Below are 56937 nucleotides of genomic sequence, written 5' to 3' on the forward strand. Positions count from 1 at the left end.
CGTGTTCCGCTGCCGTTGGGGTTGGCGCCGCACGCAGGGCACGCTCACGCCTGCTTTGCGCGCGCTGCGCGAGGCTGTGCACCTTGTCGTGGGGAGACCGTGTCATGCACTACGCGTTGTACTACTGGACCGGCATCCAGGGACGTGGCGAATTCGTACGATTGGCCTTGGAAGACGCTGGCGCCGACTACATCGACATGGCGCGGATACATGGCGACGCCGTGATGCAGCCCTTTCTCGATGGCCACAGTGAGGGCACGCAACCGTTCGCCCCCCCGTTCCTCAAGGCGGGGCGACAGGTCATCGCGCAGGTCGCAGCGATCCTGGATTTTCTCGGCCCGACCCTGGATCTGGTGCCGCAGGCCGCGTCGCGGCGCATGCAGGCGCTGCAGTTGCAGCTGACCATTGCCGACCTGGTGGCTGAAGTACACGACACCCACCATCCGATTGCTGCGTCGAAGTACTACGAGGAACAGAAGACCGAAGCCAACGCACGTGCGGCGTCATTGCGCAGCGAGCGGCTGCCGAAGTTCCTCGGCTATTTCGAGCAGGTGCTGGCGGCCAACGGTGGCCGCCATGCGCTGCGCGAGCACTCCTACGTGGATCTGTCGCTGTTCCAGCTGATGAGCGGGCTGGACTACATGTTCCCGCGCCGGATGCAGGCACTCACGCCGCGCCTGCCCCTGCTGCGGGCACTGCAGGAGCGGGTGGCGAAGCGACCGAACATCGCTGCCTATCTCGCGTCGGAGCGGCGATTGGCGTTCAACACCAACGGCATCTTCCGCCACTACCCCGAGCTGGACGGAGAGCGGTAGCGTCGGGCCATGCCCGGCGTCACCGGTCAATGATCGGCGCGATCACCCAGCGGCTTCACCGCCTGCTTCTGCAGCGACAACAGCCCCAGCAGCAGTGCCAGCGCCACGTAAGCCCCTGCAAACTGCCAGCTGATGGTACGCGCCAGGCCTTCAAGGTCCCACGGCAGGTAGATGCCGCCGCGCGGATCCACCGAGTGGATCAGGCCGAACAGGGTCAGCACAGCCGCCACCAGCAGGAAGCCGCAGGCACGGCGCAGACGGCCGTCAACCATGGCGGCCACGGCGGAAATCCACAGCATCGAGGTGATGATGAAGCCGTTGCCCAGGGTGAAGATCACCGCCAGTTCCGGCAGGCCGTGTCCATCGAGCTTGGTCAGCAGCTGCGGCAGCTGGTCCGGTGCGATCCAGCCCGGCGCCTTGATCGCCAGCAGGTAGGCCACCGAAGGCAGGAAGCCGAACACCATCGCTCCGGCGTGCTGTCGCGGTGTGGCCTGGAACGCCTGGGTGGTGATGTCGATGGCGACGTACACGATGATCGGCGCCAGCACCGCCAGCGGCAGCCACTGCACCAGCCCGGAAATGATGCCCAGCATGCCGCCGATGCCGACGAACAGGCCCGTCAGCAGCGTGTACCCGCTGCGTGCGCCCATGTGCTTGTATGCAGGCTGGCCGATGTAGGGGGTGGTCTGCGCGACACCGCCGCAGACACCGGCCACCAGCGTGGCCACCGCTTCCACCAGCAGGATATCGCGGGTGCGGTAATCATCCCCGGCCGCGCGCGCGCTCTCGGACACGTTGATGCCACCGACCACCATCAGCAGGCCGAACGGCAACAGCAGCGGCAGGTAGGTCATTGCCGTGGGCAGGCCGTCCAGGAAGCCCAGCGTCGGCAGCGGCAGCACCACCTGCGGCGGCGTCCACGCCGGCACGTGGAAGCCGGGGGCCCCCAGTCCCGCCAGACCGAGGCCGTAGTACAGGACGGTGCCGAACACGAATGCCAGCAGCACACCCGGGCCACGCACCGGCAGCCGGCCCTTGGCGATCAGCACATACAGCAGCAGGCCCAACGTGGTGAAGCCGACCAGTGGCGAACGCAGGGTTTCCAGCAACGGCAGCAGGCCCATCAGTACCAGCGCGATGCCGGCGATGGAGCCGAGCAACGCTGCACGCGGCAGCGCGCGGGTGACGGCTTCGCCGAAGAAGGAGAGCACCAGCTTGAGCGCGCCCATGATGACCAGCGCCGCCATGCCCAGCTGCCAGGTCGCAATGCCGGCGGCATGCGGGTCCATGCCCTGCTGCTTGAACGCGACGAACGCCGGACCGAGCACCAGCAACGCCATGCCGATGCTGGTGGGTGCATCCAGCCCCAGCGGCATCGCGGTGACGTCATCACGCCCTGTGCGTGCCGCCAACCGGCGCGCCATCAGGGTGTACAGCAGATTGCCGATCAGCACGCCGAAGGCGGTACCGGGAAACATGCGGCCGAACACCACGTCGGCGGGAAACTGGAAGATGCCGACCAACGCCATGGCGATGAAGCCGAGGATGGAGAGGTTGTCGACGACCAGGCCGAAGAAGCCATTGAAGTCACCGGCGACGAACCAGCGACGCGGTGCGGCGGAAGCGGGAGCGGACATGGAAGGGGCGATGGGGGTGGGGAGCGCCGATGGTAGGCCCAGCGGGGCCGGCGCGCCAATTCCACGGTGGAATGATGGGTTCCAGCCAACGGCGGGGCCCCTCGTGGCTGGGTCACGGACGGCGATTTCCTGGGTTGGGCCGGTCGGGTAGATGCCGCGGGGGACGCCGTAAACCCATCCCTGGGGGCTTGGCCGCGGCATCCATGCCGCGGACACCCCCGCGCCACCTACCCGCCCGGCCCCTCACAGTTTCCTGCGTGTGCCAGCCACGGAAGAGAATCAAAAGATCAAAAGCAGGCTCTCCCTGTCGAGCCGAGCCCATGCTCGGCTGCTGTACGCGAGGCCTTTGAGCCGAGCAGGGCTCGGCTACAGAAGATCATTCCGGTCATTCTTCAGTTCATCCACGCAGGGTCGACACCCCACCAACAGCAGCGGAAGACTGTCGAAGGCGGGGTGGGTCCGGTTGCGGGGGCGTGAGCGCCATGGATGGCGCGACCGAGCCTCCAGGGACGGATTCACGGCGTCCCCCGCAACCGGACCCACCCCGCCATCCCTCAGGAAACCAGCTTCTGCTCTGGCTCTGGCTCTGGCGCGTAGCGGGTGCAGGGCGCAGCCCTGCATCGACCCACCCCTCACTTCTTCAGGAAGTTGTCCACCAGCAGATGCTTCACGTCGTCGAAGCGGCCATTCAACACCGCCTTGGCCGCATACAGGGCCGTACCCGCCACCTGTTTGGCCTCGATCTGCGGCGGCATCACCAGCTCCGCCCGGCTGGTATGCACGTCCAGCAATGCCGGACCGCGCTGGGCGAGGAAGTCCTGTACGGCCTCCTCCAGGTCCTCGCTGCGGGTGACCGTGCGGCCATGGAAACCGATCACCTCGGCCAGACGGCCGAAATCCGGATTCTTCAGATCGGTGTAGTTGTCCAGCAGCCCTTCCACCTTCTGCTCCAGCTCCACGAAGTTCAACGAACCGTTGTTGAACACCACCACCTTGATCGGCAGCTTCTCCTGCACGGCGGTCAGCAGATCGCCCAGCAGCATCGCCAGGCCGCCATCGCCCGACAGCGAGATCACCTGCCGGCCCGGGAACGCCTTCTGCAGGCCCAGCGCCTGCGGCATCGCATTGGCCATCGTCCCGTGCAGGAGACTGGTAAGCGTGCGGCGACGGCCATTGACGCGGATATGCCGCAGCACCCACACCATCGGCGAGCCACCGTCGGCGGTGAACAACGCATCGTCGCTGGCGTATTTCGACAGCAGCGCGGTAAGGTGCTGCGGATGGATCAGTTCGCCCTCGCCCGGCTGCTCCTCCTGCTCCCGCTTGGCCAGCGCCTTGTCGCGACGCTCGATGCACTCGTCGAGGAACGTGCTGTCCTCGCGGGGTGGCAGCATCGGCAGCAGTGCATCCAGCGTCGGTGCGATGTCACCCACCACGCCCAGGTTCACCGGATGGCGGCGACCAAGATGGCTGCCATCGCGATCGACCTGGATGATCGTCGCCTTGTCCGGATAGAACTGCCCCCAGGCGAAATCGGCGCCGAGCAGCAGCAGCGTGTCGCACTCCATCAGGGTGTGGAACCCGGATTCGATGCCGAAGATGCCGGTCATGCCCATGTTGTAGGGGTTGTCCGGCTCGACGAAGTCCTTGGCACGCGAGGTGTGCGCGATCGGGGCCTGCAGGCGCCGGGCCAGTTCCAGCAGCTGCGCATGGGCGCCCTGGCAACCGGCACCGGCATAGATGCCGATGCGCTTGCCCTGCCCCAGCAACCCGGCGATGCGCTGCAGCTCGCCATCCGACGGGCGCAGCACCGGCTGGGCGTAGTGCACCGAGAACGGCACATCGTGCTTCACCTCGGCCTGGCTGATGTCGGCCGGCAGGATCACCACCGCCACGCCGCGGCGGCTGATCGCCGCCTGGCAGGCCAGGGCGACCACGCGTCGTGCCTGCGCCGGGCTGTGCACCTGTTCGCAGAACACCGTGCAGCTGCCATAGACCGCCTTGAAATCCACTTCCTGGGGGAATTCCATGCCCAGTTCGCTGGTCACCACCTGGCTGGCGATCAGCACCATCGGTGCGCGGTTGCGGTTGCTTTCAAAGATGCCATTGATGAAATGCAGGCCGCCGGGACCGCAGGAGCCGGCACAGGCCGTCAGCTCGCCGCTCACCAGCGAATCGGCGCCGGCGGCGAAGGCGGCCACCTCTTCGTGGCGCACATGTACCCATTCGATTTCGCTGCGATGCAGTGCATCGGTGACGTGGTTCAACGTGTCGCCGACGATGCCATAACAGCGGCGGACACCCGCCTGCTGCAGGGTATCGACAACGATCTCGGCAACGCGCTTGCTCATCGGATGCATCCTCGAACGGGGGAACGTCCGAGGCTAGACCCGACGAAGTGATGCCTCCGTGGGCAAGCCACGCATCGCCTCGACAGGCAAACTGCAGAGCGATATCGGGTCAATCGTTGACGTTGATCCAGCCCACCACCGCGCCGCTCTTCGGGTTGCGATACCGCACCTTCAGCCAACCCTCGTGTTCATCCAGCAGTTCCACGCGGTCGCCCTGCAGCAGGTAACGCCGGGTGCTGGGCGCACCGGGCCGGTCGAACAGGAACAGGCGCGCCGGCACCACGGTGGCCTGCTGGCTGCGCAGCGGGCCGTCGGGCGGTGCGCCCAGGCCATCAGCGATCGCGCTCTCCAGCACACGACCGGTGGGATCAAAGGTGCGCCAGACCGCCGACGGGCCCTGCTCGTCGGCCGGCACCCACCGCAGTGCGGCGTTCAGGGTATCGCCCAGCATCAAGACGCGCTCGGCGCGATACAGATAGAGTTTCGCGCCTGCAAACCGGTACTGGTCCGTGTACCACATCGGGCCGCTGCGGCAGCTGCTGGTCAACGTGCGCGTGGCGGCATCAATGGTGAGCCCCATCAGGCCGCCGCAGTTGTCACGTCCATGGGTTTCGGCCTGCAGCGCGCGGAAACCACCGCTGGCCGGATCGTAGCGATACACCGCCACCGCTTCATTGACCATGCCGACCGACGCCCGCGCAACCAGCTCCGGGCGCCCATCGAAATCAACATCCTCGGCTGACAACCGGGAATTGCCGTCGACGTCCGGGGCACCCGGCAGGCTCAGCCGCTTGCCAGAGGGCAGCAGCTGCACGGCAATGCTGCCGTCCTCCGCCACCTCAGCCTGCACGCCAATGCCAGGTGCCGCCTCGAAGCGCAGCGGCGCATCGCTGTCAGCAGCGTGCGCCAGCGGTACCAGCAGGCCCGCCAGCAGGCCAATCACGGTGTCCCTGTGTCTCATCATCTTTCCCTGCGGCGCCAGGGCGGCGCCTCCCGGTCAGAACGATACGTCAACGGCCTGCCGCGACCACAGCACCGACTGGTGCCCGGTCTGCTGCTTCCACGCCAGGCGGATGGCTTCGATGTCGGCACGACGCTGCGGGCTGTCTTCGTGCAGCACCACCAGTACCTTGGTGCGCAGGCGGTTCGGCGCAGCGTCACCCCGGAACAGCCACTGGCCGTAGGCATCGAACACGGTCAGGCCATCGGGGAAGCGCGGGGTCACTTCCTTGTCCAGGAAGGTCCGCCACTGCGCCTCGCTGATGGTGTCGGCCTGCGGTCGGTTGCCGGCGCCCTGCTCCTCGCCCACCCCGAAGTACAGCTCGCTGCGCACCCAGCCCTGGCCAGCGGACGGGCGTGCGGCATCCCCCTTCAGTTCAGCGGTCGTGGCCGTAGCGTAGGCGCTGGGCGCCTGCGAGGAGAGGCTGGCGCAGCCACTGGCGGCGAGCAGAACGGCGAAGGCAAGGCCAAGGTGTTTCATCGGTACAGCTCCGGGGAAGGGGGACAGTGCGAGCCGGCAGCGTACAGCGCCAGCGGCCCGGCGCGCTGATGCCAACAGGGCATCAGCTCATGCCGGACCGGCAGGGGCTTGCATCAGCACCGGTCATCACGCGAAGATAATATATCGCTTCATCCGGATGGATGTAAGTGAAACTATCTCCCCCCTTCCCCGTCGTCGTTGTTGCTGGAGCCCCCATGTCCGCCCGCCTGCCCGCGTCGCCGCTCGGCCTCGCCATTGCCCTTGCGCTCTCCCCCATCGCCCCGGCCCTGGCCCAGGACGCCACCAACCTCGACACCGTGATCGTCACCGGCACCCGTGCCGCCGACCGCACGGTGCTCGAATCCACCTCGCCGGTGGATGTGCTTACCGCCGAGGACATCCGCAAGGCCGGCGTGGTCAACGGCGAACTCGGCAGTGCGCTGCAGGCGCTGTTGCCGTCGTTCAACTTCCCGCGCCAGTCCAATTCCGGTGGCGCCGACCACGTCCGCGCCGCGCAGCTGCGCGGCCTGTCGCCGGATCAGGTACTGGTGCTGATCAACGGCAAGCGCCGCCACCACACCGCCCTGGTCAACACCGACAGCAAGATCGGCAAGGGCACCACGCCGGTCGACTTCAATGCCATCCCTGTCAGCGCGATCAAGCGCATCGAAGTGCTTCGCGACGGTGCCGGCGCGCTGTATGGCTCCGACGCCGTGGCAGGTGTCATCAATGTGATCCTCGACAATGGTGGCGACGGCGGCGAGATCGAAGCCAGCTACGGTGAAAATCACACCGATCTGAAGCCGATCGGCCGCACCCTTACCGATGGGCAGGCCGGCAACATCAGCGCCAAAGTGGGCACCTCGCTGGGTGAGGACGGTGGTTTCCTGCGCGTCGGCCTGGAGTACAAGCACCGCAACGGGACCAACCGCGCCGGCTTCGACCAGATTCCACCGTGGGACCAGACCCCGGACAACCTGGCACTGCAGGGCAAGCGCAACTACGTGCTGGGCGATGGTGAGAGCAAGGACATCAACCTGTGGCTCAACACTGAAATCCCGGTCGGCCAGACCTCCACCTTCTACGCGTTCGGTACCTTCAACCAGCGTGACACCGAAGGCGCGAACTATTTCCGCTACCCGGACGGCGAGGCCAACTGGAAGGAGGTCTATCCGAACGGTTACCGGCCGGTCTCCGAAGGCGAGAACCGCGACGTGCAGGCGGTCGCCGGTGTGCGCGGCCAATGGGGTGAGTGGAGCTACGACGGCAGCCTGGACCATGGCCAGAACGATTTCACCTATCGCCTGCGTGATTCGCTCAACGCCTCATTGGGCCCGGCCAGCCCGACACGCTTCAAGACGGCTGATTATGAGTACGCTCAGACCGTCGGCAACCTGGACCTGAGCCGTGTGTTCGCCCAGAGCGACAGCATCAGCCATACGCTGGGCCTGGGCGCGGAAGCGCGCCATGAGCGCTACCAGACCCGTCCCGGCGACCCCGCCAGCTATGCGGCCGGCCCGTTTACCGACCGTCCCACCGGCTCGCAGGCCGGCGGCGGCCTCACGCCGCAGGATGCCGCCACCCTGTCGCGCGATGTGGCCAGCGCCTATGCCAGCCTGTCCAGCCAGTTCGGCGATCACTTCTCCAGCGACCTGGCTGCGCGCTACGAGCACAGCGATGATTTCGGCGGCGAACTGACCGGCAAGCTCGGCCTGCGTTACCAGTTCACCCCGGCTTTCGCCCTGCGTGGCGCGATCTCCAACAACTTCCGCGCCCCGTCGCTGGCACAGATCGGCTACGAGTCGACCTCCACTGGCTACAACGCCGGCGGCCAGCTGGTGCAGGGCCGGCTGCTGTCGGTCAACAATCCGATTGCCCGGGGCCTGGGCTCGCAGGACCTCAAGCCCGAAAAGTCGATCAACACGTCGCTGGGCTTCACCAGCCGCATCGGTGAACACTTCGACCTGTCGCTGGACTTCTTCCAGATCGACATCGATGACCGCATCGCGCTGTCCGAAAGCATCACCGGCGATGCGCTGACCGATTACGTCGCCGCCAACTACGGCGTCAGTGGCCTGCAGAGCGCCAGCTTCTTCGTCAATGCCGCCGATACACGTACCCGTGGCGCCGAACTGGTCAGCAACTGGCGGCAGGCGCTGGGCGATGGCCAGCTGCTGCTGACCGGCACTTACGCCTACACCAAGACCACGCTGAAGAACGTGCTGGCCACGCCCGCACAACTGCAGGCGCTCGATCCGGACTATGTGCTGTTCGGCATCGAAGAGACCAACACGCTGACCGACGCCACCCCGCGCACGCGCGGCAGCGTCTCTGCAGCGTGGAGCAATGACCGCTGGTCACTCAGCAGCCGGGTGAACCGCTATGGCAGCGTCACCCGTGTCTTCAACTTCGGTGACGGTTACATTCCGCGCCAGACCTACCAGGCCGAATGGCAGCTGGATGCAGAAGTGGAGTATCGCATCAGCGCCCGATGGAGCGTGGCCATCGGCGGACAGAATCTGACCGACAACTACCCGGATCGATCCAATGAGGACATCCATTACTTCGGCAATCTGCCCTACGACGTGCTTTCGCCGATCGGCAGCAACGGCGCTTACTACTACGGCCGCGTCCGTTACACGTTCTGACCGCGGCTGACGCGTGTCTGCGGTGGTGCGGACCGTGGGTCCGCACTGCCCCGCTCCGGTACCGCTCCCTCGTGCCGGCAACCGACAGACAGCGCCGACGCACTGTCGTCGCCTGCTCTCGACCCCACGTACACGCCCACGCTGGCAGGCTGGGCGTCATGGCTGAACCGCTCCCCCTGCGTCCGCCACCTCCATTGCTGGACGATGCCTGCGCGTTGTTCCTCGATGTCGATGGCACCCTGATTGAATTCGCTGCACGACCGGACGCCGTGCAGCTGCTGCCCGATGTGCGTGAGGCCATCGGTCGTATCAGCGACCGCCTGGAAGGTGCCGTAGCACTGGTCAGTGGCCGTCCTCTGGCACAGCTTGACCAGTTGTTCGCGCCTCTGCAGCTGCCTGCGGCCGGCCTGCACGGCCATGAACTGCGTGGCCAGGACGGACGCGTGCTGCGCGACGAACATGACGATGACACCGCCGAATGGCTGCATGCCCTGCATCAGCAGGCGATGCGGTTTGCCCATGGCCATCCCGGGGTACTGGTGGAAGACAAGGGTGTGGGCCTGGCCCTGCACTGGCGCGAGGCGCCGCACGCTGGAAGCGAGGTGCGGGCGTTCGCTGACCGCCATGTGCGCGGTCGCTCCAGCTACCGCCTGCAACCCGGCGATCACGTGGTCGAGTTCGTGCCCGTCGGCACCGACAAGGGCCGCGCGATCCGGCGGATGATGCAGTACTTGCCGTTCCGGGGCCGCCTGCCCGTGTTCCTCGGCGATGACCTGACGGATGAATTCGGATTCGACGCCGCCAACGGCCAGCATGGCTGGAGCGTGCTGATCGGCGAGCGTGAACCCAGCGCCGCCGTGTTCGCGCTGCCTGACATACGCAGCGTGCACGCCTGGCTGCGCGAGAATGCCTATTGACCCGGCCACCCCCACGGCCGCAACCGAGATGTACCGCGTGATGACCCAACCCGATCTTGATCTGGGCGTGGTCGGCAACGGCAGCTTCGGCGCCCTGGTCGACAAACATGCCCGTGTCGTCTGGAGCTGCCTGCCCACCTTTGACGGCGACCCCACCTTCTGTGCGCTGCTGGGCCCGAACCAGCAGACGGGCGGCGACTTCGCCGTCGAGCTGGAGGACTTCGCCGACAGCGAGCAGGAATACCTCACCAACACCGCCATTCTGCGCACCGTGCTGCGCGACACGCATGGAGGTGCGCTGGAGATCCTCGATTTCGCGCCACGCTGGCGGCAGAACGACCGCTTCTACCGGCCGGTCAGCCTGATCCGCCAGGTGCGGCCATTGGCCGGCAGTCCCCGCATCGTCATCCGCGCACGGCCGCTGGCCGACTGGGGCGCACGCGTTCCCGAATCCACGTGGGGCAGCAATCACGTACGCTGGATCCTGCCCGACCACGTGCTGCGGCTGACCACTGATGTCCCGGTCCGGATGGTCCGTGATGGCCTGCCGTTCGTGCTCAACCACCCTGTGCACCTGATCCTGGGCGTGGATGAATCGCTCAACCGCTCGATCAGCGGCTATGTGCAGGAAGCGTTCCAGCGCACGCGTGACTACTGGCGCGAATGGGTGCGCTATCTGTCGATCCCGCTGGAATGGCAGGACGCGGTGATCCGCAGCGCGATCACTCTCAAGCTGTGCCAGTACGAGGACAGTGGGGCGATCATCGCGGCGATGACCACCTCCATTCCCGAAGCTCCCGGCAGCGTGCGCAACTGGGACTACCGCTACTGCTGGCTGCGCGATGCTGCGTTCGTGGTGCGTTCGCTGAACCGGCTTGGCGCCACCCGTACGATGGAGCAGTTCCTCGGCTACATCTTCAACCTCGCCACCACCGACGGCACGCTGCAGCCGCTGTACGGCATCGGATTCGAGGCCAAGCTGGACGAGGATGAAGTTCCCAGCCTGTCCGGCTACCGTGGGATGGGCCCGGTGCGCCGCGGCAACCTGGCCTGGGTGCAGCGCCAGCACGACGTGTATGGCAGCGTGGTGCTGGCCTCCACCCAGCTGTTCTTCGATCGTCGCCTGCAGGACCCCGGGGATGCCCATACCTTTGCCCGGCTGGAACCGCTGGGCGAACAGGCCTTTGCCCTGCACGACGTCCCCGACGCAGGCCTGTGGGAGTTCCGCGGCCGCACCGAGGTGCACACCTACACCAGCGCGATGTGCTGGGCCGCCTGTGATCGCCTGTGCAAGATCGCGGTGAGGCTCAAGCGCGATGACCGTGCACGCTACTGGCGCGAGCGCGCCGACATCATCCACGCGCGCATCATGCAGCGGTCCTGGAGCGAATCGCTGGGCCACTTCACCGACACCTTCGACGGCCATCGCCTGGACGCGTCGCTGCTGCTGCTGGCCGACATCGGCTTCATCGATGCACTCGACGCGCGTTTCATCGCCACGGTCGAGGCCATCGGTCGCGACCTCAAACATGGCAATTCGCTGTACCGCTACATCGCACCGGACGATTTCGGCGAGCCGGAAACCAGCTTCACCATCTGCACCTTCTGGTACATCGATGCGCTGGCGGCGATCGGGCGCATGGATGAGGCACGCGAGATGTTCGAGACGCTGTTGAAGCAGCGCAACCATCTTGGTCTGCTGTCGGAGGACCTGGCCTTCGACAGCGGCGAGGCGTGGGGCAATTTCCCGCAGACGTATTCGCATGTGGGTCTGATCACGGCAGCGATGCGCCTGTCGCGTTCGTGGCAGGAGGCATCATGAGTCGTCTGGTGGTGGTCTCCAACCGCGTTGCCGTGCCCGGCGAGAACCGCGCCGGCGGCCTTGCGGTGGGCCTGCTGGCTGCGCTCAAGGAGCGCGGCGGCATGTGGTTCGGCTGGAGTGGCAAGACCGTGCGTGATGGCAGCGGCGCGCTGCATGAACAGCAGGACGGCGACATCCGCTTCGTCACCATGGACCTGAACAAGCGCGAGGTGGACGGCTACTACAACGGCTTCGCCAACCGCACACTGTGGCCGCTGCTGCATTTCCGCCTGGACCTGGTCGACTATGACCGCGGTACGCGCGAGACGTATCACAAGGTCAATGCGATGTTCGCCGACAAGCTCGCGCCGCTGCTGCGCGAGGACGACATCGTCTGGATCCACGACTACCATCTGATCCCGCTGGGTGCCCTTCTGCGCGAGCGCGGCATCGGCTGCCGCATCGGCTTCTTCCTGCACATCCCGATGCCCTCGGCGGACCTGCTGCAGGCCATGCCCGACCACCTGCGGCTGTTCTCCGCGCTGTATGCCTATGACCTGGTGGGATTCCAGACGCAGCGCGATGCCGACCGCTTCCAGACCTACCTGCGGCTGTTCGGCGGCGGTCGCGTGCTCGACAACGGCGAACTGGAGGCCCCGGGGGGGCGCCGCTTCCGCGCTGCCGCCTTCCCGATCGGCATCGACACCGGGCTGATCGCGCGCCAGGCCAGCACCGCAGCGGCCAAGGCCGCCGTGAAGAACCTGCGGGCCAGCCTGCGCGATCGGCAGCTGGCCATCGGCGTGGACCGCCTGGACTATTCCAAGGGGCTGCCCGAGCGTTTCCTCGGCTTCGAACGTTACCTGCAGCGCCATCCCGACCAGCGCGGCACCCTGACCTACCTGCAGATCGCGCCGGTCTCGCGCGGTGATGTCACCGAGTACCGGCAACTGCGCAGCCAGCTGGAACAGATCGCCGGGCACATCAACGGTGGCCATGCCGAGCCGGACTGGACGCCGCTTCGCTACGTCAACCAGAACTTCACCCATGCCACCCTCACCGGCTTCTACCGTGCGGCGGCCGTCGGTCTGGTCACCCCGCTGCGCGATGGCATGAACCTGGTCGCCAAGGAGTACGTCGCCTCGCAGGACCCGGAGGATCCGGGCGTGCTGGTGCTGTCCCTTCTGGCCGGCGCCGCCGATGAACTGAAGCAGGCGCTGCTGGTCAACCCGCACGATCTGGACGGCGTGGCCGATGCCATCGCCACGGCCGCCACCATGTCGCTGCGCAAGCGCCAGGAGCGCTGGCACGCCATGATGGAGCACCTGCGCACCTACGACATCAACCATTGGCGGCGCAGCTACCTGGACGCCCTCGAAGGCTGAATCAGGCGCATTCTGTACGCCGAAACTTGACGCTTTTGGCTCGAAAGTAATTGCGCATGCAACCATCCCGCAGCTGTGGCGTGATCTCCACAGCCGCTGTCGCAAGTGGCACTCAGGCAGGCGAACGTCCTGCTGCCCCAAGGCTTCCCGCCAGCTGCGTGGCGTCCTCGCGACGCCATCGCGGAAAACGAAAGAAAATGAACCGGCGATATTTCATTTCGCATTGACGCGACCTCCCCACAGTGGCGCCCCCAGAGCTCCTGCAATCGACAGAAGCCGCACCGTGCACGACTGCGTGCACATCACTCCGGGGATCCACTGCATGCACGCGTACGACCGTTTCATCGAAGAAGCCAGCCACCGCCTGGGACTGGGCCATCGCACCCGTTGGGTGGTTGATGTGATTGCCGGCTGGATAGCCTCCCACCCGCGGGGACTGGACGGACTGGAGCAGACCTTCGAGCAGGCGGGCCTGGGGGTTCACTTCCGATCCTGGCGGCGTCCCGGGCAGCCGCCGCTGCCGGTGCTGGCCAGCGACCTGCAGCGTGCGCTGGGTGATCCGGTCATGGACCGGCTGGCCCGGCGCAGCAGACTGTCATCGGGGGCGTTCCGGGTCGTGGCCTGCGATCTGCTGCCGGGGCTGATCGCATTGACGTCCCAGCCCATCGAGCCGGCCCCTTCGGAGCCGCGCCAGCTGCGCAACCGCCCGCAGCGGCAGCGACCGCAGATGGCCGGCACCCTGCTCACCCCGCGGGTGCAGGGCATGGCCCTGCGCAGCCTGCTGTGGATGATGGCCGCCGTGGTCGTGCTCGGCGCTACCGCATGGCTGCAGCTGAAGGCACGCACGCCGCTGTGGACGCCACAGGCGATCGTCCGCGAGCACGACGCGCGGCTGTTCCTGCACCAGCGCGGCGCGCAGGTCTCGGTCCATGGCAGCCTGCCCAGCGACGCCCTGCGCCGCCGCCTGTGGAGCGCGTTGATTGCGGTGCATGGCGCAGGGCACGTCAGTGGCCGTATCGAGATCGATCCGCAGGCCCGGTCGCCGCGCTGGTTCGAGCGCCTGATCCGCACCCTGCCCTGCCTGCAGGGCAACGGACTGCGCCTGGAGTTCGCCGGCAACCAGCTGGATATCGACTCCACCGCCCTGAGCGAAGAGCGGCGCCTGGCGATCTCGCGGCAGCTCCGCCAGGATTTCCCCGCCCTGCGGATGAGTGGGCTGTGGGGTCCGGGCCGGGCGGCATTGTCGCGGCTGCCGGCCGATGCCGGCGCCGCGCAGCGGATCGCTGCGCTGAACCTGACCCGGCTGGAGTTCCATCCTGGTTCCAGCGAACTGCGCGGCAGCTCCAGCGAAACGCTGCAGGTGGTGGCTGAGGCATTGCGCAGCACTGCGCCGGGCACACGGGTGGAAGTGGCCGCGCACACCGACAGCCAGGGCGCGTCCGAGGCCAACCGGCAGCTCAGCCAGCAGCGTGCGGACGTGGTGGTGACGGCGTTGCAGGCGCATGGCGTGCCGGCACCGATGCTGGTCGCGGTGGGGCACGGCGAAGAGCATCCGGTAGCCGACAACCGCAGCGAGGACGGCCGCGCGCGCAACCAGCGCATCGCCTATCGGCTGCTTGCGGCTCCGCACTGACACCGCGCGCGGACCGACCGGCGCATCAGTCCAGGAAACGGCCGGCCTGCTGCGTCGTCGGCAGCGTGCAGCGGTCGTGACGACCGAACCAGCGGTATCGGTTGCGGGCCAGCCTGCGATAGGCGGCATCCCGCCAGCTGCGCGGCAACAGGCGCAGCACGCCCGCCAGCCGCCATGCGCCTCCCAGCCCGGTCAGCACGCGCAGGATCGCGTCCGTGTCAGTCCAGGCGCCCTGCTCGTCCAGCAGCAGAAAGGAGCGCGGGTCCTGCGGATCCAGCCCATGGCTGCGCAGCAGCAGGCTGCCATGCGTACCCTGCATCGCTGCGAAGCGATAGCGCCCGTGGCGGTCCACGCGCAGCAGGAAACGCACCCAGCGGCTGCACAGCGCACAGACGCCATCGAACACGATCACTGCGTCACTGCGCGTCGAGCCAGCCTTCATAACGGATCAGCGCTCCAATCCAGGGCAATGTCACATCAACCAGGAAAGTGTAGCGCTCTGCGGCCCAGGCCTCGCGGCAGCGCACGCCGTCGAACCAGCGCGTCGGCAGCGGCAGCAGGCCGAACACGCGGACGCTGCGCACTGACCAGTCGATGCCACCGTCGCGCGCCCGCAGCTCGAATCCGAAGTGCACCGCACCGAGCTGCTCATGCAGACGGCCTTGCTGTGCCCACAGCCGCGACACCATCGGCCAGCGCCCGAAACGTCGCGCCCACTGCTCGCCTTGCCCGCAGGCGCTGAACACCACCTCGACCGGCAAGGCGTGCCCCTCCTTCGGCAGCCGCGCCAACGCGGCCAGCACGGGCACCAGCCAATGCCGGCCCCGTTCGATCCGCGCCTGTCCGGTACGGCGGCACGGCAACGGCGCTGCATGCAACGCCTGCACCGGTGCTGCCAGGGTGGCGAAGGCCGGCCCCAGCACCTGCGCGAACAGCGGCACGGTCAGGGAGCGATCCAGGCCAGCGTTGCCATGCGGCCGGTACGACGGTCGCGACGGTGCGAATACAGGTCCGGATCGGCAATGGTGGAGATCGTGCCGCCAGACACCTGGGCCGGGTCCACGCCCACGGACTGCAGGCGCTGGCGGGCCAGTGCGAACATATCGACCTTCCAGTGCCCCGCGCGGGTGGCCACGAAGGCGGCGGCCGCCGCCGGTTCGTGGCCGACGAAGGCCTGATACACCTCTTCGCCGATCTCATAGTCGGCAGGCCCTGCCGCCGGGCCCAGCCAGACCCGCAGCTGCGACGGCGCGGTGCGCATCGCGGCTACCGTGTGTTCCAGCATGCCATCGGCCAGGCCGCGCCAGCCCGCATGGGCCGCGCCCACTTCGCTGCCGTCGGCGGCGGCAAACACCACCGGAAGGCAGTCCGCGGTCAGGATGGCCAGCACCACCCCCGGCACCGACGTCACCGCGGCATCGGCCACCGGCTCGCTGGCCCCGGCCACTGGCGGGCCATCAAAGCGCAGCACGGTGGTGCCATGCACCTGGCGCAGCCAGTGCGGCGCGGAGGGCAGCGCCAGTCCCTGCTGCAGCAGTTGCCGGTTGTGTTCGACGTTGGCCGGCGCATCTCCATCGGCTGCGTGCCGGTTGCCCAGGTTGAACTGGGCAAAGGGTGCCGGCGAAATGCCCGCGCCGTGCCGGCGTGTGGTCAGCGCCCGCACGCCCGGCGGCGCCGGCCAGTCAGCCTGCAGCAGCGGCAGCGCGGTCGCCATCACCAGCGATCCCGCTCGCGTTCGGTAAAGGCCTCGCTGTCTTCGCGCAGCACCTTCATCAGGTGCAGCATGTCGTCCGGTACCGGCGCCGAATTGCGCACCGGCTCGCCGGTGATGGGATGCACGAACTCCAGCGTCTCGGCGTGCAGGGCCTGGCGCTTGAAGCCACGCAGCGCGGCCACCAGTTCGTCGCTGGCGCCCTTGGGCAGCTTCAGCGCACCGCCATACAGCGGGTCGCCGATGATGGGGTGGCGCAGGTGCGCCATATGCACGCGGATCTGGTGGGTGCGGCCGGTTTCCAGCCGGCATTCCAGCGCGGTGTGCGCCCGGAAGCGCTCGCGCAGGCGGTAATGGGTGATCGCGTCCTTGCCGTCTTCGCGCACCGCCATCTTCAGGCGGTCGCGCGGATGACGGTCGATCGGCGCATCGGCGGTGCCGCCGGCCACCAGAGCGCCCATCACGATGGCCAGATACTGGCGGTGCACATCACGCGCGGCCAGCTGTTCGACCAGGGCCGTCTGCGCCTCCAGGGTGCGGGCGACCACCATCACGCCGCTGGTGTCCTTGTCGAGGCGATGCACGATGCCGGCGCGCGGCAGAACCGCCACCGACGGGTCGCGGTACAGCAGCGCATTGACCAGGGTGCCGCTGTGGTTGCCGGCACCCGGGTGGACCACCAGGCCGACCGGCTTGTTGATCACCAGCAGGTGCTCGTCCTCGAACAGCACGTCCAGCGGGATGTCCTCCGGCTGGGCGTCGGTCTGGGTCTCCAGCACCACGTTCAGGGTCACCACCTCGCCACCGCGCAGCGGATCGCGCGGCCGCGCCTGGGCGCCATCGAGCAGGACGTCGCCGGCCTTGATCCATTCGGTCAGGCGTGAACGGGAGTACTCGGGGAACAGTTCGGCCACGACGGCGTCGAAACGCCGGCCGGCGGCGGTGTCGGGGACGATGGCCTGGCGGGCCGATTCGGAGGGTTGTTCAGACATGGCAGGGGGGTATCTTTGAAATTTTGGGGTCCCGGCGGTCGGTTTCAGTCGCAGGACAGGACACTAGGCTATCATCGACCCTTCGTATTCCAGACGCGTCCCGCCTTGACCCCATGATCCGACGCTCCGCCATGCTCTCCGCGCCCGTCCGCCTCACCGCCCTGCTGCTGGTGCTGGTCATCGCCGCCACCGGCTGCCATCGCGGCGCCAAGAAGGGTGATCGCCCCGACGAGGGGACGCCGGTCGAACAGCTGTACGAGAAGAGCCACACGCTGATGAAGGGGGGCAACTGGAGCGGCGCCGAAGCCAGCTTCCGTCGCCTGGTGGCCCAGTACCCCTACGGCCCGTATACCGAACAGGCGATGATCGAAACCGCCTACGCGCAGTACAAGGCCGGCAAGCACGACGATGCGGTGTCGAGCATCGACCGCTTCATCCGGACCTATCCGACCCATCGCAACATCGCCTACCTGTATTACCTGCGCGGCCTGGCCAACTCCAACCGCAATACGGTTTTCCTGCGCCGCGTATGGTCCCTGGACCCCAGCCGCCGTGATCTGTCCACGCCGCACCAGGCGTATTCGGACTTCAACATCGTCGTTGACCGCTACCCGAACAGCCGCTACGCCGCCGACGCCCGCCAGCGGATGATCGAGCTGCGTGACGTATTCGCCCAGCACGAGCTAGACAACGCGCTGTACTACATGCGCCGTGGCGCCTGGGTGTCGGCCGCCGGCCGCGCCAACTACCTGCTGGAAACCTATCCGCAGAGCGCCTTCCAGTACGACGCCGTGGCGGTCCTGGCCGACTCCTACACCCACCTGGGCAACAAGACCCTGGCCGACGATGCCCGGCGCGTGCTGGAGCTGAACCAGCCCGATCACCCGTGGCTGGCAGGCAACTGGCCGAAGTACCCCTGGATGATCCGCAAGCTCAACCCGTTCGCAGGCGAGAAGTCCGCCAGTACCGGCCAGCGCAACGCGCGGCTGGAAAAGAAGTAAGAAAAGGGCCCCGCAAGGGGCCCTTCCTTTTTGTGGGGCCCGCCATGGCCGGGCCCTGCGGAGGCGCGGGCCTCAGCCCTTGTAGCCGTTGCTGATCGGATAGCGGCGTTCGCGGCCGAAGGCGCGACGGGAGACCTTCGGCCCCGGTGCGGCCTGGTGCCGCTTCCACTCGCTGATGCGCACCAGCCGCAGCACGCGGTCGACCACGGCCGCATCGTAACCGGCTGCAACAATCTCGGCGCGCGACTGCTCCTGGTCGACGTAGCGGTACAGGATGCCGTCCAGCACGTCGTAGGCCGGCAGCGAATCCTGGTCCAGCTGGTTCTCGCGCAGTTCGGCCGACGGCGGGCGGCTGATCACGGCCGGCGGAATCACCGGCGCCCCCCCCACGGTATTGCGCCACTTCGACAGACCGAATACTTCGGTCTTGTACAGATCCTTCAACGGCGCGTAGCCGCCACACATGTCACCGTAGATGGTGGCGTAGCCGACCGCATACTCGCTCTTGTTGCCGGTGGTCAGCAGCAGGCCACCGAACTTGTTGGCCAGCGCCATCAGGATCACGCCGCGGCTGCGCGACTGCAGGTTCTCCTCGGTCACATCCGGGGTTGTGCCCTCGAACAGCGGCGCCAGCGATTCCATCAGGCCCTTGAACGCCGGCTCGATCGACACCGCTTCCAGCTTCACTCCCAACGCCTGGCACTGCTCTGCAGCCAGATCGTTGGACAGGCCTGCGGTATAGCGTGACGGCAGGCGCACGGCAGTCACGTTCTCGGCCCCCATCGCATCCACCGCCAGGGCCAGCACCAGGGCCGAATCGATGCCGCCGGACAGGCCCAGCCACACCTTCGTGAAACCATTCTTGCGGCAGTAATCCTGGATGCCACGGGTCACCGCGCGCCAGGCCAGGGCGTCCATGCTCTCGTCGCCGTCGTCCATCCAGACGTGCGGCATGAAGCGCCGGCTGGCACCGTCGTACTCCACCACCAGCCACTGGTCGACGAACGCAGCGGCGGCCGGGTGCACCGTACCGTCGCCATCGGCCACCACCGAAGCGCCGTCGAATACCAGTGCGTCCTGGCCACCGACAACATTGAGATACGCGATCGCCGCACCGCTCTCGCGGGTGCGCGCGGCCAGCACGGCATCGCGCTGGGCGTGCTTGCCGCGCTCGTAGGGCGAGGCATTGGGCACCACCACCAGCTGCGCGCCAGCACGCACGGTATCGGCCAGCGGCTCAGCGAACCACAGGTCCTCGCAGATCAGCAGGCCCACCGGAATGCCGTCGACGTCGAACACGCAGCTGCCGCCATCAGGATCGACGTCGAAGTAGCGGCGCTCGTCGAACACCGCGTAGTTGGGCAGCTCGCGCTTGCGATAGGTCTGTTCGACCCGGCCATCGCGCAGCACGCTGGCGGCGTTGTACACCACCGCGCCCGCCGCCTGCGGCCAGCCGACCACGGCGGTGATGCCGCGGCAGGCAGCTGCAATGCGCGCGATCGCCTGCTCGCATTCGTACAGGAACCCCGGACGCAGCAGCAGGTCTTCCGGCGGATAGCCGCTGACCGCCAGCTCGGGGAACATCACCAGCCCGGCGCCATACTCATCGCGCGCCTGGCCGATCATCTCGATGATGCGCTCGGTATTGCCGGCGACATCGCCGACCGGAAAATCGAACTGCGCCATCGCGATGCGGATCGAAGCCATGGAAGTCCAGCCTGTGGTTGCAATGGCCCATTGTAACGCCGCACCGTGTGCCTGCCGGGCGGACCCTGCAGGTAGCGCCGGGGCCATGGCCGGCGGATGACTGCGCGACGCCCAGACGCAGAAAAGCCGCCCGGAGGCGGCTTTTCCAAAGCGAGCCGAGCATGGGCTCGGCTCTACAGAATCGTGCCGGCCGGAGGCCGGCGACGATCTTACTTCACCAGCTTGGCGATGGCAGCGCCCAGGTCGCCCGGCGAACGCACAGTGACGACACCAGCCGCTTCCATGGCGGCGAACTTGCCTTCCGCCGTGCCCTTGCCGCCGGAGGCGATCGCACCGGCATGGCCCATGCGCTTGCCGGCCGGAGCCGAGGCACCGGCGATGAAACCGACGACCGGCTTCTTCACGTGGTTCTTGATGTATTCCGCACCAGCTTCCTCGGCGTCGCCACCGATCTCGCCGACCATGATGATGCCTTCGGTCTGCGGGTCTTCGTTGAACAGCTTCAGGCAGTCAACGAAGTTCAGGCCGTTGATCGGGTCGCCGCCGATGCCGATGCAGGTGGACTGGCCCAGGCCGACTTCGGTGGTCTGCTTGACCGCTTCATAGGTCAGGGTGCCCGAACGCGACACGATGCCGATCTTGCCGGGCTTGTGGATGTGGCCCGGCATGATGCCGATCTTGCACTCACCCGGGGTGATGACACCCGGGCAGTTCGGGCCGATCAGCACGGTGTCCGGGTAGGAACGGGTCAGCACGTTCTTGACGCGCAGCATGTCCAGCACCGGGATGCCTTCGGTGATGCAGACGATGACCTTGATGCCGGCAGCTGCGGCTTCCAGGATCGCGTCGGCCGCGAACGGCGGCGGCACGTAGATGACCGAAGCATCGGCGCCGGTGCTCTGCACGGCGTCGGCAACGGTGTTGAAGACCGGCAGGTCGATGTGGGTGGTGCCACCCTTGCCCGGGGTCACGCCGCCAACAACCTGGGTGCCGTACTCGATCATCTGAGTCGCGTGGAAGGTGCCCTGCTGGCCGGTGAAGCCCTGCACGATCACCTTGGTGTTCTTGTTAATCAAAACAGACATGGGAATTTCCTTCGGTGTCGTGGATCAGGCGGCGTTCTTGACCGCTTCAACGACTTTCTTGGCGCCGTCGTTGATGTTGTCAGCCGGGATGATGGCCATGCCGCTGTCACGCAGCAGCTGCTTGCCTTCTTCCACGTTGGTGCCTTCCAGGCGCACCACGACCGGCACCTTGACGCCCACTTCCTTCACGGCGGCGATGATGCCCTCGGCGATCATGTCGCAGCGGACGATGCCGCCGAAGATGTTGACGAAGATGCCTTCCACCTTGTCCGAGGACAGGATCAGCTTGAACGCTTCGATGACGCGCTGCTTGTTGGCACCGCCGCCCACGTCCAGGAAGTTCGCCGGCTCGCCGCCGTTGAGCTTGATGACGTCCATGGTCGCCATGGCCAGGCCCGCGCCGTTCACCATGCAGCCGATGTTGCCGTCCATGGTGACGTAGTTGATGTCCAGCTCCGAAGCGGTTACTTCGGTTTCATCTTCCTGGGACTTGTCGCGCATCGCGACCAGTTCCTTGTGGCGGAAGTTGGCGTTGTCGTCGCTGTTGAACTTGCCGTCCAGCGCGTACAGGTTGCCGTCGTCCAGGATCGCCAGCGGGTTGATCTCAACCAGCGCCAGGTCCTTTTCGTTGAAGATGCGGTACAGGTTCACCATGATGTTGGCGAACTGGCCGGCCTGCTTGGCGGTCAGGCCCATCTTGAAGCCGATGTCACGGCCGTGGTAACCCTGCACGCCCTCGACGAAGTCCACATTCAGGGTGTGGATCTTGTCCGGGGTCTCGGCAGCCACCTGCTCGATTTCCATGCCGCCTTCCGAGGAGGCGATGTAGCTGATGGTGCGGGTGCCGCGATCCACCAGGACCGACAGGTACAGTTCCTTGACGATCTCACCGGCGGTGGTCACCAGCACCAGGTTGATCGGCAGCTCGACGCCGGCGGTCTGGTAGGTGGCCATCTTGGTGCCGAGCATCTTGGCCGCTGCGGCCTTCACGTCATCGACGGTCTTGCAGAACTTGACGCCGCCAGCCTTGCCGCGGCCGCCAGCGTGGATCTGCGCCTTGACCATCCAGGGGCCCTGGCCCAGCGACTGGGCGACTTCAACCGCCTCGTCCGGAGTAGCCGCGACCTTGCCGGCCGGGACCGGGATGCCGTATTCGGCAAGCAGTTGTTTTGCCTGGTATTCGTGGAAATTCATGCGTCACCGTGGGAATAGGAACGACCGCACGCAATTCCTCAGGGCCTCCGGGGGAGGCACCGGCACGGACCGCGGCGGGCCCACTATTGTGGCCGAGCCGGCGCCGGGGCGCAAAGAAGTCTGTACGCAGTACCGGATCCGGGCGGATTTCCGCTGTCATTCAGGCAGTTGCGGATCGCCGGCAGCCGCCCGGCCGCCCTCGCCACAGGCCGATTGCGCGACGCGGACCCGCGGCCGGGCATCGCCACGACCGTATACTGGGCATCTGCGTCCGCTCGGGCATGCCCGTCGCACAACCCAGATCCAGGCAGCCAGAAGGGGAGTTCCGGCGTGTCACCCAGTGCTTCATTGATCGACCGCATCGAATCGATTCCGCGGCGCGAGCTGTACTTCTTCGCCCTGTACCGGGTGCTGATCGCAGCCGTGATCGCCGCCCTGCTGTACAGCCCGTTGTCGATGATGGTCGGCGAGGCCCACCACCCGCGGCTGGCCTACACCGTCGGCGCGGCCTACCTGGCGTTGTCGCTGCTGGCCCTGGCGATCGGCCGCAACGAACGCTGGCTGCGGCCGATCGTGGTCACCGGCGTGCTGGTGGACATCATCGCCGCCATCCTGCTGGCCCACGCCCTGCCCGGCGCCAGTGCCGGCATCTCGATGTCGCTGCTGTTCAACATCGCCGCGGCCGCCACCCTGCTGCCGCTGAGCTGGGGTCTTGGGCTGGCCCTGGCGGCGAGCCTGGCAACGGTGGGCGAATACCTGTGGAAGCTGCTGGAGGGCGGCGACCCGACCCGCACCCTGGCCGAACTGGCGATGTTCACGACCAGTTACCTGGCCCTGGCCTTCATCAGCTACCAGGTCGGCAGCCGCGCCCGCCGCAACCAGCAGCTGGCCAACCAGCGCGGTGACGAGGTGGCCAATCTGTTCCAGATCAACGAACTGATCATCCGCCGCATGCGCACCGGCGTGCTGGTGGTGGATGCCGACAGCCGCATCACGCTGGCCAACGAGGCTGCCTCGATGCTGCTCGGCGACAGCGACGGTGCGGGCGGAACCGGCCGCCTCGATCTGGCCAGCGTCGCACCCGAGCTGGCCCGTCGCCTGCAGCGCTGGCGCAACGGCTGGACCCAGGACGAACTGCCGCTGCAGCTCAATCCGGACCAACCCGAAGTGCAACCGCGCTTCGCGCGCCTGCTGGCCGGCAGCGAACTGGCCCTGGTCTTCCTGGATGATTCCAGCGTGGTGTCGCGGCGCGCCGAGTCGCTCACCCTGTCGGCGATGGGCCGCTTCTCGGCCAGCCTGGCCCATGAGATCCGCAATCCGCTGGCGGCGATCAACTATGCCGTGCAGCTGCTGGAAGAAGGTACCGGCTTCAACGAAAGCGACCGCCGCCTGCTGCAGATCATCCGCCAGCAGTGCCAGCGCACCAACGGCATCGTCGAGAGCGTGCTGGGCCTGGCCCGGCGCGAACGTGCCACTCCGGAGAACGTGGATCTGGTCGCCTTCGTGCGCCGCTTCGTGCTGGAGTACAAGCAGGGCCAGACGCTGGAAACCGACAGCATCGAACCGATCGTCAGCGACACCTCGGTGCCGGCGCAGGTCGACACCCGCCACCTCTACCAGGTGCTGACCGTGCTGGTGCACAACGCCCTGAAGTACGGCCGCATCGGCCAGCAGCCGGCCCGCGTGCGGCTACGTGTGGCCCGGCACGAACGCAGCGCGGTGATCGACGTGATGGACCGTGGCCCCGGCATTCCCGAAAGCGTGGCGGCGCAGCTGTTCCGGCCGTTCTTCACCACCTCCGAGCACGGCACCGGCCTGGGCTTGTACATCGCCCGCGAATTGTGCAGGGCCAACCAGGCACGGCTGGATTACATCCCGGTGCCAGCCGGTGGCTCGTGCTTCCGCTTGGTCCTGCCAGGTCCGCACACCCTGCTGCCCGATGGTTCCTGATTCTGTGCGTCAAACATTTGTCGCTTTCAGCCCCCTCGTTTATCTTTTCCGCCCATGAACGAAACCCGCAGCGCCCTCGTCGTCGACGACGAACGCGACATCCGCGAACTGCTGGTGCTGACGCTCGGCCGCATGGGGCTGCGCATCAGTACTGCAGCCAACCTCGCCGAAGCGCGCGAGCTGCTGGCCAGCAATCCTTATGACCTGTGCATCACCGACATGCGCCTGCCGGATGGCAACGGCATCGAGCTGGTCAGCGAGATCGCCCAGCACTACCCGCGCACACCGGTGGCGATGATCACCGCCTTCGGCAGCATGGATCTGGCAGTGGAAGCCCTGAAGGCGGGCGCCTTCGACTTCGTCAGCAAGCCGGTGGACATCGCCGTACTGCGCGGACTGGTCAAGCACGCGCTGGAACTGAACAACAGCGAGCGGCCCGTACCGGGCCCCGTCGCCGAACAGGGCGCCCGGCTGCTCGGCAATTCGCCGGCGATGGACGTGTTGCGTGCCACCATCGGCAAAGTGGCGCGCAGCCAGGCCCCGGTCTACATCCTCGGCGAATCCGGCGTCGGCAAGGAACTGGTCGCGCGGACCATCCACACCCAGGGGGCACGTGCTGCCGGGCCGTTCGTGCCGGTCAACTGCGGCGCGATTCCCGGCGAACTGATGGAGAGCGAGTTCTTCGGCCACCGCAAGGGCAGCTTCAGCGGCGCCCACGCCGACAAGCCCGGCCTGTTCCAGGCCGCCCATGGTGGCACCCTGTTCCTGGATGAGGTCGCCGAGCTGCCGCTGCAGATGCAGGTGAAGCTGTTGCGCGCGATCCAGGAGAAGTCGGTGCGCGCGGTGGGTGCGGCCAGCGAGGAACCGGTCGATGTGCGCATCCTGTCGGCCACCCACAAGGATCTGGCCGAGCTGGTCGAGGACGGCCGCTTCCGCCACGACCTGTACTACCGCATCAATGTGATCGAACTGAAGGTGCCGCCGCTGCGCGAACGCCGCCAGGATCTGCCGGAGCTGGCCGCTGCCGTGCTGGCACGGCTGGCCCGCAGCCACGGCCGCACCACGCCGCTGCTCGCGCCCTCGGCGCTGGAGGCACTGGCGCAGTACGCCTTCCCCGGCAACGTGCGCGAACTGGAGAACATCCTTGAGCGCGCGCTGGCCCTGGCCGAGGAAGACCGCATCGGTGTCGACGATCTGCGCCTGCCGCAACACGCCCCCCGCATGCCCGGCAACGGCACGGCCGCCGAAGCCGTGGTCGATCTGCAGCCGGGCAGTGCCGCCCTGCCCTCGTACATCGAACAGCTCGAACGCAGCGCCATCCAGCGCGCGCTGGAAGAAAACCGCTGGAACAAGACCCGTACCGCCGCGCAGCTGGGCATCACCTTCCGCGCGCTGCGCTACAAGCTGAAGAAGCTGGGCATGGAGTAAGGGCCGCAAGACCCAGCGGTCGGATCCCTTTCCGCAGGAAAGGGCTCCGACGCCGCCAGCACAACCGCGTCAATCCTTGGTAACGCGATTGATCTCGGCCAGGCTGGTCACACCCGCCGCGACCTTCCTCAATGCCGACTGCCGCAGGTCATTGACCCCGATCGCCTGCGCGGCTTCGGCAATCTGCAGCGCATTGCCACCGGCCAGCACGATCGTGGCGATCTCGTCGGTCATCGGCATCACCTGGTAGATACCGGTGCGGCCCTTGTAACCCTCGGTGCATTCATCACAGCCCACCGCCTCATGCAGCTGGATGCCCTCATCCAGCTGGGCCTGGGTGAAGCCCTCGGCCAGCAATGCATGCTCCGGCAGCTGCGCCGGGCGCTTGCAGTTCGGGCACAGCCGTCGCGCCAGACGCTGGGCGATCACCAGGGTCACCGAGCTGGTGATGTTGTACGGCGCGATGCCCATGTTCATCAGGCGCGAGATGGTCTGCGGCGCGTCGTTGGTATGCAGGGTGGACAGCACCATGTGGCCGGTCTGCGCGGCCTTGATGGCGATCTCGGCGGTCTCCAGGTCGCGGATTTCGCCGACCATGATGATGTCCGGATCCTGGCGCAGGAACGAGCGCAACGCAGCGGCGAACGTCATGCCGCGCTTGTTGTTCTGCTGCACCTGGTTGACGCCGGGCAGCCGGATTTCCACCGGGTCTTCCGCCGTGGAGATGTTGCGCGTCTCGTCGTTGAGAATGCCCAGCGCGGTATACAGCGACACCGTCTTGCCCGAACCGGTCGGCCCGGTCACCAGCACCATGCCGTACGGCTTGTGGATCGCATCCAGGAACAGCTTCTGCTGGTCGGGCTCATAGCCGAGCTTATCGATGCCCAGCTTGGCGGCACTGCCGTCGAGGATACGCAGCACGACCTTCTCGCCGAACAGCGTCGGCAACGTGCTCACACGGAAATCGATCTGCTTGGACTTGGACAGGTTGAGCTTGATGCGGCCATCCTGCGGCACGCGCTTCTCGGCGATGTCCAGCTGTGCCATCACCTTCAGGCGCGCGGCGATGCGCTGGTTCAGCTTCACCGGCGCGCGCGCGACCATCTTCAACAGCCCGTCGATGCGCAGGCGCACGCGGTAATCGTCTTCGTACGGCTCGAAATGGATGTCCGACGCGCCCTTGCGGATCGCATCGACCAGCACCTTGTTGACGAACTTCACCACCGGGGTGTCGTCGCCCTTGGCATCGATGCCGGAGTCGCCACCCGCACCATCCTCATCGCCCAGGCCCACGTCGAGGTTGGCCATCCCCTCATCGTCACCGCCCAGCGCGTCACCCAGCGTGTCGTGGCTGGCGTGCCACTGTTCCAGAGTGCGGCGGATCTGGTCCTCGTCGACCAGGATCGGCTCCACCACCAGGTTGGTGTGGAACTTGATCTCGTCCAGTGCGTGGGTCGGGTTGCTGGTGCCGACGAACAGCTTCCCGCCACGCTTGAACAGCGGCAGTACGTTGTGCTTGCGCAGCAGTTCCTCGCTGACCAGGCTCATCGCGTTCTGGCTGGCATCGAAGGTCGAGACGTCGAACAGCGGCATGCCGAACTCGACCGCATTGGCCGCGGCCAGCTGTGCTGCCCCCACCACCTTGTTCTGCGCGAACCACTGCGGCAGCGGCTGCCGCGCGGCGGCGGCCCGGGTCATGGCGTCGCGGGCGGTGGCTTCGTCCAGCGCACCATCCTGGACCAGGCGGCGCGCCAGCCCGGTGATGCCGACAAGGTTGGGGGATGAAACAACGCTCATGGGAGTCCTCGTTACTCGTGCCCTGACGGCCGGAATTCAGTTTCAGAAACGGGTTGCCGGCCCATAGCGGCCAGGTAGCTCAGCAAACGCAGCGGTCCGTTTCCTCGCGCATCGGGCGCGAGCGCCTTCCAGTACTGGTCCGTCAGTTGCCGCGACGCCGTGGTATCCCCCAGCTGCCGCGCAGCGTGCTGCATTGCACCGAACAGATAATAGCCGGTGGCCGGGTCGGCCAGCAGCGTCGGCGCATGCTCGCTGCCCAACAATCGCCGGCCTTCCGTGAGTACAGCGTGGTGGTCGTCGGTGGCCGCGGCGGCAACCAGGGCAAGGCTGGCGGACACGACGGGATCGGCCGGGGTGCACTCCATCCAGTCGCGCTGCGCCCAGAGGGCCGCCCGCTGCGCTGCCGGCAGGAACGGGATCGTTTCTCCGGCCAGCACGAACAGCAGCCGGGTGGTTTCCATCGGAGATCCGTCCAGTTCGCAGCGCGCTGCCAGCCCACGCAGCGCCTGCGCACTCATCCAATCGGCATCCGCCACATCCGTGGGCGCCTCGCCCTGCAGGAAAGCTGCCACGGCCCGTGCGGTCGGACGTTTGTCATCCCGGCTGGACGCCGGTTGCGGCAGACCCGCCGCAGCACCTGCCAACTGCCCCGTTGGCGGCGCACTGACAATCCGCCAGGGGGCCGTCATCACCTGCTGGAAATCACGGGTGAACGCCCCCTGGAAACGTGCCACCGGGGCATTCAACTTCAAGGTCGGGAAATAATCGGAATTGCGCGCGGCCGGATACAGAGGAACGAAGGCGCGCAGCGCTGCGTCATCCATGGACAGGGCGTTCTCCAGATCGGCCACCGAATGCACGCCGATCCGCGCCAGTTCCCCGCGCAGCTGCGGCTGCTGGAACAGGCTGCCCTTCATCGGCGGCAACGTGCCCTTCGGCGTCGCCACCAGGATCAGGTCGCCACGATTGGCCAGGTAAGCGCGCACATCGGAGAACTGTTCCAGCAGCCCCGCCAGTACCGAGCTGACCAGTTCGGGGGTGATCTCATACAGCTGCAGCCACTGCACGAACACGCCACCTTCGTTGAGCTGCTGTGGCACGAACGCATAGAACTCGTCGCTGAACAGCGCCGCCGTTCCACCCACCCAGGGATTGGACGGCTCGGAAATGATCAGATCGTACTTGCGCGGACTGGCGGCGAAATAGGACTTCGCATCGTCGATCACCACGTGCGAGCGCGGATCGTTGAAGGCGCGCTCGACACGCTCGCCGAACAGACGCGCGCCCTCCACCATGGCCGGCTCGATCTCCACCGTTTCCACCCGCCCGACGCGCTGGTCGCCCAACAGCGTGTGCGTGCTGAGCCCGGATCCGAAACCGATCACACCGACGCGCTGGTAATCATCGCGCAGCGCCAACGGCAGAGCCGCCAGCAGGATCATGGTCGATTCGTCGCTGGTGGGTGCCTGTGCCATCGACACGGCCATGCCTGCATCCACTTTGCCGTTGGTGGCGATGGCACGCATGCGGCCGATCGGCTGAGTGCTTTCATAGACCGCCACGGTGGCCGTCTGCCCATCGCGCGAGAACAGCATCGTGGCGGTATCCGCCAGACGGGCCGTGCCATGGCGGTACACCGACGAATTCAGCACCAGCGGATCGAAGCGGACCAGCACGATGGCCGCCACTACGCCAGCGACACCCAGCGCGCCAGCCTGCCACAGTGGCGAGCGCAGACGGCCCGGAGCCGCAAGCCGAAGGCGCTGCAGCAGCACCAGGCCCAGCACGATGTCGACCACCGCCGCGACCAGCAGCGCGTACTTCAGCCCCAGCAGCGGCATCAGCAGATGGATGGCAACCAGCACACCGACGATCGCGCCGAGCGTATTGAACGCATAGGCCTGGCCGATCGCGCGCTCGCCCTGCCCGGCGCGCAGCAGCGCCAGGGTCAGCAACGGCAGCGTCATGCCGGCGAAGAACGCCGCCGGGAACATCACCAGGCCGGCAATGGCGGCACTGGCCAGGTTGTACAGCACGTAGCCATCCGCACTGCGCACGATGACCCGCATCAGCCAGCCGACCCAATCGAAGGCCTGCGCATAGACGAACATCGAGGCCAGCGCCGCCAGCCCCATCCACACCTGCACCCAGCCGGCGACGCGCAGGGGCGACGGCATCCGGTCGGCGCGGCGGCGCAGCCACAGGCCACCGAAGGCAATGCCGAGGATGAACGCCGCCAGCATCAGCTCGAACGAATGCAGCGTGGTGCCGAGTGCGAGCGACAGCATGCGCACCCAGGTGATTTCGTAGACGAAGGACGACGCGCCGGTCGCCGCCGCGACCAGCAGCACCAGCCGCACCGGCACTGCGGTCGCAGGTCGTACGCCGCCGGCAGCCGGCGCGGCGGAGGCCACTACCGCAGGCGCGCTGCCGTCGCGGGCCAGTGGATAGACCAGGATGGCCACCACGATGTTGAGCAGGCCGGCACTGAGGACGGTGCCCGGCAGTCCTACCGCCGGCAGCAGCGCGTAGGTCGCCACCAGGGCGCCGGCGGCCGCGCCCAGGCTGTTGGAGAAATAGAGCCCAGCCAGCACCTCACCCTGCGATCCGGGCTGCAGGCGCATGTAACCCGCACTCATCAGCGGGAAGGTCGCGCCCAGCAGGATGCATTGCGGCAGCACCAGGGCCGTGGCCAGCGCCCAGCGCAGCGCCGTGGACGAGGTCCCCTCCATGCCCGGCATGAGGTGGGTGTATGCCCAGCCGGTCACGCCCTGGAACAGCCCGTCGAAACCGATGCCCAGCACCCCGATCACCAGCTCGATGACCGCGTAGGCCAGCAGCGGCCGGCGCAGCAGTGCACTGCGGCGGCTGACCAGCCACGCCCCCAGCGCCATGCCGCCCATGAACAGGATCAGCACCAGCGATTGCGCGTGCGAGGAATGCCCCAGGAACAGCCCCAGGTACTGCGTCCAGATGGACTGGTAGATCAGCCCGGCGAAGCCGGACACCACGAAGATCAGAAGCAGCCGTGGGCCATGGCTGAATGAAGGACGGCGCATTGCGAACTCCCCAGTCGCACGGTCGAATCTGCAAGGAGACACCATCCGGGGGCATCTCGCAAGGATTTACATGACTGCGTTGAGACTACGAAGAGGAATCGTCTTGATGGCTGACATAAAAAAAAGAACAGGGAGCCAAAAGCTCCCTGTTCTTCATCCGATCACACTAGCTGTGAGATTCACTCTTCCGGAGTTTCTTCCTCACCGGCACCGGCCTGGCAGGAACCCGGGCGGAACTTGACATCGATCGAGCCACCGCAGCTCCAGCTCGGAACCACGCCCTTCGAGCCATCACCCGACGGGGTCAGCGTGATGGTCTTGTTGTCGATCAGGGTATCGCCAACGCCCTTCGCAGTGGCAACGATTGACTTGCCATCCCATTCCAGCTTGGAGACGTACTGAGTTTCCTGGAAGTCCGGCTTCCACGACGCCGGCGGCAGGGCATTGTTGCTGGCCACGTATTCCGACACGTCGGTACGCAGCGAAGAAGCCGCAAGGATCACTTCCGAGACCTTGGCCTTCTTGGTGTAGTTCGAGTAAGCCGGCAGCGCGATGGCGGCCAGGATGGCGATGATCGCAACGACGATCATCAGTTCGATCAGGGTGAAGCCCTTCTGGTTCTTCATGGTGGTACGTCCCCAAGTAGTGGTGGTTGATTTTCCGGGTGCGGCAACCGGCCGGCCAGATGACCGGATGAGCAGGCTGCCCGTCCCCGCGGGTGGATCAACGCAGGTTGCGTGCCAATCTCCCATGGCCACGCCTCCCCCGATTTCCCCGCGCCAATGATGGCAGCTATTTCGCGGATGGGAACCCCCCTGCGCCGAATCTGCGATGGACGCGGCAATGTGACGCAGCGCGTCACCTTCCGCCTCGACGCGTCGAAAACCCTGCACGCCGTCACGCCGGCAGGCTCCCCGGACGGGCCTGAACCGGCTACCATCGCCGCTCAGGATGCCCGCCTGGGGATGGCGGGCCTGGGGAGCCAACATGTCTGTGAGTCGCAGTGCGATCAAGAAGGAGCCCGTGGCCCGCGCCACGATGGAGCTGCAGCCGTTTGTCTGGGAGGGGACCGACAAGCGGGGCATAAAGATGAAGGGTGAGCAGCTGGCGAAGAACGCCAATATGCTGCGCGCCGAACTGCGCAAACAGGGCATCAGCCCGGGCCAGGTCAAGCCCAAGCCGAAGCCGCTGTTCGGTGCGGCCGGCAAGCCGGTCTCGCCGAAGGACATCGCGTTCTTCAGCCGGCAGATGGCCACGATGATGAAGTCCGGCGTGCCGATCGTGTCGGCGCTGGAGATCATCGGCAGCGGGCACAAGAACCCGCGCATGAAGAAGATGGTGGACACGATCCGCACCGACATCGAGGGCGGCTCGTCGCTGTACGAGGCCATCAGCAAGCATCCGGTGCAGTTCGATGAGCTCTACCGCAACCTGGTACGGGCCGGCGAAAGCGCCGGCGTGCTGGAGACCGTGCTGGACACCATCGCCTCCTACAAGGAAAACCTGGAGGCGCTGAAGGGCAAGATCAAGAAGGCGCTGTTCTACCCGGCCATGGTGCTGGTGGTGGCGTTCCTGGTCAGCACGATCCTGCTTGTCTGGGTGGTCCCGCAGTTCGAGGAAGTCTTCCAGAGCTTCGGTGCCGACCTGCCGGCATTCACCCAGATGGTGGTGAACCTGTCGCGGTTCATGGTGTCGTGGTGGTGGCTGATGGCCATCGTCGCCATCGGCGCGGTGGTGGCGATCGCCATGACCTACCGGCGATCGGAGAAGATGCAGCACACCGTCGACCGGCTGATCCTGAAGGTGCCGGTGATCGGCCAGATCATGCACAACAGTGCGATCGCCCGCTTCTCCCGCACCACAGCGGTGACCTTCAAGGCCGGCGTGCCGCTGGTGGAGGCCCTGGGCATCGTCGCCGGCGCCACCGGCAACAAGGTCTACGGCGAGGCGGTGCTGCGCATGCGCGACGACGTTTCGGTCGGCTATCCGGTCAACATGGCGATGAAGCAGCTGAACCTGTTCCCGCACATGGTGATCCAGATGACCGGCATCGGCGAGGAGGCCGGCGCCCTTGACACCATGCTGTTCAAGGTCGCCGAATACTACGAGCAGGAGGTCAACAACGCCGTGGATGCCTTGAGCAGCCTGCTGGAACCGATGATCATGGTGTTCATTGGTACCATTGTCGGCGGCCTGGTCATTGCGATGTACCTGCCGATCTTCAAACTGGGCGCCGTCGTCGGATAAAAATACATGGCTTTTCTCGACCAGCACCCCGGCCTCGGCTACCCCGCCGCGGCCGGACTGGGACTGCTGCTGGGCAGTTTCCTCAATGTTGTCATCCTGCGCCTGCCCAAGCGGCTGGAATGGCAGTGGAAGCGCGATGCGCGCGAAGTGCTGGAGGAACCGGACTTCTACGAGCCGCCGCCGCCGGGCATCGTGGTCGAACCGTCGCACTGCCCGCATTGCAAGCACAAGCTGTCCTGGTACGAGAACATCCCGCTGTTCAGCTGGCTGATCCAGGGGGGCAAATGCCGCCACTGCAAGGCGCCGATCTCGCTGCAGTACCCGCTGGTGGAAGCGATGACCGCCCTGCTGGTGCTGGCCTGCGTGTGGCAGTTCGGCTTCGGCTGGCAGGGCTTCGGCGCCATCGTGCTGACCTGTTTCCTGATCGCGCTGTCCGGCATCGACCTGCGCACCCAGCTGCTGCCCGACCAGCTGACCCTGCCCCTGATGTGGCTGGGCCTGATCGGCAGCATCGACAATCTGTACATGCCCGCCAAGCCGGCCCTGGTCGGCGCCGCCGTGGGCTATCTGTCGCTGTGGACGGTCTGGTGGCTGTTCAAGCAGCTGACCGGCAAGGAGGGCATGGGCCATGGTGACTTCAAGCTGCTGGCGGCGCTCGGCGCCTGGTGCGGCCTGAAGGGCATCCTGCCGATCATCCTGCTGTCCTCGGTGATCGGCGCCATCGTCGGTTCGATCTGGCTCTACAGCCGGGGACGCGATCGCGCCACGCCGATTCCGTTCGGCCCGTACCTGGCCATCGCCGGCTGGTTGTTCTTCATGTGGGGCGAACCGCTGGTGGAGCGCTACCTGGCCCTGAGCGGCCTGCGCTGAGGGCGCCGCCGTGAGCCGCTACGTGGTCGGCCTGACCGGCGGCATCGCGGCCGGCAAGAGCGAAGTGACGCGGCGCTTCGAAGCGCTGGGCATCGTGGTGGCCGACGCCGATCTGGCCGCCCGCGCGGTGGTGGCCACCGGCAGCCCGGCACTGGCCCGCATTGCCGACCGGTTCGGCACGGACATGCTGCTGGCCGATGGCAGCCTGGACCGGGCGCGCCTGCGCACCCATGTCTTCGCTGACCCGGCCGAACGGACGGCACTGGAAGCCATCACCCACCCCGCCATCCGCCTGTTGATGCAGCAGCAGTGCACGCAGGCGTCGAGCCCATACGCCATTGCTGCGATTCCGCTGCTGACCGAGGTGGGCGGCCGCCAGGCCTATCCATGGCTCGATCGGATACTGCTGGTGGATGCACCCGAAGGCGTACAGCACGCCCGGCTGATGCAGCGCGATGGCATCGACGCCGCGCTGGCCGACCGGATGATCGCCGCCCAGGCCAGCCGCGCGCAGCGCCGGGCACTGGCCGATGACGTGGTGGTCAACGATGGGCAGCCGGACGACCTGCAGGCGCAGGTGGAGGCGCTGCACCACCGCTATCTGGCACTGGCCGCGAGCTGACCCGCCGGGCACGTGCCCGGCGTTGCAGAATCGTCGTGGCAGTGCCCCCCCCGCCATCACTGCAATGTGGCTGTCCCCCTGATTCTCTCGGCCTGCAGCTGCTGCTGCACGTGACACGTCAGTTCCCGCGCGGCCAGAATCAGGCCTTCCATCGCGCCCGGTGGCAGCACGTTCTGCTGGCCGCCCCGCGTGCGCGCGATGTGCGCGGCATACATCACCCGGGTCAGGGTGCTAAGACCTTCGACGGCGCGCCTGAGATCGGCAGGCTGCACTGCGTCGGCGCTGACACCGCCGGCGTCGATTGGCGTCTGCTGGGCCGGCATATGGCCGTCGCAGCGGGACAGTACGTCCTCGACGCGCTGGGCGACGTCCGGAGACAACTGGCTGATCGAGTCACCGACCAGTTGATGCAGGTTGGGGTAACGGATGCGATGCGACATGGCGATGCTCCTGGCAGCCGGCAGAGTGCGCGGGCTGACATCTTGGCCATCTGCACGTCCGGCAATCAGGAGGGAAAAGCGTCAACTGCGCTGTGACTATCCGGAACCGTGAGATCGGACACGCAGCGGACGCGGCAGGGCGTGCGCGCGCCGGGTTTCTGGCCGTGCAGAACAGATGCGTTCATGCCGTTAGCGACAGCGACGCCCTGGAAGAGGCGTCCCTGTAGGGCCGGGCCCTGCTCCGCAGGCAAAGGATCTGCTACAGCGGCCTGGGCGAGAACGTCAGCGTTGCGATCACGCCGCGCTCGCCCCCCGGGCGCACGCTGACCTGCCAGCCGTACAGGTCGCAGAGGCGGCTGACGATCGACAGGCCGATGCCGCCGCCCTGCGAATGGCCCGCGTGCGTACCGCGGTAACCGCGCTGGAACAGCTTGGCCGCATCTTCCTCGCTCAGGCCCGGACCACTGTCGGTGACCGAGACCGAGTTGGCCCCTACGTGCACGCGGACTTCGCCATCCTGCGAGTACTTCACCGCGTTGCCGATGAGGTTGCCCAGGGCCACCGAAAGCGCGGCCTCGGGCGCGTCGATCACCAGGTTGCGCTCGCCCTCCAGCGCCAGTTCCAGGGGTTTGCCCCCCAGCTGCGCGCGGTGCGCGTCCAGCAGTTGCTCGGCCACGCGGGCAACATTGCTGGTGCCCTGCCCCCGCTCGTTCCGGGACAGCAGCAGCAAAGCGCCGATCAGATCACTGCACTGCTGCTCGGCACGTTGGATGCGCTGCAGGCGCTGCAGCACCTTTTCATCCAGGCCGGGACGGGTCAGCAGCAGCTCGGTGGCACCGCGGATCACCGCCAGCGGCGTGCGCAGTTCGTGGCTGACGTCCGCATTGAACTCACGGTCGCGCTGCACCACTTCGGTCAATCGCGAGGAGTAGTCGTCCAGCGCCTGGGCCAGCTGGCCCACTTCGTCGTCGGGGAAGCGCGGCGCCAGCGGCTCAGGCTCGCTGGTGCCGCCCCGGTAGGCGCGCAGGCGGGCCGCCAGGTCCGATACCGGCTTCATCACCTTCGAGGCCGACCACCAGCCCAGCACCAGCGACAGCAGGCTGAACACCAGCACCGACAGCACCAGCGCACGGTTGAGCTGCTTGCTGCCGCGCATGCTGTCGGTCATGTCATAGGCCAGGAAGAACCACGCATCGTCGGCTTTGCGCACGGCAAGCTTGTAGGCGTACGGCTGCCCCTGTTCGTCGGTCCCGCTGAGGTTGTAGTTGCCGGTCTGCAGGTCAGCCCATTGCGGCCAGGACTCACGCGCCTTGTCGAACTTGTCCGCCGAATAGGCATACGCGCGGATCTGCTGTACCGGCACGGCCGGATTGCGTCCGGGGTGCTCGTAGAAGCGACGGGCGTATTCTTCAATGTTGTGGTTGATCACATCCTCGACCAGCTGGTTCTCCACCCGAATCCGGGCCCAGTTGGTGGCGAACGCGAACAGTGTTGTCAGGCAGAAGCCCAACAACACGAATGACACGATGATTCGACTGCGCAGGCGGCGCCGATACGGCGTGCGCCGGCGCTCCCCCTTGGTTGCCACGGGATCAGCTTTCCGGGGTGGCGATGCGGTATCCGATGCCATGGCGGGTCTGGATCAGCGGCACTTCGAACGGCTTGTCGACCACGGCACGCAGACCGTGGATATGGACGCGCAGCGAATCCGAGTCGGGCAGTTCCTCGCCCCACACGCGGGTTTCCAGTTCCTGGCGGGTGACCACGGCCGGCGCCGCTTCCATCAGCGCCTGCAGGATTTTCAGTGCGGTCGGGTTGAGCTGCAGCAGCTTGCCCTGGCGGCGCACTTCCAGCGTGTCCAGGTTGTACTCCAGGTCGCCGGTTTCCAGCACGCGGGTCTGCACCCCCTTGCCACGTCGGGACAGCGCGTTCAAACGCACTTCCACTTCCTGCAACGCGAACGGCTTGATCAGGTAGTCGTCCGCACCGGAATCAAAACCCGCCAGCTTGTTGTCCAGCGAGTCGCGAGCGGTCAGCATCAGCACCGGGGTCTGCTTGCGCGCTTCGTTGCGAAGCTTGCGGCAGACCTCGATTCCGTCCATGCCCGGCAGGTTGAGATCCAGCACGATCGCGTCGAACTCGTGCACTACGGCCAGATGCAGTCCGGTCACGCCATCGGCGGCGAAGTCCACGGTGTGGCCCCGGTCCTCGAGGTAGTCGCCCAGATTGGCGGCGATATCGCTGTTGTCTTCTATTACAAGAATGCGCACTGGGACCTCTGTTTCGTGAAGGGTCGTCGGGGGGCCATGCCCACTCCCGCAGGGTGGACCCGTGGAAGTGGACGCGACGTCTACCTGCTGAACGATACAGGTTCCATTCTTAACATTTCGTACCGGACATGTTGCTACTGCATCTACTCCAGCAAGGCACGCGCGCGGCCCAGCGCGGCCTGCCCCTGCGGCCGCACGGCCACCGCCCAGGACTGCGTCAATCCAAGGGCGGCGGGTTGTTGCCCTGAGCCCGATACATCAGGTCGCGGCTGGACCTGGTCGCCTCGCGCCGTTGCGCCACCGTCATACACACGTTCTGCGGCATGTTGCTGCCGATCTGGCGCTCACGGCGGCACACCATCCTGCTGTCGGCTTTGGCCTTGGTCAGAAGGGTATTGACCTCCTCCTGGTCATTGAAGACCTCGACCTTGTCCTGCGGTGCCAGACTGTCGGCACTGTCGTGAGCGCCCACCCGCGCGCGGATACGGGACAGCGCGGCCTGCACACGACTCTTGTCCTCGGTGGAGATTTCGCTGTATTCCTCGTCATTGAGCGCCGCTTCAACACGCTGGATCTGCATCGCCAGCGGCTCACGCACGTTGAGCTGGACCACCTCCTTGCCGGACTTGGCTTCGGCCGAGACAGCAAGACCCAGGCACAGTGCCAATGCGAACGTTGTGGTACGGAACATTTCCACCTCCAGTGTCATCCATGAACGGAAACCGAACTCTACGACCGGAGCGCAGCCTCCACAAGGGACTACCGGCAGGGTGTCCCATGGCGGTTGGGATGGATCAGTAGCCCGATGCAGGATCAAGATTGTTGAACGTGCGCTGGTCATTGATCAGCGCCTTGCCCTTTTCTTCGATGCGGCGACGTTCGGCGACAGTGAGGCAACGGCCCTTGGGCATGTTGCTGCCGGTGGTGCGCTGGTAGGTACAGACCTGGCGGCTGTCGTCGTGCGCGCGGGCGAGCAGCTGGTTGACCCGCTCCTGGTCGTTGAACACCTGCGCCTGTATCTGCGGCGGCAGCTCATCGACCCGCTGCCGGCCCCCCATGCGCTGGGTGATGCGGGCCAGCGCCTGCTGGATCTGGCTGCGGTCATCGGCGCTCAGTTCGGCGTACTCCGGCGCCTGCAGCGCCTGCTCGACCTGTTGGACCTGGCCGGCAACCGGAGCCTGGCGATCCATCTGCAGGGCGCTCTTCTCTGTCTTGGCGACAGCAGCGCCCGACAGGCACAGCACCAACGCGATCATCGTGACGCGGTACATCGCCTACCCCCCGGTCCATCGGAACGAAGGCCCAACTCTACGAGCGCCTCCGGGCCGCCACAAGTGGCGCGTGGCCTACGGACGCGCATAAAAAAGGCCCAGGCGGTGCACCCGCCTGGGCCTGAAGTCGTATCCCGATACCGATCCTGCTGAGAGGCAGAGCTGCGGTTCGCTGAAGCCTACGCCCGCACCGATTAAAGGCATGTTAAAGCAGCGTCTCATCACCAAAAGAGAATCTCAACCTACTGAAAAATCAGGATTTTTTCAGCTTCTCGACGTGCTCGATGATGCGCATGGCCACGTCCACTCCGCAGGCTGCCTCGATGCCTTCCAGGCCCGGGGTCGAGTTGACCTCCAGCACCAGCGGGCCCCGCTGCGAGCGGATCAGGTCGACGCCGCAGACCGACAACCCTAGAGCCTTGGCCGAGCGCACCGCGACCTGCTGTTCGGCGCGACTGGCCTTGGCCGCCACGGCGGTGCCGCCGGCGTGCAGGTTGGAGCGGAAGTCGCCTTCGGGCGCCTGCCGCTGCATCGAGGCCACCACCTGGTCGCCGACCACGAAACACCGCAGATCGGCTCCCTTGGCCTCACCGATGAACTCCTGCATGAGGAAGTTGGCATACAGGCCACGCAGCGCCTCGACGATCCCGCGCGAGGCACTGGCCTTCTCGGTCAGGATCACGCCGCGCCCCTGCGTTCCCTCGTTGAGCTTCACCACGTGTGGCGGCGGCCCCAGCATTGACAGCAGATCGACGGTGTCATCGGGGTTGTCGCCGAACACCGTGACCGGCATGTCGATGCCTTTGGCCGCCAGCAGCTGATGCGCGCGCAGCTTGTCGCGCGAGCGCAGGATCGCGTCGGACGGATTGGGCGTACGCGCGCCCATCAGCTCGAACTGGCGCAGGACCGCGGTGCCATAGCGCGTGATCGACGCACCGATGCGCGGAATGACCATGTCCACACCGGTCATCGGCCGCCCTTTGTAGTGCATCGAGAATCCGTCGGCAGCGATGCGCATGTAGCAGCGCAGCGGATCGAGGATGCGCACCGTGTGGCCGCGCGCACGCCCCGCCTCGACCAGCCGGCGGGTGGAATACAGGGAGCTGTTGCGGGACAGGATGGCGAGCTTCATCGCGGCGGGATCGGTCGGCAGGCGCGCAGCATAGCGCGGCCGTGTGGCGGGCGGATGATCGCCTCGGAGGCGCGCAGAGGGGACCGCCGATCAGCGACGTGGTACGCGCAGCGTGAAGCGTCCGTTACGTGCACGCACGATCAGCATTGTCTCCCGCCACTCCAACGCCAGTTCCAGGCAGGTGTGGGCGGTAGGTTGGCGATTCGGCGTACTGCCATCCCACGTCTCCGTGTAGGCCTCGCACTGCACGTCACCATCATCGCTCACGGCCAGCACGTCCACCCACACGGGTTCACGGGACGTCCCCACCCTTGCCCATGCGCTCGTGCTTATGGCTCGCCATTGACCTTCCCGGTGGACCAGCCAGACGCTGCCCTGCAGACGCATATCTGCGCCCAACAACACACCCCGCACTACCAGGCATTGGTTGCCGGGACTGACCATCATCTGCTTCAAGCTGCAGACATGCCGTTCGCTGTCGACACCGTCCAGCTGCAGCGCATAGGGCCGTATCCTGCAGAACAGCTCAGGATCAACCGTCAGGCGCAGATCGTCCGGCAGCAGCAGCGTGGCCAGCAGAATGCGGCCGTCTGGCAGCACGTGGCGCAGCTCCGCCTGCGGCGGGTCGACCAGCGCTGGATGATCGGGCGCCAGCCACAGACCGTGGTAGGGCTGCAGTTGCGTCCGCTCGCCAGGCAGGCTGCACACCCAGTCGGCGGCAGCGCGATCATCGTGCTGATGCCGGCGCTCATTCAGCGCCTGGTGGAACTCATGTGGCAGAAGAGCTGACAGCCGCCCCAGCACCTTATGCTGCTCGTCATAAACCATCACAACCCGACAAGAGTGGATCCAGGCCTGCGCAATACGCAACGATGTGCCTTCCAGATCAAACCACCCGGCGCTGCAGCTCTGCCCCCCCGAAACATCAATATCATCGACGATGGCACCGTCACGCAGCATCTGCGTGCTGCATACGGGCCCTCCCATACCAAGCTCTCCGCAATTCAGCAACACATCGTCGGCGGGCGGCTCCGTGGCAAAGGGCTGCAGCGGCTCGGAGCGCAGCGCCGCGCCTCCGGCTTCAGCACCCATCAGCGGAAAACGCTGCAGCACGCTGCCGACGACGCCGCCGGCCGCCAGTGCAGCCACCACGCCCAGCGGCGACCACCACACGATGCACATCGCCACCAACGTCAGCAACGGCAGCCATTTGATGATGAGCCGCAACGCGGTACGAACCAGGGCCATGCAGGTCGGCCGCAGGGTGCCGGCAACTATCGAAGACCGGCTCTCTTGGCCAGCACGAATGCCAGAAGCCCGAATGCGACCGCTGCGCCCTCCAGAAGATGTGGGGGAAAAAAGCCAAGAAAGATGTTCGCGCCCGCCAGAAACGCCGCGATGGCGGCAAGAAACGCAAACACAATCACGCCGACAGGCCGAACCGGTACAACAGGATCGGGGCCACGGCCAGCTTCCTGCTTCGACTGCTCATTGTGTTCCATCACATGACTCCGTGTGTGTGCATCCGCAAACTACGGGAAGCAGGAGGTGATTGCCATCTTCTCCTTCACCGTATGCCGCCGACGCGATTCTGGCCGGCTTCCGGTGTCTGATGGACACGGGCGGTTCCGGTCAAAAGCGACAGAAACCGCCTTCACCTGGAAACCGCGGGATCATCCGGAAGTTCATCGCACGGTATTCAGCGTTCAGCAGCGCAGCGGATCGAGGATGCGCACCGTGTGGCCGCGCGCACGCCCCGCTTCGACCAGCCGGCGGGTGGAATACAGGGAGCTGTTGCGGGACAGGATGGCGAGCTTCATCGCGGCGGGATCGACCGGCAGGCGCGCAGCACAGCGCGGCCGCGTGGCGGGCGGATGATGCCGCGCGGTTGCCGAGACAGGGGGCCACGGCCCAGCCAGCAACAGCCCGACACCGACGCCGTCGGACTGCGGCTGCGGCTGCGGCTGCGGCTGCGGCTGCGGCTGCGGCTGCCGCGTGCTATCGGCCCGTATTGATCCGTGCAACGACTTCCCGCACCCTCTTGGTGTAGGCCGCCACAAGCTGTCTGGACTGCTCCGGCGTGACGGCCTTGCCGACGTGGCCAGGCTGTGCGGCGTAGTCCCGCTGGAATTCACACATTTCCACGGACAGCGCACTGCTGACGTCGTCCTGGGCAATGGACGGCGCACCGGTACTGCCATCCGCATTGACGTTGATCAAGAACGCGCGGTCGCCCGTGTAGCCGCCGAAGCTGTTCTTCGCGTTGACCATCCCGCAGACAATCGTACCGTCGAACATCGCAAACGCCTGACGGATGACGATCTTTGCCGAGTCAGGATCCTTCAGCGCCCGACGGACCCCCGCCTCCGCTATGGCCCGATCAGCCTCGACTTTCTGCTTTCTTGCGTCTTCTTCGGTCGGCGTGCACGCCGCCGCAATACCCATCAACGCAACCGCAAGAACCCGATTCCGCATACCCCCCCCTGCCACTGGCTTGAATGTTGCCGCACTTTACCGGCTTATCGCCCCGCCAGACCATCGGCAAGCACCGGAAGCGCCCGCGCTTCACCGACTCACACAGCCGGCAGGCACAGAAAGATGCAAAAGGGGAAACATCCAGGTTCGCGGCCGATCCGGAAAACGCACGCATCGTTGCGGAAGATGGAGCGGGCGATGGGAATCGAACCCACGTCAGTAGCTTGGGAAGCTACAGCTCTACCATTGAGCTACGCCCGCGTCGCGTGGTGAAAGTCTATGCGGTCGGGCCGGTGTTGCGCAATGGTGACCACCGCATGCGCCGGGCATGGCCCGGCGCTGCCATGCAGCCTTCCCTGGCCCTTGCGGTGCCTGGGAAGGTGCCTTCGTCAGAAACTGCCGCTGAAGCTGGCAAACAGCGTCGCGTCGCGGGCGCGCTTCTGCCCGCTGGTGGTGCTCAGACCGATGTTGCTCTGCAGGCCGAACAGCTCCGTGCGTGCACCCAGCACCACAGTCGCGTAGTTCCTGTCGAACTTCATGCCGGGCACCCGGTAGCTGCCCAGCTCCGGCAGGGACTGCAGCCAGGCGCTGGCCTGCTTGGTGTCTTCGAACTCGTGGTCGTAGGTGGCCTGCACGTAGGGCTTGAAGGTGCCGCCATCGAAGCGCGCCTGCCAGCCGATGCGACCGACAGTGGAGTCCAGCTCCTGGTTGTTGTAACCCAGCGCAGTGGCCAGCGTGCCGGCGTCGGCGCTCTCGGTATAGCCGTCGATCTTCACCTTCTGCCAGATCACGGCAGCCACCGGACCGTGGCGGAAGCCGCCCTCGGTGCCGAACTCGTACCCCGCGTTGATGGCGGCGGTGAGATTGCTGCCGTCTGCCGAACCGCCATGCTCACGGGTGGCCGGACCCAGCTGCACCTTGCGGGTCACGTCGTAGTCGAGCCAGCTGTAGCTGACCTGGCCGTTGACCCAGGCACGCTCGCCGTACCAGCCAGCGAACAGGCCCAGCGTGGTGTCGGACTGGGTGAAATCGCCGCGGCTGTTGCCGAAATCGGCATCCATGCGGCCATAGCCACCGAAGCCGCCCAAGACCATGCCGTCACGCGACCAGTCGACGCCGAACAGCCCGGCCGGCGCCAGGCCGTCGTAGAGATCGGCGTGGTCATAACGCTGCATGTCGCCGCGCACACCGCCCCACCACGACAGGCCATCAGCCGGACGACCGCCCAGATGCATGCCGACCTGGTCGGCGCGCGAACGGCCGATGGTCTGCGCCGAATGGCTGAGCACCTGCTGCAGGCGCGGGCCCTCCAGCACGGATACCGCGTACTGGCCCAGCAGTGCATGGCCTGCCGTGGTCGGATGCACGCCGTCGGCGAACAGGTAGGTCTTCGCGGCATCCGGGCTGACGTAGGAGGTCGGGTTGCAGCCGATGATGCTCTGCGTCGAATTGGCCGGGTCGATGGTGCAGGCCGTGCCGGTGACGTTGGTGAAACCGTACATGGCCGGATTGGCGGCCACTTCACTGAGCACGGTGAAGGTATCCAGGGGGATGAATTCGATGCCGGCCTGCTTCAGCCCGCCGTACAGGGCGTTGTTGTAGCCGGCCGACAGCGCGGTGGCGGCGGCGGCATTGGGGCCACGGAAGGACGGCGTCAGGCCGACGTTGGGCAGGTTCGGCACCAGCACATACTGGGCGCCCGCCTGCTTCAGCGCGCCGACCAGGGCGATCTGGTCGGTGACAGCCGCGCCGATGATGGCCTGCGCCTGTGTCGGCGCCGTAGCGGCCGCGAACAGGTCGTTGGCACCGCCCCAGACGGTGTACAGCGCGTTGGCATCGGCTTTGCCGCCATTTGCGGCCAAGTAGCGGGTGAGTTGCGTCTTCAGCGACGGAATGGGCCCCAGGGCACCAGTGACCTCCACCGACACACGCGCACCGCCGACGGCGTAGTTGTCGCCGTTCTGGCCGTTGCCGTTGGGCGTTCCGTTCAGGCCGTAGTAGTTGGCGACCTGCTGCGACCAGACCCAGCCCGGATTGGTGGTGAACTGGCCGGTGACCGGCTGTGCTGCCGGGGGCAGCAGCGGCCGGAAATAGCCCGCGTCGGTGAGGCTGTCGCCGAAGAACACCGCGTGCGAGTAAGGGGATTCGCCTGCCATGGCCGGAACCGCAGCCAGTGCGATCGCGGCCGCCATCAGGGAGCGGATCGGGCGTTTGCTGAGCAGCATGTAAAGAACTCCTGTGGGGACGTCATTGAGGACCCGGCGTGCGTACGCCGGCGCACGGTGAATGGTTTCACCGCACCGACGATTGCTCACGCTGCGCCGCCGCATGAATTGCCGCGCAGCCCGCCAATCGCAGGCTGCGCCGATGCGGGCGCCGTGCGGAGAAACGGATGGTTTCCGTCCTGACGGGCCATACGCGACAATGCCGCCATGAACATCCAGCTCAACGGCGAACCCCGCACCCTGCACGCTTCGGCAACCCTCCATGACCTGCTCGAGGCCGAGCAGCTGCTGCAGCGCCGGGTGGCGGTCGAGGTCAATGGCGAGATCGTCAGCCGCAGCCGCCATGGCGAGCATCGCCTTGCCGAAGGTGACGTGGTGGAGATCGTGCACGCCCTGGGTGGGGGTTGAGGCACGACGCCCGCGCTGCGCGCTCGCCGGGAGGCAGGCGCTGCCCCTGCGCCTGCCTCCCGGCGGCATCGAAGTGACGACCCCATCTTCAGGCGGATAAGCGATAATCGCGCCATGAACGTTCATGTCTCCCCCGATTCGCTGGTGATCGCCGGCAAGACCTACGGCTCGCGGCTGCTCACCGGCACCGGCAAGTTCAAGGATCTGGAAGAAACCCGCCTGGCCACCGAGGCCGCTGGCGCCCAGATCGTCACCGTGGCCATCCGCCGCACCAACATCGGTCAGAACCCCGGCGAGCCGAACCTGCTGGACGTGCTGCCGCCGGAGCGCTTCACCATCCTGCCCAACACCGCCGGCTGCTACACCGCCGAGGACGCGGTGCGCACGTGCCGCCTGGCCCGTGAACTGCTGGACGGCCACAACCTGACCAAGCTGGAGGTGCTGGGCGACCAGAAGACCCTGTACCCGGACGTGATGCAGACCCTCAAGGCCGCCGAACAGCTGGTCAAGGATGGCTTCGAGGTCATGGTCTACACCTCCGACGACCCGATCCTGGCCAAGCGCCTGGAAGAGATCGGCTGCGCTGCGGTGATGCCGCTGGCCGCGCCGATCGGTTCGGGCCTGGGCATCCAGAACAAGTACAACCTGCTGCAGATCATCGAGGACGCCCGGGTGCCGATCATCGTCGATGCCGGCGTAGGTACGGCATCGGATGCGGCGATCGCGATGGAGCTGGGCTGCGATGGCGTGCTCATGAACACGGCCATTGCCGGCGCGCGCAGCCCGGTACTGATGGCCAGCGCGATGCGCAAGGCGGTCGAAGCCGGCCGTGAAGCGTTCCTGGCCGGGCGCATCCCGCGCAAGCGCTACGCCAGCGCGTCGTCGCCGGTGGATGGGTTGATCGGCTGATGACCAATCCTTTCGACAGCGCCGGGTCCAAGGCCCCGCCCAAGCCGTTCACCGTCAGCGAGGGACGCCGCGAGGTGCGCAGTTTCGTGCTGCGCCAGGGCCGCTTCACGCCTGCCCAGCAGCGCGCATTCGACGAACGCTGGCCGCGCTTCGGCCTGGATTACAGCGGCCAGCCGCGCGACCTGGACGCCACCTTCGGTCGCCCGGCGCACAAGGTGCTGGAAATCGGCTTCGGCAACGGCGCTGCGCTGCGCTTTGCTGCCCAGCATGACCCGTCGCGCGATTACATCGGCATCGAAGTGCACGCGCCCGGTGTCGGCCGCCTGCTGAACGCCCTGGCCGACGACAACGCCGACCACGTGCGCCTGTACCACCATGACGCGGTGGAAGTACTGCAGAACGAGATCGCCGATGGCGCGCTCGATGAAGTGCGCATCTACTTCCCGGACCCGTGGCACAAGAAGCGCCACAACAAGCGCCGCCTGCTGCAGCCGGCCTTCGCAGAGCTGCTGGTGCGCAAGCTGCGTGCGGGCGGCCGCCTGCACTGCGCCACCGACTGGGAAGACTACGCCGAACAGATGTGGGACGTGCTCGATGCGACCGCCGGCCTGGTCAACCGGGCCGGTCCGCGGGGCAGCGTGCCGCGTCCGGAGTGGCGGCCGCAGACCCACTTCGAGACCCGCGGCCAGAAGCTCGGCCATGGCGTCTGGGACCTGTTGTACGACCGCACCTGACGATCGCCCGAGGACACCGCGCCCCACATGGATACCGCGCTGACGCTGACCAACGACATGAAGCTCGTACTCGGGCTGGTCGGCTTCACGATGGCGATGTTCCTGTTCGAGCGGATCCGAGCGGACGTCGTCGCGCTGGTGGTGCTGGTGGTACTGGGTGTCACCGGCCTGATCGCCCCGGAGGAGATCTTCGGCGGCTTCTCCGGCAACGCGGTGATGAGCATCATCGCCACCACCATCCTCGGTGCGGGCCTTGACCGCACCGGCGCGCTGAACCGGCTCGCGGCCTGGCTGCTGCGACGCGGACATGGCATCGAGCAGCGCCTGCTGATGATGACCACGGCCATTGCCGGCCTGAACTCGTCCTTCATGCAGAACCCATCGGTGATGGCGCTGTACCTGCCGGTCGCCTCGCGGTTGGCGGCACGCACCGGGCTGACCATGCAGCGGCTGCTGCTGCCGATCTCGGCGGCGATCGTGATGGGCGGTGCGCTGACCATGGTCGGCAACTCGCCGCTGATCCTGCTGAACGACCTGCTGGCCTCGGCCAACAACAACCTGCCCTCCGGCCTGGCCAGCATCGAGCCGCTGCGCATGTTCGCGCCGCTGCCGATCGGCGTGGCGCTGCTGATCGCCTCGCTGCTGTACTTCCGCTATTACGGCGACCGCAAGCTGATCGAGGAAGAGACCCTGGTCAACGATGGGGTCACCCCGGCCCGCACCGAGAGCTACTTCGCCAAGACCTACGGCATCGAAGGCGATGTGTTCGAACTGGTGGTCACCGCCGAAAGCCCGCTGGTCGGCATGACCCTGGGCGAGGCCGAGAGCCTGCATGACGCGCCGCTGCTGCTGGCGCTGAAGACCGGCAACGATACGCGGCTGGCGCCACCGGCGGAAATGCGCATCTGGGTGGGCAGTGTGCTGGGCGCGATGGGTCCGCGCGAGCAGATCGGCGATTTCGCCCAGAACCAGTTCCTGCGCATGTCCTCGCGGCTGAAGCACCTGGGCGACCTGTTCAATCCCAGCCGCGCGGGCATTTCCGAGGCGGTGGTGCCGCCGACCTCGAACGTGATCGGCAAGAGTGCGGCCGACCTGCGCCTGCGCAAGGAGCGCGGCATCAGCCTGCTGGCGATCAACCGCGACAAACAGGTGATCCGCGAGGACGTGCGCGACGTGCAGCTGCGCGCGGGCGACATGCTGGTCTTCCACAGCATCTGGACCGACCTGGCGCAGGCCGCGAAGAGCCGTGACTTCGTGGTGGTCACCGACTACCCGACCGGCGAACAGCGCCCGCACAAGTTCAAGATCGCCATGGCGATCTTCGCGCTGACGATCCTGATCGCGCTGACCAGCAAGCTTCCGGTAGCGCTGACCCTGATGACCGGCGTGGCCGGCATGTTGCTGACGGGCGTGCTGCGGATGGACGAGGCCTATGCCTCGATCAACTGGAAAACCGTGTTCATGATGGCCGGACTGATCCCGCTCGGCTGGGCAATGGACTCCAGCGGCGCGGCGGCCTGGGTCGCCGGCCATACCATCGACAAGCTCCCCACCGGCATACCGGTGTGGGTACTGGAGCTGGCCCTGGCGCTGCTGACAACGGTGTTCTCGCTGGTGATCAGCCATGTCGGCGCAACCATCGTGATGGTGCCCATCGCGGTGAATCTGGCGCTGGCGGCGGGTGGCAACCCCACCGCGTTCGCACTGATCGTGGCGCTGTCGGCCTCCAACAATCTGATGACGGCCTCCAATCCGGTCATCTCGATGATCACCGGCCCGGCCAACTACACCCCGCGCGAGATGTGGCGGGTCGGCGGACCGTTGTCGCTGATCTACACCTGTGTGGTGGTGCTGATGATCAACCTGATGTTCTGAGGGTCGGGTTCATCGGCAGGGCTGCGCCCTGCACCCCAGTAGTGCCGGCCGCTGGCCGGCAACCTCAACGGCAAAAGCGTGCATTTCGTGGGATGGCGGGGTGGGTCCGGTTGCGCGGGACGCCGTAAACCCGTCCATGGGGGCTTGGTCGCGGCATCCATGCCGCTCACACCCCCGCAACCGGACCCACCCCGCCTTCGACAGATTTCTGCGATCTGCCAGAACGGCGTCGTGCACCGCTTTGGTAGGTGTCGACCTTGGTCGACACGGTAGATCCACGCCATGCGTGGATGCCTTTGTAGAGTCGAGCCACGCTCGACTGCTCCTGGCTTGATGGCTCAGAGCCGTTCTCCTACGGAAAACGGAGCCGCCCCCTAGCCGGCCTCAGGCCAGGTAGACCTGCCCATCACGCACGTCCACCGGCACCGCGCGCAGGCGGTCGCCCTTGCAGGGGCCGGCGATGCAGTCACCGCTGTCCAACGCGAACGAGGCGCCGTGGGCGGCGCAGACCAGATGCCCCTCGCGGCTCTTCAGGAACTGCCCCGGCGCCCAGTCCAGGCGACGGCCGGCATGCGGGCAGATGTTCAGGAAGGCGCGCACCTGTGCGCCGTCGCGATACAGCAGCAACGACTCGGCATCGCCCTCGACCACTGCTTCGACCTCGGCAAACGCACCATCGGCAATGGCATCAAGGGCGATCAGGGCAACAGCGGCAGTCATGGCGAAGGCTCGGACAGTAAAGAAGCATTGTCGCACGCCTGCTCAGGTGACTGGCTGCAGGATGAACACAAGTCATTGATTCGTAATAAGCACAGGCTATATTTAACGAGTTTTTCACTCAATGACAGTGCGGGCTCCCGATACTCTGGTTTCGCTGATTTCCCAGCCTATCGAGCCGCCATGTTCAATCGCGATTCCGCCTTCAACCAGTTCCGCACCCTGTTCGCGCCGCGCAAGCCGCGTCACCCGCTGGTGCGCGTTGCCGTGGGCCTGCTCGGCCTGGCGATCCTGGCCGCGATGGTGTTCATCGGCGTGTTCGTCGGTGCGGCGATGATCCTGGTCGGCCTGGCGTGGAAGCTGCTGGCCTCGCGCAAGGCGGGTGCAGCCCGACCGGCCGACCCGACCGTGGTCGAGGGCGAGTACCGGGTGGTGCGCAAGCCGGTGCTGCCGGCCTCGCGCTGAGCCCTGCCGGCCGGCGTGCCCGCTGACGGCGGGCGCCATGCGTTCTAGACTGCGGGCACTCCCTTTCTGGATGCCCGCATGTCCGATGTTTCCGATGTGATCCCTGCACCTGCCACGCCGCGCGTTCCGGTGGTGGGCGGTGGCAGCTTCCCCGTGCACCGCGTCTACTGCGTGGGTCGCAACTTTGCCGACCATGCGCGCGAAATGGGAGCCGCGGTGCCGGCGGCCGACGACCGCGGCCGGCCGATGTTCTTCAGCAAGCCTGCCGATGCGCTGGTGGTCGGCCATGACGATGCCATCCCCTACCCGCCCGCGACGGCCAACCTGCATCACGAAGTGGAGCTGGTGGTGGCGATCGGCCGTGACGCCCCGGCCGGCGAGCTTCCCGTGGCCGAGGCCGAAGCGCTGGTGTACGGCTATGCCGTCGGCCTGGACCTGACCCGCCGTGATCTGCAGGCAGCCGCCAAGGAGAAGGGCCATCCCTGGGATGCCGCCAAGGGCTTTGATGCCTCCGCACCGATCAGCGAGATCGTGCATGCCGGCGAAGTGGGCGATCTGGCGGCGCTGAACCTGTCGCTGGAAGTCAACGGCGAAGTGCGCCAGCAGGCCCTGCTGGACCAGATGATCTGGAACGTGCCGGAAATCCTGCACGAGTTGTCCAAGCTGTGGCAGCTGCGCGCCGGTGACCTGGTGTTCATGGGCACGCCGTCCGGAGTGGCCGCACTGAAGCCGGGCGACCGTTTCAGCGCGCGCCTGGAAAACGTGGCCGAGCGCCACGGCGTGATCGCCGGCTGACACCACCTGCGCTACTCTGCGCGCTGTCCACATCCCCCACAGGAGAAAACACATGGGAGTGCTCACCGAATTCAAGGAATTCGCGATGCGCGGCAACGTCATCGACCTCGCCGTCGGCGTGGTGATCGGCGCCGCCTTCGGCAAGATCGTCACTGCGCTGGTCGAGAAGATCATCATGCCGCCGCTGGGCCTGCTGATCGGCAAGGTGGACTTCTCGCAGCTGGCGTGGACGCTGTCGCCGGCACGCATCGGGCCGGACGGCAAGGAGATCCCGGCGGTGGTGATCGGCTACGGTGATTTCATCAACACCCTGATCCAGTTCGTGATCGTGGCGTTCGCCATTTTCCTGGTGATCAAGGTGATCAACCGTCTGTCGCGCAAGAAGGAAGCCGCTCCCGCCGCCCCGGCCGAGGAAGTGGTGCTGCTGCGCGAGATCCGCGACAGCCTGAAGAAATAAGGCGTAGCGCCGGGCCGTACCCGGCGAGGTCGCCGCATGTGAAAGCCCCGCTCCGGCGGGGCTTTCGCTTTGCCGGACGTGGCGGAAAACAGCGTTCGCTCCGGACATGACCTCCCGCCCATGCGCGCGTCTGAACGACTGTTAAGCTCCAAGGCTTGGTCCCTTCCCGGAGTTGTCCATGCGTCGCCGCGTCCTTGCCATCGCATCCTCCCTTGCCCTGCTGGCCGCCCCGGCCTTCGCGGCACCGCGCGCCACCACCCTGCCCCCGGCGTCGCTGGCCACGGCCGCGCAGCTGCGCGATCAGGCCCTGGCCGATGACACCGGCTGGAAGGTGGTCGAATCGCTGACCACCGAAATCGGTCCACGCATCGCCGGCAGCGAAGCCGACGCGCGTGCGGTCGCCTGGGCCGAAGCCAAGTTCAAGGCCCTGGGTTTCGACAAGGTCTGGAAAGAACCGGTGACCTTCCCGAAGTGGGAACGCCGCAGCGAACACGCCGCCGTGACCGGCAGGAACCCGCAGCCGCTGCAGATCACCGCACTGGGTGGCAGCCCGGGCGGTACCGTCGAAGCCGAGGTCGTGCGCTTTGCCGACCTGGCCGCGCTGCAGGCCGCGCCCGCCGGTTCACTGAAGGGCAAGATCGCCTTCGTCGATTACCAGATGCTGCCGTTCCGCGATGGCCGCGACTACGGCCGTGGTGGCGCGATCCGCAGCAAGGGACCTTCCGAGGCGATCCGCAAGGGCGCCGTCGGTTTCCTGATGCGCTCGGCCGGCACCGATTCGCACCGCGTGCCGCACACCGGCATCACCCGATTCGATGATGGCCTGACCCCGGTACCGTCCGCGGCCCTGTCGGTGCCCGATGCCGACCAGCTGGCACGGCTGCTGGCACGTGGCAGCACTACGGTGAAAGTCGCGCTGGACTGCGGCTGGGACGGTACTGCGACCTCCTACAACGTGATCGGCGAGATCACCGGCCGCACCCTGCCCAAGGAAGTCGTGGTGATCGGTGGCCATCTGGATTCGTGGGATCTGGGCACCGGTGCCGTCGATGACGGCGCAGGTGTCGGCATCACCATGGCCGCGGGGCATCTGATCGGCCAGCTCAAGCAGGCCCCCAAGCGCACGATCCGGGTGATCGCGTTCGCCAACGAAGAGCAGGGGCTGTACGGCGGCAAGGCTTACGCCGAAGCGCATGCAAAGGACGTGGCGCTGCACCAGCTGGCTGCCGAGAGCGATTTCGGTGCCGGCCGCATCTATGCGTTCAATACCGGCTCGCCAAACCCGGAAGGCTCGCGCGAAGCGACCCGGCAGATCGCCGAGGTGATGAAGCCGCTGGGCATCGAGTACGCAGCCGACAAGGGCGGCCCGGGTCCGGATATCGGCCCGCTGGCGGCCAAGGGTGGCGCCTGGGCGTGGCTGGCACAGGATGGTTCGGACTACTTCCACCTGCACCACACCGCCGACGACACGCTGGACAAGATCGACCCGAAAGCGCTGGCGCAGAATGTGGCGGCATACACCGTATTTGCCTATCTGGCCGCAGAGGCCGACGGCAACTTCGGCAGTGAAGCCAAAGCGACCACACCGCCGAACGAGTGAGGGGCCACGCCGGGCGATGCCCGGCGGGTGCAGCGGGAAAGGAGGTGCGGACCGAGGTCCGCACCCACCAGAGGGGATCGCACCACCAGAGGGGATCGCACCCACCAGGCTGGGTCACCCCATCTGCCCGGATAGTTACCGTTCCCACGCGCAGGTGTTGCGAACACCAAGCCGGTGCGGATCGAACAGGGGATCCGTCCCCAAGCGACGGTGGTGCTCGTAATCGCGCAGCGCGGCCAGCGCCGGCTTCTGCAGCAGCAGGATGGCGAGGATGTTCAACCAGCTCATCAGGCCCACGCCGATATCCCCCAGCGACCAGGCGACCGTGGCACTGTTCAGCGCCGAGTAGCCGGTGGCCAGCAGGAACAGCAGCTGGAACCCGCCCATCACCCACGGCATCGGGCGGTCCCGGCACAGGTAACTGATGTTGGTCTCGGCCATGTAGTACAGCGCCAGGATGGTGGTGAACGCAAAGGGCAGGATGGCCAACGCCACGAATGAACGGCCGAAGCCCGGCAATGCCGATTCCACCGCGTGCTGCACGAAACGCGGTCCGGCCTCGACGCCCGGCAGATTGCCCAGCAGCAGACGCGCATCATCCGGAATGCCGTTCACCGCCGGGTCGTAGACGTTGTACAGGCCGGTCGAAAGAATGAGGAAGGCGGTCGCACTGCACACCACCATCGTGTCGATATAGACCGAGAACGACTGCACCAGGCCCTGCTTGACCGGATGGGAGACCTCCGCTGCGGCCGCCGGGTGCGCACCACTGCCCATGCCGGCTTCGTTGGACAGCACGCCGCGGCGCACGCCCCACTGGATCGCCGTGCCGATCATGGCGCCGAACGCTGCATCCATGCCGAAGGCACTGCGCAGCACCAGCCCTGCGATCTCCGGCACTTTGTCCGCGTTGAGCACCATCACCATTGCGGCCACCAGCAGATAGGCGATGGCCATCAGCGGTACCAGCCACTGGGCGACACCGGCGATGCGGCGTACACCGCCGACAAGGATGGCACCCAGCGCAACCAGCAGTGCGCCGGTGGTGAACACGACCGGTACGTCCCAGGCTTCATTCACCGCGCTGGTGATCGCATTGGACTGCGTACCCGCCAGCATCGCGCCGGCCAGCACGGCGACCAGTGCAAACAGCACCGCATACCAGCGCTGGCCCAGTCCCTTCTCGATGTAGTAGGCCGGGCCACCCCGATACTGGCCACCGGCGTCGCGATCCTTGTAGATCTGCGCCAGCGTCGATTCGATGAAGGCGCTGGACGCACCCAGGAAAGCGACAACCCACATCCACAGGATCGCACCGGGACCACCGAAGGCGATGGCCATCGCCACACCGGCGATATTGCCAACGCCCACCCGGCTGGACAGCGACAGGGACAACGCCTGGAACGGGGAGACCCCTGCATCGGACCGCTCATGGCGGAACACCAGGCGGAGCATGTCCGGCAGCGCGCGCAGCTGGATGAAGCGGGTACGCACGCTGAAGTACAGGCCGGCGAGCAGGCACAGCACCACCAGGTAAGGGCTCCACACCACGCCCAGAAGGGCATTGACGATCGATTCGACGTTCATCGCGCCCCCTCAGAAGGACATGCCCAGGGCGACCTGGGGGCTGATGAGGCGGGCGGCATTGCGGCCGGCCACGGTGACCTCAATGCCGGCGATCAGGCCAAGCGAGGGGGTGAAGTGGTACTGCAACGCGGGGGCGAAAGTCAGCGTACGGCTGGCCGGGCGCCATTCGTCGACGCGCGCGATGGCGCCATCCGCGCCGGGAGCGAAGCCGCTGAGGCGTTGCCGGGTCTCGCGGCTGGCCGCCACTTCCATCACCGCCACCCAGCGGGGGTTGACGCTGTATTCGGCGCCGATCGACAGGCCCAGTACCGAACCGCGCGCGATGTGGCCCTGGAAGCCCGCGGCGGTACCGTACACGCTGGCACCGGTGAGGGCCGTGCGGGAAGGCGCCGGACCCGCGCTGAGCTGGGCACGCCAGCGCAGTGGCCGCTCGTTGCCCAGCCACACCACCTGCTGCACGCCCAGCGCGGCGACGGTACGCTGCACGCCATCACCCTGCGCGTCGAGCGGATTGCCGGTGATGCGGTCATGGCTGCCCGTGCTGAAGCGCTGCACGAGCGCTACTGAAACCGCGGGCCGGGTGCCATCCGCATTGGCCGCCTGCAGCAGATACTGCAGGCGCGCAGTGGTGTCGCCCGCGCGGAAACCCCGGCTGTGGGCGGCACCGGATTCGGCGCGCGACGCGCTCAGGTTGACCTGGCCGGTGATCCGCTCACCCAATCCATAGGCGATGGGCACCACCACCGTCCAGCCGCCACTGCGTTCACCGCTGCGCTGGCGCTGGCCACGGTCATCGAAGTGATCACGGCTGTCGACACGTACCAGATAGGGTTCGATGTAGCCGTGCCCCTTCGGCATGCCGGCCGGATTCGGGGTGATCAGCGGACCCGTGAAATTGACGCCTTCCAGACTGCGTGCGCTGGCATGCGCATCGACGGGCGCAAGCAGGCTTGACAGCGAGAGGAGCGCGCCGAGGGCGCAACGATGACGACCATGCATGTGGAACACCTTGCCTGACAGGAATGGAACTCCAACCTGCGTCGAGCAAGAGGGCGCAACAATGAGGCAAGTTTCAAAAGCATGCTTGATCGGAAAAATCAGGCTGTACGCAACGCAAGACGACGTTATCAGCCTTAAGCCGCCTTGACGTTGCACGACGTCCGCGGTGGTCCCGCCGGCACATCGCGCAAAAAAAACCCGGCCACGGGGGCCGGGTCCTGGCAGCCGATGGCGGCGACCTGTCCGTCAGCCGTCGCGACGGCTCGCCCACTGCGCCAGCAGCACTGCGGTGGCCGAGGCCACATTTAGGCTCTCCACCGCGCCACTGCCGGGAATGGAGACCTGCAGGTCACATTCACCGGCCAGGTCGCGGTCCATCCCCTCGCCTTCGGCGCCCATGACGTAGACCAGACGCGCCGGCAGCGACGTGCGGAATACATCGTCACCGCCATCGACGAGTGTGGCCGCCAGACCGAAGCCGGCATCGCGCAGCTGGGCCATCGCCTGCGGGGTCGCAGGCAGCTGCACCAGCGGCACTGCTTCGGCACCGCCTTCGGCCACGCGGGCAGCCGCACCGGACAGCGCCAGCGTGCTGCCGGCCGGCAACAGCAGCGCCTTCGCGCCGAAGTGCGCCGCCGAACGCAGGATCGCGCCGAGGTTGTGCGGATTGCCTACGCCATCCAGCCACAGCGCCAGTGACGGGCCTTCGCCGATCTGCTGCAGCCACTGCGCCAGCGGCACGGTCGGCGCACGCAGCACGTCGGCCACCACGCCTTCGTGGTGGGTGGTGCCGGCCAGCTTGTTCAGATCGCCTTCCTCGACCACGCGGTAACCCACGCGGTTGGCCACGCACCACTTCAACAGCGGCTGCAGGCGCGGAATCCGGGCCTCCAGCAGATACAGCTTGCGCAGTGCCTGCGGCCGCGCTGCGAACGCGGCCAGCACGGCATTCAGGCCGTACAGGCGCAGCTCATCGCTGCCTCCGCGTCCACCGCCGCCCGTTGCCGGCAGGTCCGTGCGCGGCAACGGTGTGGCGCGCGGCGGACGAGCGGACGGGCGGCGGTTGTTCCAGGGGTTGTTCACTTACACGTTCTCCTGCTTGCGCTGGCGCCAGAAATCGGCGTTCCGGATGCCCAGTGCATCGGGATCGAACGTCGGATCCAGGCCCAGCTTCTTCTGTCGTTCGTAATCGCGCAGCGCCAGCATCGCGGGCTTCTGGATGATGAAGATGGCGATGATGTTCAGCCAGGCCATCAGGCCCACGCCGATGTCACCCAGGCCCCAGGCCAGGGTCGCGTTGTGGAACGCACCGAACACCACCATGGCGATGATGCCCAGGCGCAGACACAACACGGTCAGCGGACGGTGCTTGTTGTGGTTCACATAGCTGAGATTGGTCTCGGCCATGTAGTAGTACGCCATGATGGTGGTGAAGGCGAAGAAGAAGATCGCCAGCGAGACGAACGACGCGCCCCAGCCCGGCAGCACGGCTTCAACGCCGGCCTGCGCATAGCCCGCCCCTTCCGGAATGCCGGCCAGGCCCTGGAACACCGGAGCCGCGCCTTCCACCGGCGAGTACACGTTGTAGGTGCCGCTGGCCAGGATCAGGAACGCGGTGGCGGTACACACCATCATGGTGTCGAAGTAGATCGCGAACGCCTGCACGTAGCCCTGCTTGGCCGGATGCGAGACCTCCGAGGCCGCCGCCGCGTGCGGGCCCGAGCCCTGTCCGGCTTCGTTGGCGTAGATGCCGCGCTTGACGCCCCATTCGATCGCCAGGCCCATCATCGCGCCGAACGCCGCATGGGTGCCGAACGCGCTGTTGAAGATGATGCCGAACATCTCCGGGACGCGTTCGTAGTTGATGATCATGATGACGACGGCGGTCAGGATGAAAGCCGCCGCCATGAACGGCACTACCACTTCGGCGAAACTGGCGATGCGCTTGACGCCGCCGAAGATCACCACGCCCAGCAGCAGTGCGACCACGATGCCGATGCCGAGCTTGAGCGCGGCAACCGATTCCATGCCGAAGGCCTGGCCATCCAGCGGACCGCACAGCGCACCGCCACGGCAGGCATTGATGATGCTGTCGGCGATGGCATTGGCCTGCACCCCCGGCATCAGGAAGCCGGCGGCGATGATCGTGGCGATGGCGAAGGCCATGGCATACCACTTCAGGCCCATCGCCTTTTCAATGTAGTAGGCCGGGCCACCACGGTAGCGGCCTTCGGCATCCTTGGTCTTGTAG

General features: G+C 66.6%; 49 protein-coding genes, 1 tRNA gene and 1 pseudogene (1 of these 51 only partly in view). 20 read left to right on the top strand and 31 right to left on the bottom strand.

Annotation, left to right across the window (positions count from 1 at the left end; all coding sequences use genetic code 11):
- Positions 1 to 104 precede the first annotated feature (104 nt).
- Positions 105 to 815, top strand: a complete 711-nt coding sequence (locus ACZLIF_RS16205) for a glutathione S-transferase (RefSeq protein ID WP_128990563.1) — start codon at positions 105 to 107, stop codon at positions 813 to 815.
- 26 nt (positions 816 to 841) lie between these two features.
- Here ACZLIF_RS16205 and ACZLIF_RS16210 read toward each other — a convergent pair whose 3' ends face one another.
- From ACZLIF_RS16210 to ACZLIF_RS16225, 4 genes are all read right to left on the bottom strand, one after another.
- Complete coding sequence (locus ACZLIF_RS16210) at positions 842 to 2452, bottom strand: SulP family inorganic anion transporter (protein ID WP_111187260.1); 1611 nt, start codon at positions 2450 to 2452, stop codon at positions 842 to 844.
- Positions 2453 to 3084: 632 nt separating this feature from the next.
- Positions 3085 to 4803, bottom strand: a complete 1719-nt coding sequence (locus ACZLIF_RS16215; RefSeq protein ID WP_128988421.1) for a thiamine pyrophosphate-dependent enzyme — start codon at positions 4801 to 4803, stop codon at positions 3085 to 3087.
- A 109-nt stretch (positions 4804 to 4912) separates the two neighbouring features.
- Entirely contained in the window at positions 4913 to 5767 is an 855-nt protein-coding gene (locus ACZLIF_RS16220; RefSeq protein WP_478462111.1) for an XAC2610-related protein, read from the bottom strand.
- A gap of 33 nt (positions 5768 to 5800) precedes the next feature.
- Positions 5801 to 6283 carry a DUF3574 domain-containing protein gene (locus ACZLIF_RS16225; RefSeq protein ID WP_053517005.1) on the bottom strand — a complete coding sequence of 161 codons (483 nt, stop codon included), beginning with the start codon at positions 6281 to 6283 and terminating at the stop codon, positions 5801 to 5803.
- A gap of 215 nt (positions 6284 to 6498) precedes the next feature.
- On the opposite strand from ACZLIF_RS16225, the gene ACZLIF_RS16230 reads away from it, so the two are divergent.
- The 5 genes from ACZLIF_RS16230 (at position 6499) to ACZLIF_RS16250 (ending at position 14664) form a co-directional block, all read left to right on the top strand.
- Positions 6499 to 8931 carry a TonB-dependent receptor plug domain-containing protein gene (locus ACZLIF_RS16230; RefSeq protein WP_128988423.1) on the top strand — a complete coding sequence of 811 codons (2433 nt, stop codon included), beginning with the start codon at positions 6499 to 6501 and terminating at the stop codon, positions 8929 to 8931.
- 158 nt (positions 8932 to 9089) lie between these two features.
- The gene (gene otsB / locus ACZLIF_RS16235) at positions 9090 to 9848 is read left to right on the top strand and encodes a trehalose-phosphatase (protein ID WP_053517008.1); all 759 of its coding nucleotides are present in this window, start codon (positions 9090 to 9092) and stop codon (positions 9846 to 9848) included.
- Positions 9849 to 9888: 40 nt separating this feature from the next.
- The gene (locus ACZLIF_RS16240) at positions 9889 to 11670 is read left to right on the top strand and encodes a glycoside hydrolase family 15 protein (RefSeq protein WP_053517094.1); all 1782 of its coding nucleotides are present in this window, start codon (positions 9889 to 9891) and stop codon (positions 11668 to 11670) included.
- Positions 11667 to 13031 (top strand): alpha,alpha-trehalose-phosphate synthase (UDP-forming), encoded by a 1365-nt coding sequence (gene otsA, locus ACZLIF_RS16245; protein WP_053517011.1) that lies wholly within the window; start codon positions 11667 to 11669, stop codon positions 13029 to 13031. Before ACZLIF_RS16240 ends, otsA begins: the two co-directional genes overlap by 4 nt.
- A 322-nt stretch (positions 13032 to 13353) precedes the next feature.
- Positions 13354 to 14664: an OmpA family protein gene (locus ACZLIF_RS16250; RefSeq protein WP_128988425.1), complete on the top strand. Its 1311-nt coding sequence runs from the start codon at positions 13354 to 13356 to the stop codon at positions 14662 to 14664.
- Between the two features lie 25 nt (positions 14665 to 14689).
- Here ACZLIF_RS16250 and ACZLIF_RS16255 read toward each other — a convergent pair whose 3' ends face one another.
- Genes ACZLIF_RS16255 through rluD form a run of 4 tightly spaced genes read right to left on the bottom strand, consistent with a single transcriptional unit; the run spans position 14690 to position 17367 of the window.
- Positions 14690 to 15106: a thiol-disulfide oxidoreductase DCC family protein gene (locus ACZLIF_RS16255; protein WP_053517013.1), complete on the bottom strand. Its 417-nt coding sequence runs from the start codon at positions 15104 to 15106 to the stop codon at positions 14690 to 14692.
- Positions 15081 to 15587, bottom strand: a complete 507-nt coding sequence (locus tag ACZLIF_RS16260) for a DUF4166 domain-containing protein (protein WP_128988549.1) — start codon at positions 15585 to 15587, stop codon at positions 15081 to 15083. The genes ACZLIF_RS16255 and ACZLIF_RS16260 overlap by 26 nt, the downstream gene beginning before the upstream one ends.
- A gap of 20 nt (positions 15588 to 15607) precedes the next feature.
- Positions 15608 to 16378 carry a peptidoglycan editing factor PgeF gene (gene pgeF / locus ACZLIF_RS16265; protein WP_128988427.1) on the bottom strand — a complete coding sequence of 257 codons (771 nt, stop codon included), beginning with the start codon at positions 16376 to 16378 and terminating at the stop codon, positions 15608 to 15610.
- Positions 16378 to 17367, bottom strand: a complete 990-nt coding sequence (rluD, locus tag ACZLIF_RS16270) for a 23S rRNA pseudouridine(1911/1915/1917) synthase RluD (RefSeq protein ID WP_053517019.1) — start codon at positions 17365 to 17367, stop codon at positions 16378 to 16380. The genes pgeF and rluD overlap by 1 nt, the downstream gene beginning before the upstream one ends.
- Before the next feature lie 113 nt (positions 17368 to 17480).
- On the opposite strand from rluD, the gene ACZLIF_RS16275 reads away from it, so the two are divergent.
- Complete coding sequence (locus ACZLIF_RS16275) at positions 17481 to 18368, top strand: outer membrane protein assembly factor BamD (RefSeq protein ID WP_053517021.1); 888 nt, start codon at positions 17481 to 17483, stop codon at positions 18366 to 18368.
- 72 nt (positions 18369 to 18440) lie between these two features.
- Here the strand turns inward: ACZLIF_RS16275 and ACZLIF_RS16280 are convergent, their stop codons facing one another.
- From ACZLIF_RS16280 to sucC, 3 genes are all read right to left on the bottom strand, one after another.
- Positions 18441 to 20075: an NAD+ synthase gene (locus ACZLIF_RS16280; protein ID WP_065181642.1), complete on the bottom strand. Its 1635-nt coding sequence runs from the start codon at positions 20073 to 20075 to the stop codon at positions 18441 to 18443.
- A gap of 209 nt (positions 20076 to 20284) precedes the next feature.
- Positions 20285 to 21160, bottom strand: a complete 876-nt coding sequence (sucD, locus tag ACZLIF_RS16285) for a succinate--CoA ligase subunit alpha (protein ID WP_128988429.1) — start codon at positions 21158 to 21160, stop codon at positions 20285 to 20287.
- Between the two features lie 24 nt (positions 21161 to 21184).
- A complete protein-coding gene (gene sucC / locus ACZLIF_RS16290) occupies positions 21185 to 22354 on the bottom strand; it encodes an ADP-forming succinate--CoA ligase subunit beta (protein ID WP_005418614.1) in 1170 nt (389 codons plus the stop codon).
- 330 nt (positions 22355 to 22684) lie between these two features.
- Here sucC and ACZLIF_RS16295 point away from each other — a divergent pair, with 330 nt between their 5' ends.
- Both ACZLIF_RS16295 and ACZLIF_RS16300 read left to right on the top strand, forming a co-directional pair.
- Entirely contained in the window at positions 22685 to 24304 is a 1620-nt protein-coding gene (locus ACZLIF_RS16295; RefSeq protein WP_053517024.1) for a sensor histidine kinase, read from the top strand.
- Positions 24305 to 24358: 54 nt separating this feature from the next.
- Positions 24359 to 25732, top strand: a complete 1374-nt coding sequence (locus ACZLIF_RS16300; protein WP_053517026.1) for a sigma-54-dependent transcriptional regulator — start codon at positions 24359 to 24361, stop codon at positions 25730 to 25732.
- A gap of 69 nt (positions 25733 to 25801) precedes the next feature.
- Here the strand turns inward: ACZLIF_RS16300 and pilB are convergent, their stop codons facing one another.
- From pilB to ACZLIF_RS16315, 3 genes are all read right to left on the bottom strand, one after another.
- On the bottom strand, positions 25802 to 27529 hold the full coding sequence (gene pilB, locus ACZLIF_RS16305; RefSeq protein WP_128988431.1) for a type IV-A pilus assembly ATPase PilB: 1728 nt from the start codon (positions 27527 to 27529) through the stop codon (positions 25802 to 25804).
- 11 nt (positions 27530 to 27540) lie between these two features.
- Entirely contained in the window at positions 27541 to 30588 is a 3048-nt protein-coding gene (locus ACZLIF_RS16310) for a fused MFS/spermidine synthase (RefSeq protein ID WP_128988433.1), read from the bottom strand.
- A gap of 179 nt (positions 30589 to 30767) precedes the next feature.
- The gene (locus ACZLIF_RS16315) at positions 30768 to 31214 is read right to left on the bottom strand and encodes a pilin (RefSeq protein ID WP_065175779.1); all 447 of its coding nucleotides are present in this window, start codon (positions 31212 to 31214) and stop codon (positions 30768 to 30770) included.
- A 361-nt stretch (positions 31215 to 31575) separates the two neighbouring features.
- Here ACZLIF_RS16315 and ACZLIF_RS16320 point away from each other — a divergent pair, with 361 nt between their 5' ends.
- Genes ACZLIF_RS16320 through coaE form a run of 3 tightly spaced genes read left to right on the top strand, consistent with a single transcriptional unit; the run spans position 31576 to position 34327 of the window.
- A complete protein-coding gene (locus tag ACZLIF_RS16320; RefSeq protein WP_128988437.1) occupies positions 31576 to 32835 on the top strand; it encodes a type II secretion system F family protein in 1260 nt (419 codons plus the stop codon).
- A 6-nt stretch (positions 32836 to 32841) separates the two neighbouring features.
- Positions 32842 to 33705 (top strand): prepilin peptidase, encoded by an 864-nt coding sequence (locus ACZLIF_RS16325; protein WP_053517036.1) that lies wholly within the window; start codon positions 32842 to 32844, stop codon positions 33703 to 33705.
- A 10-nt stretch (positions 33706 to 33715) separates the two neighbouring features.
- On the top strand, positions 33716 to 34327 hold the full coding sequence (gene coaE, locus ACZLIF_RS16330; RefSeq protein ID WP_128988439.1) for a dephospho-CoA kinase: 612 nt from the start codon (positions 33716 to 33718) through the stop codon (positions 34325 to 34327).
- Positions 34328 to 34383: 56 nt separating this feature from the next.
- On the opposite strand, the gene ACZLIF_RS16335 is transcribed toward coaE, so the two are convergent.
- The 12 genes and pseudogenes from ACZLIF_RS16335 to ACZLIF_RS16390 form a co-directional block, all read right to left on the bottom strand.
- Entirely contained in the window at positions 34384 to 34767 is a 384-nt protein-coding gene (locus ACZLIF_RS16335) for a hypothetical protein (RefSeq protein ID WP_128988442.1), read from the bottom strand.
- Positions 34768 to 35026: 259 nt separating this feature from the next.
- Entirely contained in the window at positions 35027 to 36397 is a 1371-nt protein-coding gene (locus ACZLIF_RS16340; protein WP_053517042.1) for a sensor histidine kinase, read from the bottom strand.
- Positions 36360 to 37037 carry a response regulator transcription factor gene (locus ACZLIF_RS16345; RefSeq protein WP_053517044.1) on the bottom strand — a complete coding sequence of 226 codons (678 nt, stop codon included), beginning with the start codon at positions 37035 to 37037 and terminating at the stop codon, positions 36360 to 36362. The genes ACZLIF_RS16340 and ACZLIF_RS16345 overlap by 38 nt, the downstream gene beginning before the upstream one ends.
- A 217-nt stretch (positions 37038 to 37254) precedes the next feature.
- On the bottom strand, positions 37255 to 37728 hold the full coding sequence (locus ACZLIF_RS16350) for a hypothetical protein (protein WP_241685954.1): 474 nt from the start codon (positions 37726 to 37728) through the stop codon (positions 37255 to 37257).
- 103 nt (positions 37729 to 37831) lie between these two features.
- Entirely contained in the window at positions 37832 to 38308 is a 477-nt protein-coding gene (locus ACZLIF_RS16355; protein WP_128988444.1) for a hypothetical protein, read from the bottom strand.
- Positions 38309 to 38561: 253 nt separating this feature from the next.
- Positions 38562 to 39440, bottom strand: coding sequence for a 30S ribosomal protein S6--L-glutamate ligase (gene rimK / locus ACZLIF_RS16360; protein ID WP_065181793.1), 879 nt, complete (start codon positions 39438 to 39440; stop codon positions 38562 to 38564).
- Positions 39441 to 39530: 90 nt separating this feature from the next.
- Positions 39531 to 40688 carry a hypothetical protein gene (locus ACZLIF_RS16365; RefSeq protein WP_128988446.1) on the bottom strand — a complete coding sequence of 386 codons (1158 nt, stop codon included), beginning with the start codon at positions 40686 to 40688 and terminating at the stop codon, positions 39531 to 39533.
- A gap of 26 nt (positions 40689 to 40714) precedes the next feature.
- Positions 40715 to 40942 carry a hypothetical protein gene (locus tag ACZLIF_RS16370; protein ID WP_128988448.1) on the bottom strand — a complete coding sequence of 76 codons (228 nt, stop codon included), beginning with the start codon at positions 40940 to 40942 and terminating at the stop codon, positions 40715 to 40717.
- Between the two features lie 207 nt (positions 40943 to 41149).
- Positions 41150 to 41260: pseudogene (locus ACZLIF_RS16375) on the bottom strand (30S ribosomal protein S6--L-glutamate ligase); the annotation flags it as partial.
- A 178-nt stretch (positions 41261 to 41438) separates the two neighbouring features.
- Positions 41439 to 41885 (bottom strand): hypothetical protein, encoded by a 447-nt coding sequence (locus ACZLIF_RS16380; RefSeq protein WP_128988450.1) that lies wholly within the window; start codon positions 41883 to 41885, stop codon positions 41439 to 41441.
- A 217-nt stretch (positions 41886 to 42102) separates the two neighbouring features.
- Positions 42103 to 42176: transfer RNA gene (locus ACZLIF_RS16385), tRNA-Gly, on the bottom strand.
- Positions 42177 to 42304: 128 nt separating this feature from the next.
- Positions 42305 to 44140, bottom strand: coding sequence for an autotransporter outer membrane beta-barrel domain-containing protein (locus tag ACZLIF_RS16390; protein WP_128988452.1), 1836 nt, complete (start codon positions 44138 to 44140; stop codon positions 42305 to 42307).
- 207 nt (positions 44141 to 44347) lie between these two features.
- Between ACZLIF_RS16390 and thiS the strand changes: the two genes are divergently transcribed.
- The 4 genes from thiS to ACZLIF_RS16410 all read left to right on the top strand — a co-directional run bounded on the left by thiS (position 44348) and on the right by ACZLIF_RS16410 (position 48066).
- A complete protein-coding gene (thiS, locus tag ACZLIF_RS16395; protein WP_053517056.1) occupies positions 44348 to 44548 on the top strand; it encodes a sulfur carrier protein ThiS in 201 nt (66 codons plus the stop codon).
- A gap of 114 nt (positions 44549 to 44662) precedes the next feature.
- A complete protein-coding gene (locus ACZLIF_RS16400) occupies positions 44663 to 45457 on the top strand; it encodes a thiazole synthase (RefSeq protein ID WP_053517058.1) in 795 nt (264 codons plus the stop codon).
- Positions 45457 to 46191: a tRNA (guanosine(46)-N7)-methyltransferase TrmB gene (gene trmB, locus ACZLIF_RS16405; RefSeq protein WP_053517060.1), complete on the top strand. Its 735-nt coding sequence runs from the start codon at positions 45457 to 45459 to the stop codon at positions 46189 to 46191. Before ACZLIF_RS16400 ends, trmB begins: the two co-directional genes overlap by 1 nt.
- A 27-nt stretch (positions 46192 to 46218) precedes the next feature.
- On the top strand, positions 46219 to 48066 hold the full coding sequence (locus ACZLIF_RS16410) for an SLC13 family permease (protein ID WP_053517063.1): 1848 nt from the start codon (positions 46219 to 46221) through the stop codon (positions 48064 to 48066).
- Positions 48067 to 48450: 384 nt separating this feature from the next.
- On the opposite strand, the gene ACZLIF_RS16415 is transcribed toward ACZLIF_RS16410, so the two are convergent.
- Positions 48451 to 48786 carry a Rieske (2Fe-2S) protein gene (locus ACZLIF_RS16415; protein WP_053517065.1) on the bottom strand — a complete coding sequence of 112 codons (336 nt, stop codon included), beginning with the start codon at positions 48784 to 48786 and terminating at the stop codon, positions 48451 to 48453.
- A gap of 180 nt (positions 48787 to 48966) precedes the next feature.
- Here ACZLIF_RS16415 and ACZLIF_RS16420 point away from each other — a divergent pair, with 180 nt between their 5' ends.
- The 4 genes from ACZLIF_RS16420 to ACZLIF_RS16435 all read left to right on the top strand — a co-directional run bounded on the left by ACZLIF_RS16420 (position 48967) and on the right by ACZLIF_RS16435 (position 52100).
- The gene (locus ACZLIF_RS16420; protein WP_128988456.1) at positions 48967 to 49248 is read left to right on the top strand and encodes a hypothetical protein; all 282 of its coding nucleotides are present in this window, start codon (positions 48967 to 48969) and stop codon (positions 49246 to 49248) included.
- 78 nt (positions 49249 to 49326) lie between these two features.
- Complete coding sequence (locus ACZLIF_RS16425) at positions 49327 to 50043, top strand: fumarylacetoacetate hydrolase family protein (protein WP_128988459.1); 717 nt, start codon at positions 49327 to 49329, stop codon at positions 50041 to 50043.
- Positions 50044 to 50095: 52 nt separating this feature from the next.
- A complete protein-coding gene (mscL, locus tag ACZLIF_RS16430) occupies positions 50096 to 50500 on the top strand; it encodes a large-conductance mechanosensitive channel protein MscL (protein ID WP_053517072.1) in 405 nt (134 codons plus the stop codon).
- Positions 50501 to 50678: 178 nt separating this feature from the next.
- The gene (locus ACZLIF_RS16435) at positions 50679 to 52100 is read left to right on the top strand and encodes a M28 family peptidase (protein ID WP_053517073.1); all 1422 of its coding nucleotides are present in this window, start codon (positions 50679 to 50681) and stop codon (positions 52098 to 52100) included.
- Between the two features lie 135 nt (positions 52101 to 52235).
- Here the strand turns inward: ACZLIF_RS16435 and ACZLIF_RS16440 are convergent, their stop codons facing one another.
- The 4 genes from ACZLIF_RS16440 to ACZLIF_RS16455 all read right to left on the bottom strand — a co-directional run.
- Entirely contained in the window at positions 52236 to 53687 is a 1452-nt protein-coding gene (locus tag ACZLIF_RS16440) for an alanine/glycine:cation symporter family protein (RefSeq protein WP_128988461.1), read from the bottom strand.
- 9 nt (positions 53688 to 53696) lie between these two features.
- Positions 53697 to 54686: a hypothetical protein gene (locus ACZLIF_RS16445; protein WP_128988463.1), complete on the bottom strand. Its 990-nt coding sequence runs from the start codon at positions 54684 to 54686 to the stop codon at positions 53697 to 53699.
- A gap of 246 nt (positions 54687 to 54932) precedes the next feature.
- Positions 54933 to 55769 (bottom strand): TrmH family RNA methyltransferase, encoded by an 837-nt coding sequence (locus tag ACZLIF_RS16450; protein ID WP_065175762.1) that lies wholly within the window; start codon positions 55767 to 55769, stop codon positions 54933 to 54935.
- Positions 55770 to 56937: the 3' portion of an alanine/glycine:cation symporter family protein gene (locus ACZLIF_RS16455; protein WP_053517082.1), read on the bottom strand. It continues 341 nt past the right edge of the window; the window shows 1168 of its 1509 coding nt (coding positions 342–1509); its start codon lies off the right edge, out of view — the gene reads right to left on this strand; it ends in the stop codon at positions 55770 to 55772.

The sequence above is a fragment of the Stenotrophomonas sp. 2201_Sma genome, from assembly GCF_056486685.1.

What these genes read in the sequence shown, in the direction of transcription:
- ACZLIF_RS16310 (WP_128988433.1), bottom strand. Translation starts at nt 30,588, where the DNA reads ATGCGCCGTCCTTCATTCAGCCATGGCCCACGGCTGCTTCTGATCTTC.
- otsA (WP_053517011.1), top strand. Translation starts at nt 11,667, where the DNA reads ATGAGTCGTCTGGTGGTGGTCTCCAACCGCGTTGCCGTGCCCGGCGAG.
- rluD (WP_053517019.1), bottom strand. Translation starts at nt 17,367, where the DNA reads ATGTCTGAACAACCCTCCGAATCGGCCCGCCAGGCCATCGTCCCCGAC.
- sucD (WP_128988429.1), bottom strand. Translation starts at nt 21,160, where the DNA reads ATGTCTGTTTTGATTAACAAGAACACCAAGGTGATCGTGCAGGGCTTC.
- ACZLIF_RS16320 (WP_128988437.1), top strand. Translation starts at nt 31,576, where the DNA reads ATGTCTGTGAGTCGCAGTGCGATCAAGAAGGAGCCCGTGGCCCGCGCC.
- ACZLIF_RS16230 (WP_128988423.1), top strand. Translation starts at nt 6,499, where the DNA reads ATGTCCGCCCGCCTGCCCGCGTCGCCGCTCGGCCTCGCCATTGCCCTT.
- otsB (WP_053517008.1), top strand. Translation starts at nt 9,090, where the DNA reads ATGGCTGAACCGCTCCCCCTGCGTCCGCCACCTCCATTGCTGGACGAT.
- mscL (WP_053517072.1), top strand. Translation starts at nt 50,096, where the DNA reads ATGGGAGTGCTCACCGAATTCAAGGAATTCGCGATGCGCGGCAACGTC.
- ACZLIF_RS16300 (WP_053517026.1), top strand. Translation starts at nt 24,359, where the DNA reads ATGAACGAAACCCGCAGCGCCCTCGTCGTCGACGACGAACGCGACATC.
- ACZLIF_RS16370 (WP_128988448.1), bottom strand. Translation starts at nt 40,942, where the DNA reads ATGGAACACAATGAGCAGTCGAAGCAGGAAGCTGGCCGTGGCCCCGAT.
- ACZLIF_RS16380 (WP_128988450.1), bottom strand. Translation starts at nt 41,885, where the DNA reads ATGGGTATTGCGGCGGCGTGCACGCCGACCGAAGAAGACGCAAGAAAG.
- ACZLIF_RS16390 (WP_128988452.1), bottom strand. Translation starts at nt 44,140, where the DNA reads ATGCTGCTCAGCAAACGCCCGATCCGCTCCCTGATGGCGGCCGCGATC.
- ACZLIF_RS16315 (WP_065175779.1), bottom strand. Translation starts at nt 31,214, where the DNA reads ATGAAGAACCAGAAGGGCTTCACCCTGATCGAACTGATGATCGTCGTT.
- ACZLIF_RS16275 (WP_053517021.1), top strand. Translation starts at nt 17,481, where the DNA reads ATGATCCGACGCTCCGCCATGCTCTCCGCGCCCGTCCGCCTCACCGCC.
- ACZLIF_RS16435 (WP_053517073.1), top strand. Translation starts at nt 50,679, where the DNA reads ATGCGTCGCCGCGTCCTTGCCATCGCATCCTCCCTTGCCCTGCTGGCC.
- ACZLIF_RS16240 (WP_053517094.1), top strand. Translation starts at nt 9,889, where the DNA reads ATGACCCAACCCGATCTTGATCTGGGCGTGGTCGGCAACGGCAGCTTC.
- ACZLIF_RS16255 (WP_053517013.1), bottom strand. Translation starts at nt 15,106, where the DNA reads ATGAAGGCTGGCTCGACGCGCAGTGACGCAGTGATCGTGTTCGATGGC.
- ACZLIF_RS16410 (WP_053517063.1), top strand. Translation starts at nt 46,219, where the DNA reads ATGGATACCGCGCTGACGCTGACCAACGACATGAAGCTCGTACTCGGG.
- pgeF (WP_128988427.1), bottom strand. Translation starts at nt 16,378, where the DNA reads ATGGCGACCGCGCTGCCGCTGCTGCAGGCTGACTGGCCGGCGCCGCCG.
- ACZLIF_RS16440 (WP_128988461.1), bottom strand. Translation starts at nt 53,687, where the DNA reads ATGAACGTCGAATCGATCGTCAATGCCCTTCTGGGCGTGGTGTGGAGC.
- ACZLIF_RS16205 (WP_128990563.1), top strand. Translation starts at nt 105, where the DNA reads ATGCACTACGCGTTGTACTACTGGACCGGCATCCAGGGACGTGGCGAA.
- ACZLIF_RS16250 (WP_128988425.1), top strand. Translation starts at nt 13,354, where the DNA reads ATGCACGCGTACGACCGTTTCATCGAAGAAGCCAGCCACCGCCTGGGA.
- ACZLIF_RS16225 (WP_053517005.1), bottom strand. Translation starts at nt 6,283, where the DNA reads ATGAAACACCTTGGCCTTGCCTTCGCCGTTCTGCTCGCCGCCAGTGGC.
- sucC (WP_005418614.1), bottom strand. Translation starts at nt 22,354, where the DNA reads ATGAATTTCCACGAATACCAGGCAAAACAACTGCTTGCCGAATACGGC.
- rimK (WP_065181793.1), bottom strand. Translation starts at nt 39,440, where the DNA reads ATGAAGCTCGCCATCCTGTCCCGCAACAGCTCCCTGTATTCCACCCGC.
- ACZLIF_RS16280 (WP_065181642.1), bottom strand. Translation starts at nt 20,075, where the DNA reads ATGGCTTCGATCCGCATCGCGATGGCGCAGTTCGATTTTCCGGTCGGC.
- ACZLIF_RS16350 (WP_241685954.1), bottom strand. Translation starts at nt 37,728, where the DNA reads ATGTTCCGTACCACAACGTTCGCATTGGCACTGTGCCTGGGTCTTGCT.
- ACZLIF_RS16220 (WP_478462111.1), bottom strand. Translation starts at nt 5,767, where the DNA reads ATGATGAGACACAGGGACACCGTGATTGGCCTGCTGGCGGGCCTGCTG.
- ACZLIF_RS16365 (WP_128988446.1), bottom strand. Translation starts at nt 40,688, where the DNA reads ATGGCCCTGGTTCGTACCGCGTTGCGGCTCATCATCAAATGGCTGCCG.
- thiS (WP_053517056.1), top strand. Translation starts at nt 44,348, where the DNA reads ATGAACATCCAGCTCAACGGCGAACCCCGCACCCTGCACGCTTCGGCA.
- ACZLIF_RS16400 (WP_053517058.1), top strand. Translation starts at nt 44,663, where the DNA reads ATGAACGTTCATGTCTCCCCCGATTCGCTGGTGATCGCCGGCAAGACC.
- ACZLIF_RS16340 (WP_053517042.1), bottom strand. Translation starts at nt 36,397, where the DNA reads ATGGCATCGGATACCGCATCGCCACCCCGGAAAGCTGATCCCGTGGCA.
- trmB (WP_053517060.1), top strand. Translation starts at nt 45,457, where the DNA reads ATGACCAATCCTTTCGACAGCGCCGGGTCCAAGGCCCCGCCCAAGCCG.
- pilB (WP_128988431.1), bottom strand. Translation starts at nt 27,529, where the DNA reads ATGAGCGTTGTTTCATCCCCCAACCTTGTCGGCATCACCGGGCTGGCG.
- ACZLIF_RS16355 (WP_128988444.1), bottom strand. Translation starts at nt 38,308, where the DNA reads ATGTACCGCGTCACGATGATCGCGTTGGTGCTGTGCCTGTCGGGCGCT.
- ACZLIF_RS16210 (WP_111187260.1), bottom strand. Translation starts at nt 2,452, where the DNA reads ATGTCCGCTCCCGCTTCCGCCGCACCGCGTCGCTGGTTCGTCGCCGGT.
- ACZLIF_RS16420 (WP_128988456.1), top strand. Translation starts at nt 48,967, where the DNA reads ATGTTCAATCGCGATTCCGCCTTCAACCAGTTCCGCACCCTGTTCGCG.
- ACZLIF_RS16325 (WP_053517036.1), top strand. Translation starts at nt 32,842, where the DNA reads ATGGCTTTTCTCGACCAGCACCCCGGCCTCGGCTACCCCGCCGCGGCC.
- ACZLIF_RS16335 (WP_128988442.1), bottom strand. Translation starts at nt 34,767, where the DNA reads ATGTCGCATCGCATCCGTTACCCCAACCTGCATCAACTGGTCGGTGAC.
- ACZLIF_RS16415 (WP_053517065.1), bottom strand. Translation starts at nt 48,786, where the DNA reads ATGACTGCCGCTGTTGCCCTGATCGCCCTTGATGCCATTGCCGATGGT.
- ACZLIF_RS16425 (WP_128988459.1), top strand. Translation starts at nt 49,327, where the DNA reads ATGTCCGATGTTTCCGATGTGATCCCTGCACCTGCCACGCCGCGCGTT.
- ACZLIF_RS16215 (WP_128988421.1), bottom strand. Translation starts at nt 4,803, where the DNA reads ATGAGCAAGCGCGTTGCCGAGATCGTTGTCGATACCCTGCAGCAGGCG.
- ACZLIF_RS16445 (WP_128988463.1), bottom strand. Translation starts at nt 54,686, where the DNA reads ATGCATGGTCGTCATCGTTGCGCCCTCGGCGCGCTCCTCTCGCTGTCA.